This is a genomic window from Streptomyces sp. NPDC050743, from assembly GCF_044456925.1.
Taxonomy (GTDB): Bacteria; Actinomycetota; Actinomycetes; order Streptomycetales; family Streptomycetaceae; genus Streptomyces.
On the sequence record NZ_JBITGJ010000069.1, the window covers coordinates 1 to 44614 of the forward strand.

Genomic DNA, 44614 nt, shown 5'->3' on the forward strand with positions numbered 1-44614 from the left:
CCGCCGGCGTGCTCGCCAAGCAGTACCGGCTCCGGCGGATCTCGGAGCGCCTGCACGCCAGGACCGGCCACTACGACCGGCTCGCCGACCCCGCCCTGAACGGCAAGAACGCCATCCTGGAGGAGGAGATCCGGCGCGTCTCGGCGCGCCGCTCGAACCTCAACGACGCCCTTGCCTGGGCCGCTGCCCGCTGGGCCGTGGACCAAGCCGTCGCGGCCGGGGCCACGGTCATCTACCTGGAAGACCTGCGGTCGATGGAAGCAGGCGGCATGGGCCGCACCCACAACACCCGCCTCTCGCAGACAGTGCGCGGGCAGATCACCGACCGCATGCGCCACCTCGCCGCCGAAGCCGGCATCGCCGTGGTCACCGTGCCGCCACAAAACACCTCCAAGCACTGCCCCCACTGCCTCACTGCGCTGCGGCATCGCAAGGCCCCCGACCGGCCCACCATGCCGGGCTGGAAGTGGGCCATCTGCCCCAGCCAGCAGTGCGGGTGGCAGGGCGACCGCGACCAAGGGGCCTGGCAGCGGATCGCGGCACGCGGTCTTGCCCACCAGACCAAGACCGTCGTGGACCGCCCAAGCGGCACCATGCTGATCCGCGCCGTGGTGGACACGATGGAGGCCAAGGCCGTCATCACCGCCGGCCCGAAGACCCACCGGACGGACCGGTCGAAGACCGGCCCCACCCGGCCACGAACCAACCGCCCCACGCCCAGGCGACGTGAGGTTCCCTCCCCGACCCGGCCCCTCGGCCGTGCCGGCCAGCGTCCGGAGGGACACGCACCAACGGACCGGACCCGGCTGCCCCGCGCAGCCCACCGGCACCAGGGCGTGACCACGATCAGCACACCCACCACCAGCCGACACCGGCCACGCGGAGCAGCACTGGGCGCGGGATTCCACCTCCACGCTCACGCATCCCCGCCCAGATGGGCAGAACCCTTGCCAGACCTTACGGTTCGCATAGGTCCACTTAGCTGATCAGAGACGCTCACACGTCCCGCTTCTCCAGCAGCGCGTACGCGCCGGCGAACGCGGCCGCCGAGAGGCCCAGCATGATCCACAGGGGGTCCCAGCCCGTGGGGCCGGAGCTGCTCAGGGAGTTGTCGTAGAAGCAGCTCATCTGGCTCGGGATGGAGTACTCCAGCAGCCACTCCCGCACCTTGGACAGCGACTGGGAGGCCATGAACAGGGCGATCACCAGGGGGGCCAGGACCGCGCCGATCATGATGGTGATGGCGCCCGCGGAGTGCCGGATGATCGAGCCGATGAGCAGCGAGAACAGCCCGAGCAGCGCGATGTAGAGGCTGATGCCGACGGTCGCCTTCAGCCAGTCGCCGCCGGAGGGCGTACGCGCGCCGCCGACGCCGTTCAGCATGGACGCGTGGATCATGGCCATGAGGCCGGACGTGGCCAGGGTGACGACGAAGGCGACGGCGAAGAACACGACCGACTTCGCGGCGAGCACCCGGCCCCGGCTCGGGCACGCGACCATCGTCGTGCGGATCATGCCGGTGCCGTACTCCGAGGCCGTGGTCAGCACGCCGAGCGTGATGATGCACATGCTGCCCAACAGCAGGCCGAAGAAGCCGAACTGGAGGGGGTTCTGGTCCGACAGGGTCTCCGGGCTGGAGTTGGACTTGACCACCGAGCCGGCCATCAGGCCGATGGCGAGGACGAGGACCACGAACACGCCGAGCGTCCACATCGTCGACCGCACCGACTTGATCTTGGTCCACTCGGAGGCCAGCGCGTGTCCGAGGTGGGTGCGCACGACCGGGATCGGCGAGGTGTAGGCGGGGTACGAGCCGCCGGGCGCCGCCTGCCAGTCGGGCGCGGCAGGGGCCTGCGGCATCGGGGGCTGGTGGGTGCTCATCGGGCGTCCTCGGGCTTGGTCAGGTCGGCGGGTGCGGTGGCCGGGGGAGCGGCGGCGGGCGCCTGCTGCGGCGCGGGCGGTGCGGGTGCGGCGGCGGCCGGGGCCGGAGCGCCGGGCTGGGCCTGCGAGGCGGCCGGAGCCGACGGCGCACCCGGCGCCTGGGCCTGCGGGGTCTGCTGGGCCGGCTGCGCGTACGGGTTGGGAGCACCGGGGCCCGGGGCGCCGGGAGTGCCGTAAGCCGCCGGCTGCGGGCCGCCGTACGGTCCCGCGGGTCCCTGGGGCATGGCGAACGGCTGGCCGCCCTGCTGGGGCGGCGGCGGGGCGTACCAGCCGGGCTGGCCCTGGCCGGGCACCGGCATGGGCGGCTGGGCGCCCGGCGGCAGCGGCTGCTGCAGGCCCGCCTTCTGGTCGACGGTCGAGCGGTAGTCGACGGCGCCCTGCGTCATCCGCATGTACGCCTCCTCCAGCGAGGCCTGGTGCGGCGACAGCTCCCACAGCCGGACGCCCGCCTCGTGCGCGAGGTCGCTGATCCGGGGCAGCGGCAGCCCGGTCACGCGCAGCGCGCCGTCCTGCTCCGGCAGCACATGGCCGCCCGCCTCGGTGAGCGTGGTGCTGAGCTTCTCGCGCAGCTGCGGCTCGGTGTCCGGGGTGCGCACCCGGGCGAAGTCGGCGGAGTTGGCCGAGATGAAGTCCCTCACGCTCATGTCGGCGAGCAGCTGGCCGCGCCCGATGACGATGAGGTGGTCGGCGGTCAGCGCCATCTCGCTCATCAGGTGCGAGGAGACGAAGACCGTACGGCCCTCGGCCGCCAGGGCCTTCATGAGGTTGCGGACCCAGAGGATGCCCTCGGGGTCGAGGCCGTTGACCGGCTCGTCGAACAGCAGCACCTGCGGGTCGCCGAGCAGCGCGGCGGCGATGCCGAGGCGCTGGCCCATGCCCAGCGAGAAGCCCTTGGAGCGCTTGCGCGCCACGTCCTGCAGGCCGACCACGCCGAGCACCTCGTCCACGCGGCGGGCCGGGATGCCCGACAGCTGGGCGAGGCTCAGCAGATGGTTGCGGGCGGTCCGGCCGCCGTGCACGGCCTTGGCGTCGAGCAGCGCGCCGACCTGGCGGGGCGCGTTGGGCAGCTTGCGGTACGGGTAGCCGCCGATCGTCACCGATCCGGACGTGGGGTTGTCCAGGCCGAGGATCATCCGCATGGTCGTCGACTTGCCCGAGCCGTTCGGCCCGAGGAAGCCGGTGACGGCACCCGGCCGCACCTGGAAGGAAAGGTTGTACACGGCGGTCTTGTCGCCGTAGCGCTTGGTCAGGCCGACAGCCTCGATCATGCTCCGCACCCATCGAAAGGTTCAGGACAGCGGGGACCCGCCCCCGTAAGGGTTAGGAGGATATCGAGGCGCTGACGGTTCCGCCCAAATGACGGTAAAGCCAGAACACTACGACGAGTGACCGGAACGTCTACTGCGCGTCCCTGCGCTTGAGGAGGGCGTACCCACCGGCGAGCGCCGCGATCACCCACAGCACCATGATCCCGAGCCCGCCCCAGGGCCCGTACGGCGTGTCGTCGGCCGTCGGGACCACCTGCATGATCCGGCTGCCCGCCTGGTCCGGCAGGAACCGGCCGATCTTCTTCGTGGCGTCGACGTTGCCGAGGATGTTGGAGATCAGGAAGAAGAACGGCATCAGGATGCCGAGCGACAGCATCGGCGAGCGCAGCATCGCGGCGACGCCCATGGAGAACATCGCGATCAGCGTCATATAGAGCCCGCCGCCGATGACCGCGCGCAGCACGCCCGGGTCGCCGAGCCGCGCCCCGTGCGGGCCGAGCATCGCCTGGCCGAGGAAGAACGCGGCGAAGCTCGTGGCCATGCCGACCACCAGGGCGAGCGCGCCGGCCACCGCGATCTTGCCGAACAGGAAGGTGGCGCGCTGCGGTACGGCGGCCAGCGAGACCCGGATCATGCCGGTGCTGTACTCGTTGGAGACGACCAGCACACCGAACACGATCATGGCGAGCTGGCCCAGGCTCATGCCCGCGAAGCTGACATAGGTCGGATCGAACGACAGCCGGTCCTGCACCGTCATCGAGTCGAACTGGTTCCGGGAGAGCGCGGAGATGAGCATTCCGAGGGCAATCGTGACCACCACGGCCAGCGACAGTGTCCACACCGTGGACGCCACCGACCGGATCTTGGTCCATTCGGACCGGATGACCTTCACCGCTGCCATGGACGTCAGGCTCCCTTCCAGTCGGCGCCCCAGTCCCGCGGGGAGCCCCCGGGCCCTGAGTGCGCGTGGTATTCCACGGCCTGCGCCGTCAGCTGCATGAACGCCTCCTCCAGCGAGGCCTGCCGGGGGCTCAGCTCGTGCAGCACGATCCCGTACCGCGCCGCCACTTCACCGATCCGCTCGGCCTTGCCACCCTCCACCTCCAGTGCGCCCCCGCCCGCCTCCACGACGGTGATCCCGTCCTCGTGCAGCAGATCGAGCAGCCGCTCGCGCTGCGGAGAGCGGATCCGGACGTAACTGCGCGCGTACTGCCGGATGAAGTCGGCCATGGACGTGTCCGCGAGCAGCCGCCCCTGGCCGATGACGACGAGATGATCGGCGGTCAGCGCCATCTCGCTCATCAGATGGCTGGAGACGAACACCGTCCGCCCCTGCGCGGCCAGCGATTTCATCAGGTTCCGGATCCAGTGGATGCCCTCCGGGTCCAGCCCGTTGACCGGCTCGTCGAACATCAGGATCCGCGGATCCCCGAGCAGCGCCGCCGCGATCCCCAGCCGCTGCCCCATGCCGTACGAGAACCCCTTGGCCTTCTTCCGCGCCACGGCGGTGAGCCCGACGGTGTCCAGCACCTGCGCCACCCGGGATCGCGGGATCCCGTTGCTCTGCGCGAGACACAGCAGATGGTTGTAGGCGCTGCGCCCGCCGTGCACGGCCTTGGCGTCCAGCAGCGCGCCGATGTACGTCAGCGGGTCCTTGAGCTGGTCGTAGTGCCTGCCGTCGATCCGGACGTCGCCGGCGGTGGGGTGATCGAGTCCGAGGATCATCCGCATGGTGGTGGACTTCCCGGCCCCGTTGGGCCCGAGGAACCCGGTGACGATGCCAGGTCTGACCGAGAAGGTGAGTCCGTCGACCGCCACCTTCTCGCCGTAGCGTTTGGTCAGCCCCTCCAGCTCGATCATGCCGCCACGCTAAAACGGCACGAAGCCCCCTGCCACTTGAAGGCAGGGGGCTTCGCAAGCGCACCGAGGGGGCGGGTTACCGGGTCTGCTGCGCCGGCACCCCACGGGAAATGGGCTCGTCGTCGCCGGGCGTGCCCGCGGCAGCGACAGCCGCACCGGTCAGCGTCGCCAGCATCTCCCGGACGTTGGTCAGCTGGGCGTTGATCGAGTCGCGGCGGTTGGTCAGCGCGGCGAGCTCGCGCTCGGATTCCGAGCGGATCCGGTCGGCCTTGGCGTTGGCGTCGGCCACGATGTCCTCGGCCTGGCGCTGGGCCGTCTCCACCGTCTGGCGGGCGCGGCGCTCGGCGTCGGTGCGCAGCTTCTCGGCCTCCAGGCGCAGCTGCTCGGCGCGGTGCTCGATCTCCGCCAGCCGCTTCTCGGCCTTCTGCTGACGCGAGGCCAGGTCGCGCTCGGACTGCTCGCGGCGCTTGGCGAGGTTCGTCTCGAAGTCGGCGGCGGCCTGCGCGGCCTTGGCGCGGGTCTCCTCGAAGAGGGCGTCCGCCTCCTCGCGCTTGGACTGCGCGTCCTTCTGGGCCTCGGAACGCAGCTGGGCGGCTTCGCCCTTCGCCTTCTCGACGATCCGGACGCCCTCGTCCTCGGCCTTGGCCTTGCGCTCGGCGGCGTAGGACTCGGCGTCGTTGCGCACCTGCTGGGCCGCGGACTCGGCGAGGTCGCGGTGCTGTTCGGCCGCCCGCCGGGCCTCCTCACGCAGCTCCTTGGCCTCTTCCTCGGCCAGGCGCAGGATCTTCTCGACCCGGGCACCGAGACCCGCGTACGACGGCTCGGCGTCGGTGACCTGGGCCTGGGCGTTCTGCGTCTCGAGGTGGAGCTCCTCGATGCGCTTCTCCAGGGCGGTGATGCGGGCGAGAGCGCTGTCACGGTCGGAGACGAGCTTGGAGATACGTTCGTCCACCTGAGCGCGGTCGTACCCACGCCGCACAAGCTCGAAGCCGTAGGGGGAAGTGTCGCTCATGGGGTTCCTGTCAATGAGACCGGTGAGGTGATAGGTGGAATCCTAGGGGCCGAAGCGGTGTGTCATCGAGCGGATACGTGTTTGATCCGGAGAATGACACCTCTTTTGGGTGGCTGACCGCCGGACGGCTTGCCAACCGACTCGGGCAAAAGCCCCCAGACGCTACCGGAACGCACCGTTCACACTAGCCGTCTGACGACTTGCCACCCGATCGGGGGGCTCCCACCGTCGCGCCGGCCTTGACCGAGCCCTCCTTGCCGGCCGTCGGGGCCTCGAAGGACTCCAGCGCCTCCAGGACGTCCTGGACGCGTGAAATCTCCGCGTTGATGTCCTCGCGCCTGCGCACCAGGAGCTCCAGCTCGCGCTTGCCCTCCTCGACCGTGCGCCGGGCCTCGCGGATCGCCTCGGCCTTGAGCTCCTCGGCCTCCCTGACGAGGCTGGCCTTCTTCTGCTCGGCCTCCTTGAGCAGCCCCTCCGCCTTCTTGACGGCGGCGATGCGCACCTTGCCCGCCTCGGAGTTCGCCTCCGACACCAGCTCCTTGGCCTTCGCCTCCGCCTTGGCCAGCTGCTCCTCGGCGGCCTTGATCAGGGCGTCGCAGCGGTCGCCGGTGGACTTCATGGTCTCGGCGGCCTCGCGCCGGGCCCGCTCGTGCAGCTCCTCGATCTCGGTGGTGATGCGGTCGCGCAGCTCCTCCGCGCGCTCCCTGATCGCGGTCGCGTCCCGGCGGGCACCGACCAGCAGCTCGTCGGCGTCCGTGCGGGCCTTCTCCACCAGCGAATTGCCCTCGATCGTGGCCTCGGAGACGATCCGCTCGGCCTCGCTGCGGGCCGCGCCGACCATCGTGTCGGCCTGCGACTCGGCGTCCGCCGTGGTCTTCAGCGCCTGCTCCTGTGCCTCGCTGAGCAGCTTGTCGACCTCGGCCGTGGTCTCGGTGATGAGCGTGTCGACCTGCTCGGCCGCCTCCGAACGCCGCTTGTTGGCGTCCTTGCGGGCCTCGTCCAGAGTCCGCTCGGCCTCCTCGCGGGCGGAGTTGAGGAGCCGTTCGGCCGCCTCCTCCGCGTCCGCCCTGAGCTGCTCGGCCTCCGCCCGCACCCGCTTGGCGTGCGCCTGCGCCGAGCCGACCGTCTCGGCGGCCTCCGCGCGCAGCCGTTCGGCCTCGCCGGTGGCGTCCCCGATGAGCTGCTCGGCGGCCGCCAGGGCCTCCGCGCGCACCCGCTCGGCCTCGGCGGCGGTCTCCGTCTGCAGCCGCTCGGCCTCCGCGATCGTCTCGGTCTGCAGCCGCTCGGCCTCGTTACGGGCCTCGGTGATGAGGGTGTCCGCCTGCGTCGCCGCGTCCGAGCGGATCCGGTTGGCGTCCTCGCGGGCGTCCGCGCGGGTACGGGCGGCGGCCTGGTCGGCCTCGGCGAGCGCGTCCGAGGCCTCGCTACGCGCCCGCTGGGCATACTCGCCGGCGTCCGAGCGCAGCCGCTCGGCCTCCTCCATCGCCTCCGCGACCGTACGCTCGGCCAGCGCCCTTGCGGCCTCCGACTCCTCGTTCGCCTCGCGCCGGATCCGCGCGGCGTCCTCGCTCGCCCGCTCCCGCTCGGCGTAGGCGTCGGCGCGGACCCGGTCCGCCTCCTCCTCGGCCTCCCGCCGCGTACGGTCCGCCGCGTGCTCGGCGGCCGAACGCAGCCCGGCGATCTCCTCCTGCGCCTGCTCGTGCAGCCCGGCGACGGAGTCCCGCACCTGCTGGGCGTGCTGCTCGGCGGCCGACACCATCTCGGTGGCGCGCCGGTCGGCCTCCTCGACCAGCCGGGTCGCCTCGGCCTGCGCCTCCTCCACGCGCCCCCGCGCTACGGCCAGCAGCTCCTCGCTCTGCTCGCGGGCCCGCTCGCGCTCCTGGTCGGCCTCGGCCCGCGCGGAACCGAGGGTCTCCTCGGCCTCACGGCGGCGCCGGACGGCCTCCTCCTGGGCGGCGGCCAGCGTCTCGGACGCCTCGGTGCCGAGCCGCTCCGCGGCGGCCTGCGCCTCCGCGCGCACCCGGTCGGCGGTGTCCTGGGCCTCCGCCTTCAGCCGCTCGGCCTCGGCGGCGGCCTCCGAGCGCAGCCGTACGGCGACGGCCTCGCCCTCGGCGCGCGAGGCGGACGCGTCGGACGCGGCCTCGGTGCGCAGCCGGTCGGCCTCGGCCTCGGCCTGCTGCTGAAGCGTGCGGATCCGGTCGGCCGCCTCGGCGCGCAGCCGCTCGGTCTCCTCGGCGGCCTCGCGGCGGATCCGGGCGGCCTCCTCACGGGCCTCCGTCAGCGCCTGCTCGGCCGACTCCAGCCGGTCCCGCGTCTCGGTCTGCAGCCGGGTCAGCTCCCCAGCGGCCTCGGCGCGGCGGGCCTCGACGGCGCGCTCGGTCTCCTCGCGCAGCTCGCGCGCGGCCGTCTCGGCGCCCGCCTTGACCGACTCGGCCTGCTCGTCGGCCTCGGCGCGCAGCCGCTCGGCCTCCTTGCGGGCCCGGTCCAGGGTCTCCTCGGCCTGCCGGCGCAGGCTGGTGGCCCGCTCGATGGCCTCGGTGCGGACCTTCTCGCTGTCGGTGGTCGCGGTCTGCCGCAGCTCGTCGGCGTCCGCCTTGGCCTTGGCCAGCAGCTCCTCGGCGGACCTGGCCGCCTCCTCGATCTGCGCGACCGCCTCCCGGCGGGCCTCCGCGCGGATCGACTCGCCCTCGGCGACCGCGTCGGCGCGCAGCTGCTCGGCCTCGCCGCGCAGCCGGCGGGCCTCCTCCTGCAGCCCGACCGTCTTGGCGCGGTACTCCTTGGTGTCGTCCTTCGCCGCGCCCTTGAGCTGCTCGGCGATGTCGTGCGCCTCGGCGCGCAGCCGGTCCGCCTCGGCCTCCGCCTCGGTGCGGATCCGCTCGGCCTCCTCGGCGGCTGCCTTGGTGGTGCGCTTGGCCTCCTCGGAGGCCTTGTTGAGCACGTCCTCGGCGGTCCTGGCCGCCTTCGACAGCTGGGTCGCGCTCTCCTCGGCGGTGACCGTGCGGGCCTTCTCGGCGGCCTCGGCGACGATCTTCTCGGCCTCGGCACGGGCGTCCGCGACCAGCTGCTCGGCCTCGGTCCTGGTCTGCTCGGCCTCCTTGGTGGCCTCCTCGACCAGCCGGGCGACCTGCTCCTTCGCCGTACGCGTGCGCGCCTCGCCCGCGGCCTCGGCGTTCGCGAGGGTCTTGGCGGCGGCCTGTTCGGCCTCCGTCTGCAGCTTCTCGGCCTCCGCCTGCGCCTTGCGCAGCGCCTCCTCGGCCGCCGCCATCCGCTCCTCGGCGGCCCGGCTCAGCTCGGCGGCCTGCCGGCGGGCGGAGTCCGACTCGCCGGCCGCGTCGGTGCGCAGCCGCTCGGCGTGGTCGGTGGCCTCCTGGGCCTGCGTGGAGGCGGCGTTCAGCAGCCGCTCGGCGTCCGTGCGGGCGCGGCGCAGGAGCTGCTCGGCCTCCGCGCAGGCCGCCTCGGCGTCGCTCTGCAGCCGCTCGCGGGCCTCCCGGGTCAGCCGCTCGGCCTCCGCGCGGGCGGCGGCCATCGCCTGCTCGGCCTCGGCGCGGGACTCGTCCAGCAGGCGGCGGGCCTGCTGCTCGGTGCGGGCGCGCAGCTGCTCGGCCCACGCCACGTTCTCGTTGACGTGCGACTCGACGGTGGCGCGGCGCTCGGCGAGCTCCTGGTCGAGCTGCTGGCGCCGGGTCACCGCCTCCTGGTGCAGCTCCGCCTGGAGCCGGGCGGCCTGCTCGGCGTGCTCCTGCAGGATCCGCTGGGTCTGCGCGCGGGCCTGGCTCAGCTCCCGCTCGGCGTCCTGGCGCAGCTGATCGGCCTGCATCTGGGCATTGCGGAGCAGCTGCTCGGCCTGATAGCCGATGTCACCGCCGTCGAAGGCGGGCCGGGTCATCAGGGTGCGGCGCGCCTCGTGCAGCTTGGCGCGCAGCACCTCGACCTGGTAGCCGAGGTCCTCGGCGTGCTGGATCGCCTTTTCCCGCTCGGTCTTCAGCCGCTTCATCTCGGCCTCGAACCGAGAGAGGTGGTCGACGTCAGCCGCCGGCTCTCGCTCCTGGCTCTCGTAGCCCCGCACTGCGCGGTCCCATCCGTCCCCTGGTCAGCTTCTCCAACGAGCTCCGTCCATCCGCCGAACGGGGCCCCCGGGGAATGGTGTCAGATCAACGGCGGAGCACGGGCTGCTGCCCCGACGCTCGTCCCCCGAAACCCGGACCCCGGAACGGTCGTCCCCCGCTTTCGGGGACGACCGCCCCCAACCCTACCGGCCCATATGTACGGGGGTCAGTGCTCAGGGGACTCAACAGGGGCCGAAGTGACCAGTTCTGTGAGCACGCCATGGCAATCCTTGGGGTGCAGGAAGGTGATCCGCGACCCCATGGAGCCGCGTCGTGGCTCGTCGTAGAGCACGCGCACGCCCTTCTGGCGGATGTCCGCGGCGTCCCCGTCCACGTCCGCCGTGCCGAAGGCGATGTGGTGGACGCCCTCGCCGTTCTTCGCCAGCCACTTGCCGACCGCGGAGTCCTCGCGGGTCGGCTCGAGCAGCTGGAGGTAGGAGGCGCCGCCGTCCGAGGTCTCGTTGATCTTGAGCATGGCCTCGCGCACGCCCTGCTCCTCGTTGACCTCGGTGTGGAACACCTCGAAGCCGTAGGTGGCCTGGTAGAACTCGACGGTCGCGTCGAGGTCGTGGCAGGCGATCCCGATGTGGTCGATTCGCGTCAGCATGGATTCAGTGCAGCGCCACGGCCGTGGTTACGCAACGTGCGAGCGATCACACTGACAGGCCGATGACGGCACGGAGTGCCATCAGTACATTCGAAGTAAACCCTCGTTCACTCCTCGGCCTGGGCAGGCCGGTAAGGGGATCGCAGCTCATGCCTTCTGGAACGAACAGCTCGGTGATCGTCGCGGGTGCGCGCACCCCCATGGGACGACTGCTCGGCTCGCTCAAGTCCTTCTCCGGAGCCGACCTCGGCGGCTTCGCGATCAAGGCCGCCCTCGACCGTGCGGGGATCGGCGGCGACCAGGTGCAGTACGTGATCATGGGCCAGGTACTCCAGGCGGGTGCCGGACAGATCCCGGCCCGCCAGGCCGCCGTGAAGGCCGGCATCCCGATGAACGTCCCGGCGCTCACCATCAACAAGGTGTGCCTCTCCGGCCTCGACGCCATCGCCCTCGCCGACCAGCTGATCCGCGCCGGCGAGTTCGACATCGTCGTGGCCGGCGGCCAGGAGTCCATGACCAACGCCCCGCACCTGCTGCCGAAGTCCCGCGAGGGCTTCAAGTACGGCGCGGTCCAGATGGTCGACGCCATGGCCCACGACGGCCTGACCGACTCCTTCGAGGGCATCGCCATGGGCGAGTCCACGGAGAAGCACAACACCCGCCTCGGCCTCGGCCGCGCCGAGCAGGACGAGATCGCCGCCCTGTCCCACCAGCGGGCCGCCGCCGCGCAGAAGAACGGCCTGTTCGAGGCCGAGATCACCCCGGTGGAGATCCCGCAGCGCAAGGGCGACCCGGTCCTGTTCAGCAAGGACGAGGGCATCCGCGGCGACACCACGGTCGAGTCCCTGGGCAAGCTGCGCCCGGCCTTCAGCAAGGAGGGCACGATCACCGCCGGCTCGTCCTCCCAGATCTCCGACGGCGCGGCCGCCGTGGTCGTGATGAGCAAGGCCAAGGCCGAGGAGCTGGGCCTGAGCTGGCTCGCCGAGATCGGCGCGCACGGCAACGTGGCGGGCCCGGACAACAGCCTGCAGTCGCAGCCGTCCAACGCGATCCTGCAGGCCCTCAAGAAGGAGGGCCTGGAGGTCTCCGACCTCGACCTCATCGAGATCAACGAGGCCTTCGCCGCGGTCGCCGTGCAGTCAATGAAGGACCTCGGCGTGTCCACGGAAAAGGTGAACGTCAACGGCGGCGCGATCGCACTGGGCCACCCGATCGGCATGTCCGGCGCCCGGCTCGTCCTCCACCTGGCCCTCGAGCTCAAGCGGCGCGGCGGCGGCACCGGCGCGGCCGCGCTGTGCGGTGGCGGCGGCCAGGGTGACGCGCTGATCGTGCGGGTACCGAAGGCGTAGGCATTCTCGTACTACGCGTCCGATACGTCTGTGAACTGAACGGAGCTGTTTGATGCAGGACGTCTCCTCTCTGGTGGCCCAGGCCAGGGAAGGCCGGCCGCGGGCCGTGGCCCGGCTGATCTCCCTCGTGGAGGGGGCGTCCCCGCAGCTCAGGGAGGTCATGGCGGCCCTGGCCCCGCTGACCGGCAACGCCTATGTGGTCGGTCTGACGGGCTCCCCGGGTGTCGGCAAGTCGACCTCCACCTCCGCGCTCGTCACGGCGTACCGCAAGCAGGGCAAGCGGGTCGGCGTCCTGGCCGTCGACCCGTCCTCGCCGTTCTCCGGCGGCGCCCTGCTCGGCGACCGCGTCCGCATGTCGGAGCACGCCTCCGACCCGGGCGTCTACATCCGCTCCATGGCCACCCGGGGCCACCTGGGCGGCCTGGCCTGGGCGGCGCCGCAGGCGATCCGCGTGCTGGACGCGGCGGGCTGCGACGTGGTCCTGGTCGAGACGGTCGGCGTAGGCCAGTCGGAGGTCGAGATCGCCTCCCAGGCGGACACCAGCGTGGTGCTGCTGGCCCCGGGCATGGGCGACGGCATCCAGGCGGCGAAGGCGGGCATCCTGGAGATCGGCGACGTGTACGTCGTCAACAAGGCGGACCGGGACGGCGCCGACGCCACGGCCCGCGAACTGAACCACATGCTGGGCCTCGGCGAGTCCCGCGGCCCCGGCGACTGGCGCCCGCCGATCGTGAAGACGGTCGCGGCCCGCGCCCAGGGCGTCGACGAGGTGGTGGAGGCCCTGGAGAAGCACCGCGCGTGGATGGAGGAGCGCGGTGTCCTCGCGGAGCGCCGCAAGGCCCGAGCGGCCCGCGAGGTGGAGACCATCGCGGTGACGGCCCTGCGCGAACGCATCGGCGACCTGCACGGCGACCGCCGCCTCAGCGCGCTCGCGGAGCGCATCGTCGCGGGGCAACTGGATCCCTACCGCGCGGCGGACGAGCTGGTGGCGGGCCTGACGCAGGGCTGAGCGGGTCGCCAACCCCGCGAGAGCGCTGGTAAGTTGACGGGCATGTTCCTCACCTTGGCGTAGAGCGCACACCGGACGCGAGGCCGACTTCAAGGCCCTCGCGCCCCTCGGTGTCCCCTCTTCCGCCTCCACCAGAGGAACATCAGCATGTCCACGCATGCCCCTGCGCGGCCCTCGTACGCCGCCGTACTGCGCCTGCCGCACGCGCGCCGCACCTTCGCCGCCGCCCTCACCGCCCGACTGTCCTACGGCACGGTCTCCCTGGCGGCGCTGCTCTCCGTCACCCGGGCCACCGGCTCCTACGCCGTCTCCGGCGCCGTGCTCTCCCTGTTCGGCGCCGCCACGGTCTTCCTGATGCCGTTCAGGGCGGCCTTGATCGACCGGCACGGGGCGCGCAGGGCCCTGCTGCCCATGTCCGTGCTCTACGGCGCCCTGCTGTGCCTCCTGGCCGCCCTGACCTGGCGCCCCGGAGCACCGCCGCAGGCCGTCGCCGCAGCGGCGGCCCTCGCGGGCGCGTGTGCGCCTCCGCTGGGGCCGACCATGCGCGCGGTGTGGGCCGCACTGGCCCCCGGGCCGGGCATGCTGGCCCGCGCCTACAGCCTGGACGGCGTCGCCGAGGAACTGCTGTACGTCTCCGGTCCGGTCCTGGTCGGCGTGCTCACCGGCTGGGCCCCGCCGGCTGCCGGGATCCTGCTGAGCGCGCTGCTGATCGTGGGCGGTACCTGCGTCTTCGTCACATCCCCGGCGATGCCCGGCCCCCGCGGCGCCGCCCCGGGGACGAGGCGCGGCACCCTCTCCGGCCTGTCGGCGCCGGTCGCCGTGGCCACGGGTGTGGGACTGGCTCTCAGCGCAGTGGAGCTGCTGGTGATGGCCTTCGCCGCGCGGCGTTCGTACGACACCGCCGTGGTGCCCTGGGTGCTGGGCGCGCTCTCGGCGGGCAGTGCGGTGGGCGGGCTGGTCAACGGAGCGGTCCGCTGGCGGGCGCCGGCCCGGGTCCGCCTGTGCTGGTTCGCGCTGTCCCTCGGGCTGGTGGTCGCGGTGGCGGGCCTGGCGCCCGGGCTGTGGACCCTCGCCGGGGTCATGGGACTCGCCGGAGCGTTCATCGCCCCCGCCCTCACGACGGCGTACCTCGTGGTCGACGAGGCGGCACCCGAGGGCGCCCGCACCCAGGCGAGCGCCTGGGTCAATACCGGGGTGAACGCGGGGAGTTCGGCGGGGGCGATGGTGACGGGGGCGCTGATCGGACGGGTGCCCCTGGGGGTGTGTTTCGTGCTGGCGGGAGCGGTGGCCGTGCTGCCCGCCGCGGCGGTGTGCCGCCGTCGCCGGGCGCGGGTCTCCGGTGGCTGATCGCTCCCCCACTCTCGACTTCGCTCGAGCGGGGGGACCCCCATCGCGGCGAAGCCGCACGTCGACACAGCCCCGCGCCCCTTGCGGGGCGCGGGCGCGGTTCCCCCGGCAGGGTCAGGGACGCCCCCGCTGCCCCCTCAGATGCTCGGCGATCGGCTTCAGGGCCTTGTCCAGTTCCGTCAACGCCTCCGGCGAGAGCAGATCGATGAAGTGCCGGCGCACGGATGCGACGTGGTGGGGTGCCACCTTCTTCATCGTCTCCATGCCATGCTCGGTGAGCACGGCGTACAACCCCCGCCGATCGGACTCGCAGTTCTCACGGCGCACCAGGTTCGCGTTCTCCATCCGCGTGATCTGGTGCGACAGCCGGCTCTTGGACTGCAGGGTCGCCGAGGCGAGGTCGCTCATCCGCATGCGTACGTCGTCCGACTCGGACAGGTTCACGAGGATCTCGTAGTCGTTCATAGTCAGGCCGAACGGCTGCAGATCCTTCTCCAGCTGGTACGTCAACAGCCTGTTGACCTCCAGGTGGGTGCGCCAGGCGCACTGCTCCGCATCGGTCAGCCAGCGCGTGGCCGTCTCGGTCTCCATGAATGAAGTCTACCTAAGAAGTTGAATGGCGAACTACTTGGGATGGTGTGACTATGCGCACGCGTTCGATGTCACCCTCCGCAGACTACCGCTCACAGCCCGAAGCGGCGCTGGAGGTCTCCCAGCTGTCCGGGAAGGCGCGGTCCCTCCGATGGTTGCCGACCGTGTCCGCCCGGTGCCGCTCCGCCACCCCCGGGTACCCCCGGTTCGGACGGCACGACACCCGTCGCCGTCTCCTCCATGAGGGCCTCCGTCGACTGCAACAGGACGGTTCCGGCGCCCACGAACTCGAACTGGTGCTCCTCCCCGGATACCCCGCCGAGGCCCGTCATCGCACGTAGACCGCCCAGTACACCCGTCAGATAGCCGTGGTCGTAGTGATGGCACGGCGACGGGCAGTCGGCCCACCCGACGAGCGCCTGCGGGTCGACCCGGATCGGAGGTTCCATGAACACCACCGGACCGTTAGATGCGGCGACGAACTTTCCGGTTCCGATGAGGGTCAGAAAACCCGGCACGATCGATTGCTTGAGCGCGAGACTTGGCTGAAAAGCGAGCAGGTTGCCCGCGCGAATGGTCAGGTTCCCGTCGTCCAGGTCGTAGGAGTTGACGTCGAAGGCCCGGTCGGCCAGCAGCATCTTGCCCGAGCCCGTCGCCACGACCCAGTCGCTCGCGTGCAGTGGCGAATGGAACGAGGTGCGGACAAGTCGGTCGAGTCGGCCGTGCCCGATGCCGTTGAACTCGATCGCCCCGTAGTAGGCGATCATCTTCCCCTTCTGCAGGAACCACTGCCCGCTCTTGAGCTCGACGCAGAACGTGTAGCTGTTCACGTTGTCGTCGGCGGGCAGCGTCATCGGGTCGTACACCACCGGGCCGCCCGGGGTGCCGTACGTGCCTGCGTACGCGCTCACAGCTTCTCCTCCGACGCCTGGACGTACACCGTGCCGTTGCCGCTCAGCTCCAGATGGAAGGCCTCACCGGAGCCGCGGCCCACCATCTCGCGCCAGCCGAGCGCGGTGGACAGCTTGTTGCGGACCTCGCCGTGGTGGGCGACGTAGGCCTGCGGGTCGACGTGCACCGGGCGCTGGGGGGTGATCGGGAGCTCGAAGACGCCGCCGTGCGCCATCACGGCGACCGAGCCCTGGCCCTGGAGGGTGGTGGTGAACAGGCCCTGCCCGGTGACCTGGCCCCGGACCAGGCCCATCACGCCGCCCTGCGAGCCCATGAACATCGTGCCCTGCCGGAGCGTGCCCTCGAAGGCGAGCAGGCGGTCGGCCTCGACGTAGAGGGTGTCGCCGGTGAGGTGGATGACGTGGACGTGGTGGCCGCCGTGCCCGAAGAAGACGGTGCCGCTGCCCTCGACGGTCATCAGCGGGGTCGCCTCGCCCGTCACCCGGCGCCCGATCATGGACATCAGCCCGCCCTGGCCGCCCTGGATGTTCGGGGTGAAGGACACGTCACCCTTGTAGGCGAGCATCGCCCCGCGCTGACTGAACAGCCGCTGCCCGGGCAGCACGGTCGCCTCGACCATCTTCGAGTTGATCTCCCGGAACGCCATGGCTACAGATCCCCCGCGATCGTGTTCCGCTCGCTCGGCTGCACGTACACCAGCCCGTCGCCCTCGAAGCGGATCTGGAAGGCCTCGCCGCCGCCCTCCCCGAAGAACGTGCGGAACGTCACTCCGGACTGGAAGGACTGCCGGACGTCACCCTGGTGGGCGATGTAGGCACCCGGGTCGACGATCAGCGGGTACTGCGGGCTGACCCGGAGCACCACCGCCGGCCCGTCGGACATGATCGCCGCCTGCCCGTGCCCCTCGACGGTCGTCGTGAACAGGCCGTTGCCCTGCGAGGCGCCGCGCAGCCCCGTGAACGTCGTGCCCGTACGCAGCCCCGCGTCGGTCGCCAGCAGGTTGCTCGACTCCACGTACAGCTTGTCGCCCTGGAGGCCGACCAGGTTGATCTCCGAGGCTCGGTCCGCGAACCAGCACGTGCCGTGCCCCTTCACCTCCATCACCGTCATCTGCTCGCCGGTGAGCCGCCGGGTCACCATCCCGCGCAGCCCCTCCCCGCCACCACTCAGCTTCTTGAAGCTCATCTGCCCGTCGTACGCGACCATCGAGCCGTTCTTCGCCTTCACGGCGTCCCCGGTCATGTCGACGGCGAGCACCTTGCTGCCCTGAAGTCGGAACATCGCCACGGAGCGAAAGTAGCGGCGCCGAGGGTGGACGGAACAGGGCCCGTGGGTGGACACCGACCCTGAGCTGACCCCTAGGGCCGCGGTTTGCTTCAATGGTGGAACGCTTGTGCGTGCGTTCACAAACGGCAGCCCGCCACCGACGGACCGTAACCGCAGACCGTCGCGAACACTCCCACCGAAGGTGATCCGTGGACATCAAGACCGCCACCGCCCTCCGCCGCCTCCGCCTGGTCTCGGCCCCGGAGGCCGTGTCCTTCCTGGTCCTCCTCGTCTGCTCGGTACTGAAGCGGACCACGGACTTCAACGCGGTCCCCGTCATGGGCGCGGTCCACGGCGTCCTGTTCATCCTGTACGTGATCTTCTGGGCGGACGCCTGGAACCGCGCCAAGTGGCCGCTGAGGACGGGTCTCCTCTACTTCGTCCTCTCGGTGCTGCCCACCGGCGGCTTCTTCGCCGAGCGCAAGCTGCGCCGCGAGGCCGAGGACGCCGTCATCGCGGCCCGCGCCCGCAAGGAAGGAGTCGTGAACGCATGATCGTCGCCTTCTCCGTGACGCCGCTGGGCGTCGGCGAGGACGTGGGGGAGTACGTCGCCGACGCCGTCCGCGTGGTCCGCGAGTCGGGCCTGCCCAACCGCACCGACGCGATGTTCACCTCCATCGAGGGCGAGACCTGGGACGAGGTCATGGACGTCGTGAGGCGCGCCGTCGCCGCCGTGGAGGCACGCGCCCCGCGCGTGTCGCTCGTCCTCAAGGCCGACATCCGCCCCGGCGTGACCGACGGACTGACCTCCAAGGTCGAGACCGTCGAGCGGCACCTGGCGCAGTAGTCGGCCCCCTTTTGAGCGGTCGCCCAGGGAGGTGTACGTTCCCCTCCTGATCATCCGAGCGATCGCTCGACTTCGCGTTCTGGCCTGGGGGAACAACACCATGGGTCTCTACCGGGAGACACACATACGCGCCGACCTCGACGAGCTGTGGGCGCGCACCCAGGACCCCGCCACGCGCCTGCGCTGGGACCTCCGCTTCAGGTCCATCGCCCCCCTGCCGGGCGTGCCGGGCGAGCCCCGGCGCTTCACCTGCGCCTGGCGCGTGCTGCCGCTCCTCACCGTGCCCGGCACCGGCGTCGCCGCCGGCGAGAGGGACCGCCCCGACGGCACGCGCGTGTGCGCCCTGCGTTTCTCCTCCTCGCACCCGCTCTCCCCGATCGCCGAGGCGAGCGCCTACTGGCGTTACGTGCCCGACGCGCAGGGCGTGCGCCTGCTCACCGGGTACGCGTACCGCGCCCGCGGGGGCGCGTTCGGGGCGCTCGCGGACCGCCTGGTGCTGCGGCCGCTGACCGGCTGGGCCACGGGGTGGTCGTTCGACCGGCTCCGGTTGTGGCTGGAGCGCGGGATCACTCCCGAGCGGGCCCTGGTCAACTGGATCGTCGAGCTGGTGGTCCGTGCGCTCGTCCTCACGGTGTGTCTGACCGGGCTGGGGCTGGAGTCGCTGCTGCGGCTCTTCGGGTCCTTCGCCGACACCGTGGCCTATCTGTGCCCGCTGGTGCTGGTGCTCGCCGGGTCGCTCGCGGTCCTCAAGGCGCCGCTGGCCGGGACGCCCGCCGCCCGGCGGTGTCTGCGGGCGCCGGTCACCCAGGCGCGTACGCCGCGGGTGCTGCGCCGGCTGGAGGCGGTTCCGGTCACGTGAGGGGTGGGGGCGCTGCGGGGTGCGGATGCGCCGTGGCTGGTCGCGCCCACGCGGCGGAGCCGCATAGCGATACAGCCCCGCGCCCCTTCAGGCCGGCTGTCCTGCCGTCAGTGCCATGCCCAGCGGTGTCCGTTCGTACAGGACCTGGTGGCCGTAACGGCGCGCCGTCAGCAGGCCCGCCTCGCGTAGCACCGCCAAGTGGGCCGACACCGACGACGGCGCCAGCCCCAGCCGGTGGGCCAGGGCCGTGGTGGTCGCCGGTTCGTCCAGCGCGGTCAGCACCTCGGCCCGGTTGCGGCCCAGCAGCCGTACCAAGGCCTTGGGCGTCCGTCCGCCCGACTCCGTCCACAGGCCGGCGATCCCCCGGGCCGGGTAGACCAGCGTCGGCTGCCACGGGGGCTCGAAGCCGGTGACCACGTCGGGCCACGAGAACACGCTCGGCATCAGCACGAGTCCCTGGCCGGCCAGGGCGCGGGCGTGCTCGCCGTGCCCCGCGAGCGTCAGCGTGCGGCCGTCCCAGGACAGGCGGGTGTCCAGCTCGGGCAGCAGCGTGCCGAGGCCCACCTCGGCCAGGCGGCGGGAGTGGAAGGCCACGTCCGCCTCCAGCAGCGCCCGCAGCCGGGGCCAGTCCGGGGCGATCAGCACCCGCCAGGCCTCCTCCACGGCGTCCGCCAGCTCCTGGACCATCCGGGCCGGGTCCGCGAGCCAGGCGCGGCCCTGGGGCGACTCCGGCGCGCCGGGTGTGCAGGCCAGGGAGAGGGCGGTGTCCTCGCGGGCCGCTTCCGGATCGGACGCCCGTACGGCCGCGATCTCCTCCTCGAACGTGGCGGCCGGCCCGAGCGGCGGCGCCCCGAGCCAGTCCGGCGCGTGCCCCCGCCGGGGCATCAGCAGCCACAGCGGGGCCAGGTCGAGCCCGGCCGCCGCCTGTCTGATCCGCCGCAGCCAGGGCGCCTGATAGGCGTGCCGGTCGGGCCGTTTCAGCGTCCGCACCGCCTCGTGCGTCTCCCACAGCGGGGAGATCGCGAACCGGCAGCGCAGGAAGTCGTCGTCGCCGAAGTGCAGCCGCGACGGCATACGCACCCCCTCGAAGATTCGGCTGGAGCCGAAACTCTACGGCTGCCGGTGCGTCCCCGGGCACGCTGACCGCCATGTCCGCACCCACCCAGGCCGCCCCGGCGTCCGCCGGCTACGGCCGTGTCTTCGCCGTGCCCGAGTTCCGGGCCGTCTTCGCCGCGCACATCCTGTCCATGCTCGGCGTGATCGTCAGCGAGATCGCGCTCTCCGTCCTCGTCTACGACCTCACCCGCTCGCCCCTGCTGAGCGCGCTCACCTTCGCGCTGGGCTTCCTGCCGTACGCCGTCGGCGGCACCCTGCTCGCGCCCGTCGCCGACCGCTTCCCGGCCCGGCGCGTGCTGGTCGTCTGCGATGCGGTGTGCGCCTGCTGTGTGGCCCTGATGACGGCTCCGGGCACCGGCATCGGGCTGCTGCTCGCGCTGCGCTGCGCGCTCGCCGTCGTCTCGCCGGTGTTCGCCGGCACCCGCATGGCCACGCTGGCCGACGTCCTCGGCGAGGGCGACCTGTTCGTGCTCGGCCGCTCCCTGCTGCGGATCGTCGCCCAGAGCGCCCTGCTCGTGGGCTACGGCCTCGGCGGTCTGCTGCTGACCGCCGTCAGCCCGCGCCACGCCCTGCTGATCACCGTCGGCACCTTCCTCGCCTCCGCCACACTGCTGCGCTGCGGCACCCGGCACCGCCCCGCCCGCGCGCGCCAGGGCGCGGACACTGCGTCCGGCCCGCGCGCGCGGCTGACCGGCCGCCGCGTGCGCGTCCTGCTGCTCGTGTTCTGGATCCCGGCGGCGTTCTCGGTCGTACCCGAGGCGCTGGCGGCGCCGTACGCCGACGAGCTGGGCAGCGGCTCGGCGGGCCTCGGGCTGCTGATGTGCGCGCTGCCCGTCGGCACGGTGGCCGGCGAACTGTTCGCCGGCGCCAGGCTGGGGCCCAGGGCGCGCGAACGCATCGCCCTCCCGTTGCTGTGCCTGACCCTGCTGCCGTACCTCGGCTTCGCCCTGCGCCCCGGACTGGCCGCCTCCCTGGTGCTCCTGCTGCTGTCCGGGGCCGGGTCGGCGTACACGCTGGGCCTGGACCAGTGGTTCGTGCGGGCCGTGCCGGAGGAGCTGCGCGGGCGGGCCATGACCGTGCTGCACGCCGGCCTGATGACCGTGCAGGGCGTCGGCATGGCGCTGGCCGGTGTGGCGGCGCAGACGGTGGGGGTGCGTACGGCGGTGGCCGGGGCCGGAGTGGCGGGTGTGCTGTGCTGTTGCGCACTGGCCGTCGCGGCCCGGCAGACCGGGAAGCGACCGAAAGCCGAGACGGGGCTGACCGGAATATGACCGGCCGGTAGGGTCTGATGACGTGCCGAAGCCACTCAGCCTCCCCTTCGACCCCATCGCCCGTGCCGACGAGCTCTGGAAGCAGCGCTGGGGAAACGTGCCGTCCATGGCCGCGATCACCTCGATCATGCGGGCCCAGCAGATCCTGCTCGCCGAGGTGGACGCGGTGGTCAAGCCGTACGGGCTGACGTTCGCGCGGTACGAGGCCCTGGTGCTGCTCACCTTCTCCAAGGCCGGCGAGCTGCCCATGTCCAAGATCGGCGAGCGGCTGATGGTGCATCCCACCTCGGTGACGAACACCGTGGACCGGCTGGTGAAGTCCGGGCTGGTCGCCAAGCGGCCCAACCCCAACGACGGCCGCGGCACCCTCGCCGTCATCACCGACAAGGGCCGCGAGGTGGTCGACGCGGCCACCCGCGACCTGATGGCGATGGACTTCGGACTCGGGGTGTACGACGCGGAGGAGTGCGCGGAGATCTTCGCGATGCTCCGCCCGCTGCGCATCGCGGCGCACGACTTCGCGGACGAGTGACCCCGGGCAAGATCTCCCGGAACGGGTGGTTACGCTCGTTGGCATGAAGAAGAGCGTGCTGACCCGCTACCGCGTCATGGCCTACACCACCGGTGTCCTGCTGGTCCTGCTGTGCCTGAGCATGATCGCGAAGTACGGGCTGGACATCAGCGGTGCCGCCGACGTCACCCGGGTCGTCGCCATCGCCCACGGCTGGCTGTACGTCGTCTACCTGGTCGTCGCCTTCGACCTGGGCTCCAAGACGAAGATGCCGATCGGCAAGCAGCTGTGGGTGCTGCTCGCGGGGACGATCCCGACGGCCGCCTTCTTCGTCGAGCGCAGGATCAGCCGCGAGCTGGAGGCCAAGGTCGCCGACCAGGCCCCGGCCGTCGCCAAGGCGTAGAGGCGACCTTAGTCACACCGCCGTACGGGCCCCGTACGGCGGTCAGCCATCGACATTTACTAGGACGTCCAAGTAAATTCGATGGTATGGACGCTCACGCCATCGAGGAGGGCCGCCGGCGCTGGCAGGCCCGCTACGACGCCGCGCGCAAGCGCGACGCAGACTTCACCACGCTCTCCGGCGATCCCGTGGAGCCGGTGTACGGGCCCCGACCGGGCGACACGTACGAGGGATTCGAGCGGATCGGCTGGCCCGGGGAGTACCCCTTCACGCGCGGGCTCCATCCGACCGGCTACCGCGGGCGTACCTGGACCATTCGGCAGTTCGCCGGGTTCGGCAACGCCGAGCAGACCAACGAGCGGTACAAGATGATCCTGGCCGCCGGTGGCGGCGGTCTGTCCGTGGCCTTCGACATGCCCACCCTCATGGGGCGCGACTCCGACGACCCCCGCTCGCTCGGCGAGGTCGGGCACTGCGGGGTCGCCATCGACTCCGCCGCCGACATGGAGGTCCTGTTCAAGGACATCCCGCTCGGCGACGTCACCACCTCCATGACCATCAGCGGGCCCGCCGTGCCCGTCTTCTGCATGTACCTGGTCGCCGCCGAGCGCCAGGGCGTGGACCCGTCGGTCCTCAACGGCACGCTCCAGACCGACATCTTCAAGGAGTACATCGCGCAGAAGGAGTGGCTCTTCCAGCCCGAGCCGCATCTGCGCCTGATCGGCGACCTCATGGAGTACTGCGCCGCCGGCATCCCCGCCTACAAGCCGTTGTCCGTGTCCGGCTACCACATCCGTGAGGCCGGTGCGACGGCCGCGCAGGAGCTGGCGTACACGCTGGCCGACGGCTTCGGGTACGTCGAGCTGGGGCTCAGCCGGGGCCTGGACGTGGACGTCTTCGCGCCCGGCCTGTCCTTCTTCTTCGACGCGCACGTCGATTTCTTCGAGGAGATCGCCAAGTTCCGTGCCTCGCGCCGGATCTGGGCGCGCTGGATGCGCGACGTGTACGGCGCGAAGAGCGAGAAGGCGCAGTGGCTTCGGTTCCACACGCAGACCGCCGGTGTGTCGCTGACGGCCCAGCAGCCGTACAACAACGTCGTCCGTACGGCCGTGGAGGCGCTGGCGGCCGTCCTCGGCGGGACGAACTCGCTGCACACCAACGCGCTCGACGAGACCCTCGCGCTGCCCAGCGAGCAGGCCGCCGAGATCGCGCTGCGCACCCAGCAGGTGCTGATGGAGGAGACCGGGGTCGCCAATGTGGCGGACCCGCTGGGCGGTTCGTGGTACGTCGAGCAGCTGACGGACCGGATCGAGGCCGACGCGGAGAAGATCTTCGACCAGATCAAGGAGCGGGGCCTGCGGGCCCACCCGGACGGGCAGCACCCGATCGGGCCGGTCACCTCCGGGATCCTGCGCGGGATCGAGGACGGCTGGTTCACCGGCGAGATCGCCGAGTCCGCCTTCCGCTACCAGCAGGCGCTGGAGAAGGGCGACAAGAAGGTCGTCGGCGTCAACGTCCACACCGGGTCCGTCACCGGGGATCTGGAGATCCTGCGGGTCAGCCACGAAGTGGAGCGGGAGCAGGTACGGGTGCTCTCCGAGCGGAAGGCGGCGCGGGACGAGGCCGCGGTGCGCTCCGCGCTGGAGGCGATGCTGAGTGCAGCGCGGGACGGCTCCAACATGATCGAGCCGATGCTGGACGCGGTGCGGGCCGAGGCGACGCTCGGCGAGATCTGCGGGGTGCTGCGGGACGAGTGGGGCGTCTACACGGAGCCCGCCGGCTTCTAGGCGCCCGGCGCCGTCCTCGGCCGGGACGGGCGCGGCTACGCCGCGCCCGTCAGGCCCAGCAGCAGCACGCGCGTGAAGTCGCGCACCCACTCCTCGTCCGCCGGTTTGCCGCTCACCAGCGTGCGGTGGACCACCGCGCCCGCGACCACGTCGAAGATCAGGTCCACCGTGCGGGCGGACTCCTCCGGGTCGGGTTCCGGGGGGAGTTCGCCCCGGCACTGGGCGCGGGCGCGACCCTCCAGAACCAGACGCATCTGGCGCTCCACGATGGAGGCGCGGATGCGCTCGCGCAGCGCGTCGTCGCGGGTGGACTCGGCGACCACCGCCATCAGGCCGCTCTTGGCCTCCGGACGGGCCAGGATGGCCGCGAACTGCAGGACCACGCCCTCGATGTCGGCGGCCAGGCTGCCGCGGTCGGGAAGCTCCAGCTCGTCGAAGAGTTCCGCCACCGCGTCGCACACCAGCTCGGGCTTGCCGGCCCAGCGGCGGTACAGCGTGGTCTTCGCGACCCCGGCCCGGGTCGCCACGTCTCCCAGGGTGAGCTTGGACCAGCCCAGTTCCACCAGCGCCGCCCGGGTCGCGGCCAGGATCGCGGTGTCCGCTGCGGCGCTGCGCGGGCGCCCGGTACGGCTGGCGGGAGTGCGGCTCTGCATCCCTCGACCATAACCGGCGGGATCTGTGCGGTCGTGAGGGAGATCACCGGGTAGTGGTGTCGCGCGGGGTCCGCATGGCATTACGCTACGAGTCGTAGCGAAAGCGCGTGAGGCTCGTGAGGGACGTACACGGGGCGCACGCGAGCGGTGACCACGGGGGCGTGGGGTGGGGACCCGGCGCCCGCGCACGGCACTTTTTCATTCCGGCGCGGTGACAGGGGAGGATAGACGCATGCAGCCACGGAACATGTCCATGAGCGGCGTCGTCGACCTCGCCGCGGTGAAGGCGGCCCAGGAGGCCAAGGCCAAGGCCGAGCAGACGCGCGCCGAGGCCGCCCGGCAGGGCGGCACGGGGCCCGTCGCCCCGGCCGATCTCGTCATCGACGTCGATGAGGCGGGCTTCGAGAGGGACGTCCTCCAGCGTTCCGCCGAGGTTCCCGTCGTGATCGACTTCTGGGCCGAGTGGTGTCAGCCCTGCAAGCAGCTGAGCCCGGTCCTGGAGCGGCTGGCCGTCGAGTACAACGGGCGCTTCCTCCTCGCCAAGATCGACGTCGACGCCAACCAGATGCTGATGCAGCAGTTCGGGGTGCAGGGCATCCCGGCCGTGTTCGCCGTTGTGGCCGGACAGGCGCTGCCCCTGTTCCAGGGGGCGGCCGGCGAGCAGCAGATCCGGCAGACCCTGGACCAGCTGGTGCAGGTGGCCGAGCAGCGGTTCGGCCTCACCGGTCTGACCGTCGACCCGGACGCGCAGCCGGGCCAGGTGGCCGCGGAGCAGCAGGTCGGGCCGTACGACGCGGCGCTGAACGCGGCCGCGGAGGCGCTGGACGCGGGAGACCTGGGCGGCGCCATCCGGGCCTACCAGAACGTGCTGGCCGACGACCCGGCCCACCCCGAGGCCAAACTCGGTCTGGCGCAGGCCGAGTTGCTGCAGCGGGTGCAGGGCTTCGACCCGCAGAAGGTCCGTCAGGAGGCTGCGGAGAAACCGAAGGACGTCGACGCGCAGATCGCCGCCGCCGACCTTGATCTGGTGGGCGGCCATGTCGAGGACGCCTTCGGGCGGCTGATCGAGACCGTGCGGCGTACGGTGGGTGACGACCGGGACGCCGTGCGGCGCCGGCTGCTCGAACTGTTCGAGGTCGTGGGGCCCGAGGATCCGCGCGTGGTGGGCGCACGAAGGGCCCTGGCGCGCGCCCTGTTCTGACCAGTCGCTAAACGCCACGGCTTGTGATGCCGGGGTGAAAGGTTTGCCGACGAGTCGTCACGACGGCTCTGCTTTACCAAATCTTGGTAATCGCGCAAACTGTTACTCGGAGTAAGTCGAAGCCGTTGGTCTGTCTGGTTTCATCCAGAGATCAACGGCTTTGCTCTGCCCTTGGATGCCACCCAGCGTCGCGCTCCGAGTCCGGTCGGTCGTCCTCCGGTTATCCGGCCGTTACTAGCCAGTAACGAACCCCCTTGTGCCCGGGCCGAGAATGCACCACGATCGGCGACGCTCGGTCCATTCCCGTACCCCGGCAGCCGGTCGGGTCACGGGAGAATCTGGGTCCCCACCGAGCAGAGCCGGCGGCAGTGGCGTCGGCTCTAGGACAGGGGGGTCTTCGTCCACTCGGCGGAGCCTGTCCAGCAAGGTTGTGCGTGATGCGTGTCAGGCGCGACCAGTGGTTGTCGCTCGGGGGTGATCGCCGGTGATTCGGGCGCGGTTCGCGCCGCCGAGCGCGGGCGCTCTCCTTCCCGAGGACGTAGCACTTCTCCCATCCCTGCCTGGCCGAGCCGCGATTCCGGGGCGAATCCGGGCCAGGAGATGTACGTCCGAGAAGGAGGAAATATGGAGTCCCAGGTGCGTGGCGGGACCAGATGGAAGCGGTTCGCTGTGGTCATGGTGCCCAGCGTTGCCGCGACGGCCGCGATAGGTGTCGCCCTCGCGCAGGGCGCTCTCGCCGCTTCGTTCAGCGTGTCCGGTCAGTCGTTCAAGGTGAGCGCCGACTCGCTCGAGGGCAAGGGTTTCGAGCAGTACGGCGCCCTCGACAACGGCTATGAGCTGAACGGCAAGAAGACGCTCCACCCGGTGGCCGTCTCGGCGTTCACCCACGCCGAGATCACCAACCTGTGCCAGTCCGTGGTCACGCCCGACGTGCCGATCTTCGGCAAGGTCAGCCTGATCCTGCGGGCCGGTGGCCCGGGGCACGACAAGGTCGAGGCCGACCGGATCTACATCGACGTCGCGGACCTCAACGCCGACGCCACCTTCAACAACATCGACATCGGTGTTGCCGCCAAGGACGCCAGCAAGGGTCCGGGCATGAAGGGCGGGGGCGAGCAGGCCAACCCGTACGGCTTCGCACAGCAGGCCGACTCGGCCACGCTGACCGACGTGAAGCAGACGGCGTGGGCGACCACCGCGGGCACCTTCAAGCTCAGTGGTCTGCACATGTCGCTGTCGACCGACGGCGCGGAGTGCTACTAAGCACTCGTTGACGGGCGGGGGAGCCGATGGCGCCCCCGCCCGTCCCCTCTCCGGCCGCGTTTTCACACGCGGCACACATCGCCACCACAGCAACGCCGCACCAGGGAGCTGTTTTCCATGAGCGCCGAGACTCCTGCCGCCGCGCCCGGCCAGTTCACCCGCCGGAGGCTGCAGTTCCGCGCCTGGCGGGGCACGCGTCCGTTCTGGGCCGGCCTGTACGTCCTGCTCAGCGGTCTTCCGATCATCTACTTCCCCTACTTCCATCTCCAGCTCGGTCATCTGACGCTGGCGATGGCGACGACGGCGGGAGCGGGATCCCTGATCATCGGCGTACTGCTCATCGTCCTGGGCATCAGCCTCTGGTTCCAGAAGCACGTACGGACGTTCGCGGGCATCGCTGCGATCCTGCTGGCGCTGGTGTCTTTGCCCGTGTCCAACTTCGGCGGCTTCATCATGGGCTTCCTGCTCGCCCTCATCGGCGGGGCGATGGCCGTGTCGTGGGCGCCGGGCGCGCCTGCGCAGCCGCAGCCGCAGCCGCAGCCGCCGGCCGAGGCGGCCCCGGACGAGGGCGGTGCCCCGCAGGCCGCACCGCTGCCCGGGCAGCGCACGGACGCGGTGAAGTCGAACGACCTGTCAGGAACGAGCCCGGCCAACGGGGCGAACGGGAGGCACAGTGCCGGCTGACGAGGTGACCCGCGGGACCGATGTGGACGGGTCCCGCGCGAGAACCGGGCCCCGCCACGCGGCACCCAGGAAGCCGCTGTTCACCAGGTTCCACATGCCGGCCGGGAAGGCCATAGCCTCCGTGGCGATGCCGACGGCGGTGCTGATGGGCATGGGCTTCACGTCCTCGCTGGCCCTCGCGGCCGGCAACGGCAGCAGCCCGTCCCCGTCGCCGACGTCCAAGAGCCTGACGGCGGACGAGTACAAGGACTGCGTGACGGCGCTGGACGCGTCCAAGGACGCCTCGTCGTCGCCCTCGCCGTCGGCCTCCAAGAGCGGTGACACGGCCACGCCGTCGCCCTCGGCGAGCGCCGACGCCAAGGACTCGAAGGACACGCAGTCCGGCGACTCGGGCAAGACCTCTTCGCCGGATTCAGGTTCCGGCGACAAGGCCACGCCCCAGCCGACCGCGACCTCCGGCTCGGACTCGGGCTCCGGCTCGTCCGATCCGTCGTCGGGTTCCGGTGCCGACACGGCCACCCCCACCCCGTCGGCGTCCAAGAGCAGCGGCGGCCTGCTGGGCACCCTCGGCGACACGCTCGGCGGCATCCTCGGCGGCGGCAGCTCGGACTCGTCCGGCTCCTCCGCGAGCCCGGCGCCGTCCGCCACGCCGTCGGCGAGCGCGTCGCCGGACTCCTCGGCGAAGCCGGACTCGTCGTCGACCGGTTCCAAGCTGTCCGACACCGTCGACGACACCGTCTCCAAGGCCACCAAGACGGTCGGGGACACGGTGAAGAAGACCACCGACACGGTCTCCAAGACGGCCGGGGACGCCACCAAGACGGTCCAGGACGCGGCCGGGTCGGCCACGCCGAGCCCGTCCGCGAGCTCCTCGACCTCGGCGGAGAACTGCCCGGCGGCCACGACCGACGAGGGCGGCGTCGACAACAAGGTGCCGGTGGCGGACGACCCCTGGTACCTCAGCGCCAGCTCGCTGCTGCTCAAGGGCGCCGACTACCAGGGCATCGTCCAGGTGAAGACGGCGTCCGGCACCACCAAGAAGGTGCTCAAGTACGTCATCTCCGACGGCACGGACATCGGCGACCTGCACCAGACGGTGAAGGACAAGCTCTCGGGCAAGACCTACCACGTGCAGGCGGCCAAGGGCTCGACCTCCACCATCCGGGGCGGCTCCACGGTGATGTACACCGAGAGCATCTCGGGCAACCTGTTCGGTCTGATCCCGATGACGTTCACGCCCGACAGCCCGCCCCCGCTGAACCTCCCGCTGATCTACTTCACCAACGTCCACGTGGTCCAGGCGGCACAGTTCGGCGGCAACCTGCACGTGCCCGGCATGCACGTGTACACGACCGACTGACCGGTCCTGCAAAGCCCGTTCGGGAGCCGCACACAGCTGAGGGCGCCCCCTGGTCCAGGGGGCGCCCTCAGCGCCGTTCAAGGCCCTTGTGGGGCTCGTCAGTTGTTCTGCGTGCCGCCGAGGTGGTGGACCCGCAGCATGTTGGTGGTGCCGGGGACGCCGGGGGGCGAGCCGGCGGTGATGATGACCGTGTCGCCCGCGTCGAAGCGGCCCAGCCGGGCGACCTCCTGGTCCACCAGGTCGACCATCTCGTCCGTGGTGTTCACGAACGGCACGACGTGCGGCTCCACGCCCCAGCTCAGGGTGAGCTGGTTGCGGGTGCCCTCGTCCGTGGTGAAGGCGATGATCGGCTGGGTCGCGCGGTAGCGGGAGAGCCGGCGCGCGGTGTCACCGGACTGGGTGAAGGCGACCAGGCCCCGGCCGCCGAGGAAGTCGGCGATCTCGCAGGCCGCGCGGGCCACCGAACCGCCCTGGGTGCGCGGCTTCTTGCCCGGCACCAGCGGCTGCAGGCCCTTGGAGAGCAGCTCCTGCTCGGCGGCCTGGACGATCTTCGACATCGTCTTGACCGTCTCGACCGGGTACGCGCCCACGCTGGACTCGGCCGACAGCATGACCGCGTCGGCGCCGTCCAGGATCGCGTTGGCCACGTCGGAGGCCTCGGCGCGGGTCGGACGGGAGTTGGTGATCATCGACTCCATCATCTGGGTCGCCACGATCACCGGCTTGGCGTTGCGCCGGCACAGCTCGATCAGGCGCTTCTGCACCATGGGGACCTTCTCGAGCGGGTACTCGACGGCGAGGTCGCCGCGGGCGACCATCACACCGTCGAACGCCATCACGACGTCCTCCATGTTCTGCACCGCCTGCGGCTTCTCCACCTTGGCGATGACCGGGACCCGGCGGCCCTCCTCGTCCATGACGCGGTGCACGTCCTGGACGTCCTTGGCGTCCCGGACGAAGGACAGCGCGACCAGGTCGCAGCCCATGCGGAGGGCGAAGCGCAGGTCCTCGACGTCCTTCTCGCTCAGCGCGGGCACGTTGACGGCCGCGCCGGGCAGGTTGATGCCCTTGTGGTCGGAGACGACACCGCCCTCGATGACGATCGTCTTCACCCGGGGGCCCTCGACGTCCAGGACCTTCAACTCGACGTTGCCGTCGTTGATCAGGACCTGGTCGCCGCGCGAGACGTCGCCCGGCAGCCCCTTGTACGTCGTACCGCAGATGCTCTTGTCGCCCGGCACGTCCTCGGTCGTGATGACGAACTCGTCACCTCGCTCGAGCTCGACCGGCCCCTCGGCGAAGGTCTCCAGGCGGATCTTCGGGCCCTGCAGGTCGGCGAGGACGCCGATGGGCCGGCCGGTCTCCTTGGACGCGGCCCGGACGCGGTCGTACCGCGCCTGGTGCTCGGCGTGGGAGCCGTGGCTGAAGTTGAACCGGGCCACATTCATGCCCGCCTCGATCATGGCGACGAGCATCTCGTGGGAGTCGACCGCGGGGCCGAGAGTACAGACGATTTTCGAACGGCGCATGGGGCGATCCTATCGGTTTGTTTCGCTACGGAATATTCCGTCTGGCGGAAGATACAAATGAGTGCCGCACCGCTCAGGTGCTGCTATTCAGTTGTTCTTTCCGACCAGTGCGTAGGTCTGCGTCGCGATCTCCAGTTCTTCATCCGTCGGAACCACGGCCACCGCCACCCGTGCCGACTCCGGCGAGATCAGCCGGGGCTCGCCGGAACGCACCGCGTTCAGCTCCGGGTCGACCGCCAGGCCGAGGCCCGCCAGGCCCGCGATCGCCGCCTCCCGCACGGGCGCGGCGTTCTCGCCGACGCCGGCCGTGAACGCGACCACGTCCACCTTCCCCAGTACGGCGTAATAGGCGCCGATGTACTTCTTGAGCCGGTGAATGTAAATGTCGAACGCGAGAGCGGCCTCTTCGTCACCCTCGTCGATCCGGCGGCGGATCTCCCGCATGTCGTTGTCCCCGCACAGACCGAACAAACCGCTCCTCTTGTTGAGAAGAGTGTCGATCTCGTCCATGGACATTCCGCCAACCCGGGCCAAATGGAAGATGACGGCCGGATCCACATCACCGGAGCGCGTACCCATCACCAGGCCCTCCAAAGGAGTGAGCCCCATGGAGGTGTCCACGCACCGGCCCTTCTCCACCGCGGACGCCGAGGCGCCGTTGCCCAGGTGCAGCACGATCACGTTGACCTCGGACGGGTCCTTGCCCAGCAGCCGCGCGGTCCGGCGGGAGACGTACGCGTGCGAGGTGCCGTGGAAGCCGTAGCGGCGGATGCGGTGCCGGTCGGCGATCTTCGGGTCGAGCGCGTAGCGCGCCGCCGACTCCGGCATCGTCGTGTGGAACGCGGTGTCGAAGACGGCGACCTGGGGCAGGTCGGGGCGCAGCGCCCGGGCGGTGCGGATGCCGGTGAGGTTGGCCGGGTTGTGCAGCGGGGCGACCGGGATCAGCCGCTCGATCTCGCTGAGCACCTCGTCGTCGATGACGGTCGGCTCGGTGAAGAACATGCCGCCGTGCACCACCCGGTGCCCGATCGCGGCCAGCTCCGGCGAGTCCAGGCCAAGGCCGTCCCGGCTCAGCTCCTCGGCGACCGCCTTGAGCGCGGCGTCGTGGTCGGCGATCGGCCCGGTGTGCTCACGGGTGTCGCCGGAGGTGACGCAGGTGTGCTTGAGCCGGGAGGTCTGCTCGCCGATGCGCTCCACCAGGCCGACGGCGAGCCGGCCGGTGTCACGCATGTCGAGCAGCTGGTACTTCACCGACGAGGAGCCGGAGTTCAGAACGAGGACGCGGCTCGCCGCGAGATTCTCTGACACGGTGATTCGGATGCTCTCTGTACTCAGTTGGCGGGCGTCTGGGCCTGGATCGCCGTGATGGCGACGGTGTTCACGATGTCCTGGACGAGCGCGCCCCGGGACAGGTCATTGACCGGCTTGCGCAGACCCTGCAGGACCGGTCCGACGGCGATCGCGCCGGCCGAGCGCTGCACGGCCTTGTAAGTGTTGTTGCCGGTGTTGAGGTCGGGGAAGATCAGCACGCTGGCCTGGCCCGCGACCTCGGAGCCGGGCAGCTTGGTCGCGGCGACGGACGGCTCCACGGCCGCGTCGTACTGGATCGGACCCTCGATCTTCAGGTCGGGCCGCCTGCTGCGGGCCAGCTCGGTGGCCTCGCGCACCTTCTCGACGTCGGCGCCCGAGCCGGAGGTGCCGGTGGAGTACGACAGCATCGCGATCCTCGGTTCCACGCCGAACCGCGCGGCCGTACCGGCGGACTGGACGGCGATGTCCGCGAGCTGCTCGGCGTTCGGGTCCGGGTTGACCGCGCAGTCGCCGTAGACCAGCACCTTGTCGGCCAGGCACATGAAGAAGACGGACGAGACGATCGAGGACTCGGGCTTCGTCTTGATGATCTCGAACGCGGGCCGGATGGTGGCCGCCGTGGAGTGCACCGAGCCGGAGACCATGCCGTCGGCCAGGCTCTCCTGGACCATCAGGGTGCCGAAGTAGTTGACGTCCGAGACGACGTCGTAGGCCAGCTCCACGGTGACGCCCTTGTGGGCCCGGAGCTGGGCGTACTTCTCGGCGAAGGAGTCGCGCAGCTCGGAGGTGGCCGGGTCGATCAGCCGGGTGTCGCCGAGGTCGATGCCCAGGTCGGCGGCCTTCTTGCGGATCTGGTCCTCGGGCCCGAGCAGGGTCAGGTCGCACACGCCCCGGCGCAGCAGCACCTCGGCCGCGTGCAGCACCCGCTCCTCGGTGCCCTCCGGCAGCACGACCCGCCGCTTGTCGGAGCGCGCCTGCTCCAGCAGCTTGTGCTCGAACATCATCGGGGTGACCCGGTCGCCGCTGGGGGCGCTCACGCGCGCGGCCAGCCCGGCGGTGTCGGCGTACCGCTCGAACAGACCGAGCGCGGTCTCCGCCTTGCGCGGGGTGGCCGCGTTCAGCTTGCCCTCCAGGGAGAACAGCCGCTCGGCGGTGGGGAAGCTGGTGCCCGTCACGGAGAGCACCGGGGTGCCCGGGGCGAGGCGGGCGGCCAGGGTGAGGATCTCCTCGCTCGGCACCTCGTTCAGGGTGAGCAGGACGCCGGCTATCGGAGGGGTGCCCGCGCTGTGCGCGGCCAGCGAGCCGACGACCAGGTCGGCGCGGTCGCCCGGGGTCACCACCAGGCAGCCGGGGGTCAGGGCGCCCAGCAGGTTGGGCAGCATGGCGCCGCCGAAGACGAAGCCGAGGGCGTCCCGGGCGAGCCCGGAGTCGTCGCCGAGCAGCACCTTGGCGTCCAGGGCGTGGGCGATCTGGGAGACGGTCGGCGCGGACAGCGCGGGCTCGTCGGGGACGACGTAGCAGGGCGCCGGCAGCCGGTTCGCGAGCTGCTCGGCGATCTCGTCGCGGTCCTCGCGGGCCACCCGGTTGGTGACCATCGCCAGCACGTCGCAGCCCAGGCCGTCGTAGGCGCGGTAGGCGTTGCGGGTCTCGGCGAGCACCGACTCGGTGGTCTGCCCGCGGCCGCCGACCACCGGGATCACGGAGGCGCCGAACTCGTTGGCGAGGCGGGCGTTCAGGGACAGCTCGTCCGGCAGCTGGGTGTCGGCGAAGTCGGTGCCGAGGACGAGGACGACGTCGTAGTCGCGCGCCACCAGGTGGAAGCGGTCGACCAGCGCGGAGACCAGCTCGTCGGTGCCCTGCTCGGCCTGGAGCGCGGACGCCGCCCGGTAGTCCATGCCGTAGACCGTCGCCGGATCCTGCGAGAGGCGGTACCGCGCCCGCAGCAGCTCGAACAGCCGGTCGGGGCCGTCGTGCACGAGCGGACGGAACACGCCCACCCGGTCGACCTGCCGGGTCAGGAGCTCCATGACCCCCAGCTCCACGACCTGGCGGCCGTCACCGCGGTCGATCCCGGTCACGTACACGCTGCGCGTCACGCGTCCACTCCGTTTCTCATGTCGTGTGACCTGTAAGCCTTGAATGTCGCGTCGGCGGCATAAAAATCGCCCACCAAGGTGAGCAGAACCCTCTTGACAATACCCCTGGCCCCGGATAAGGCGCCCGTCAAGTTCCTCACTGCCCCGGTGGACGTGAAACAATCGACACTGGCTCACCGGTAACGACAGCGAGCAGGAGACACAGCACGATGCGCATCGGAGTTCTCACCGCAGGCGGCGACTGCCCCGGCCTGAACGCCGTGATCCGGTCGGTCGTGCACCGGGCGGTTGCGCAGTACGGCGACGAGGTCATCGGCTTCGACGACGGCTACCGGGGTCTGCTCGACCGGCACTACCGCACCCTCGACCTGGACGCGGTCAGCGGCATCCTGGCCCGCGGCGGCACCATCCTCGGCTCCTCCCGGCTGGAGCGGGACCGGCTGCGCGAGGCCTGCGCCAGGGCCACCGACATGGTCGAGGAGTTCGGCATCGACGCGCTGATCCCGATCGGCGGCGAGGGCACGCTGACCGCGGCCCGCATGCTCTCCGACGCGGGCCTGCCGGTCGTCGGCGTCCCCAAGACCATCGACAACGACATCTCCTCCACCGACCGCACCTTCGGCTTCGACACGGCCGTCGGCGTCGCGACGGAGGCGATGGACCGCCTGAAGACCACGGCCGAGTCCCACCAGCGCGTGATGGTCGTCGAGGTCATGGGCCGGCACGCCGGCTGGATCGCGCTGGAGTCCGGCATGGCCGCCGGCGCCCACGGCATCTGCCTGCCCGAGCGCCCCTTCGACCCCGCCCACCTGGTCAAGATGGTCGAGGAGCGCTTCGACCGCGGCAAGAAGTTCGCCGTCATCTGCGTCGCCGAGGGCGCCCACCCCGTGGAGGGCACCATGGACTACGGCAAGGGCGAGATCGACCAGTACGGCCACGAGCGCTTCCAGGGCATCGGCACCGCGCTGGCCTACGAGCTGGAGCGGCGCCTCGGCAAGGAGGCCAAGCCGGTCATCCTCGGCCACGTGCAGCGCGGCGGCGTGCCCACCGCCTACGACCGCGTCCTCGCCACCCGCTTCGGCTGGCACGCCGTCGAGGCCGCGCACCGCGGCGAGTTCGGCAAGATGACCGCGCTGCGCGGCACCGACATCGTGATGGTGCCGCTCGCGGAGGCGGTCACCGAGCTGAAGACGGTTCCCAAGGACCGCATGGACGAGGCGGAGTCGGTCTTCTAGACCGCTCTGTCGGTGTTCTGGACCGTCCTGTCCGCCACGCTCTTCCAGAAGTTCTCCACGATCCGGTCGAGGAACTCCCGGCCGGACTCGCTGGCGCTTCTGCTGCCGCCGCCCCAGCTCAGGGTGGCGGCCATGTGGCCCTGGTAGTCCTCCTGCAGTTCCTGCAGGACGGCTTCGAGGACGCTCCGGTCCACGGGCGCCAGCTTCGCCACCGGACGCACATGGGCCTGCCAGCGGGTGGTCACCGCGCTGTGCAGCAGTTCGGCGAGCTTCGCCTCGCGGCCGGTGACGGCGACGAAGTCGGGCAGGGCGAGATCCAGCACCCGGGCGAGCGCGGCCGACTGGCGCTCGCTGCCCCGCCACTGCCCGCTCTCCTCCATGCGCAGGTAGGTGCGCAGATCCATGTCCACGGCACGGGCGACGTCCTCGGGCGCGACCGCGCGGGCGATGCGGTGCTCGCGCAGGGTCTGCGGCCGGCCGAGGAGTTCACCCGGGGAGCACCACAACACCCCGGCCAGCGCGGTGAGTTCCGGATGGCTGGGGGCGGCGGCGCCGCGTTCCCAGGCGATCACCAGATCGGGTGTGACGTACGGCAGCCCGTACGAGGCCCGCATGCCGTAGGCGACGTGCTCGGGGCCCATGCCGAGCGCGGCGCGCAGCCGGCGAGCCGCCGGGGCGTTGAAGGGGGGAGCTGAGGGTTGGCGCACCTCGCACAAGCTAGAGGTGCCGTGACGGCATGGCTACGGTCTGTTCGGACAGGATCACGGATTGGCGGAACGCACAGTTCCGGCCGTTCGGTATGTAACGGACGGACCGGCCTTCCGGCTCATCCCTTGACCACCTCTCCCTCACCCCTTGACCGCCCCGCCCAGCGCGAATCCGCCGCCCAGCCTGCGCGCCACCAGGACGTAGAGCAGGATCACGGGCGTCGAGTAGATGACGGAGAACGCGGCGAGCTGGCCGTACGCCACCATGCCCCGGTTGCCGAAGAAGTCGTTGATGCTGACCGAGGCCGGCATCTGGTCCGGGGTGAGCAGCAGCATGAACGGGACGAAGAAGTTCCCCCACATCATCACGAACGAGAACACCGTGACCACGGCGAGCCCCGGCCCCATCAGCGGCAGCACGATGCGGACCAGGGACTGCAGCGAGGACGCCCCGTCCGTCCAGGCCGCCTCCTCCAGCTCCTTCGGCACGCCGTCCATGTAGTTCTTCATCAGCCAGATGGCAAAAGGGAGTTGGGAAGCGGCGAAGAACAGGATCGTGCCCTGCAGGGTGTCGATCAGGTTCACCCGTACGAACAGTGCGTACACCGGCACCATGATCGCGGTGATCGGCAGGCTCGCCGCGAACAGGATCGACAGCAGGAACGGCCGGTTGAGCCGGGAGGGGAACCGGGAGAGCGGATACGCGGCGAGGGCGGCGCAGGCGACGGTCAGCGCGGTGGCGCCGCCGCACAGGATCAGGCTGTTGAGCAGCGGTGTGTAGGTGATGTCCGGGGTCAGGATCGCGTCGAAGTTGCCGAAGGTGAACCCGTCCGGGACCCTCACCCTGAGGTCCGCGTGCGCGTCCACGGAGGACAGCACCACCCAGGCCAGGGGCAGCGCGAAGGCGACGGCCACGACGAGGAGCGAGACATCGGCGGCGAGCCGCCGCGAGGTGCGCTTGCGGGGCATCCGGGCGTCACACCTCCGTCCGCAGCAGCCGCAGATAGACGACCGAGAACAGCGATCCGACGAGCAGCAGGAGCAGGGCGACCGCGGTGCCGTACCCGATCATGCTGTTCTGGAAGGCCTGTTCGTACATGAACAGCGGCAGGGTCTGGCTCTTGTCGCCGGGCCCGCCCCGGGTCATCACCCAGATCAGCCCGAAGACGGACAGCGTCTGCAGGGTGTTGAGCATCAGTTGGTGCCGATGGAGCGCCGGATCATCGGCAGGGTGATGTGCCACATCCGCCGCCATCCGCCGGCCCCGTCCACCTCGGCGGCCTCCGTGATCTCGGCGGGCATCTCGTCCAGCGCGGCGGAGTAGACGAGCATCGAGAACGCCGTACCGCGCCAGACGTTGGCGAAGGACACGGCAAGGATGGGCAGCGTGAACAGCCAGTTCTGGCCGGGCAGGTGCAGCCGGTCCACGATGGCGTTGAGGGTTCCCTCGCGCCGGAAGAAGGCGTACAGCAGGAACCCGGCGACGACTTCCGGCAGCACCCACGCCGTGACCACGACCCCGCCGGTGAGCGTGCGCACCGGCTTCGAGGCCCGCTTCATGAGCGCGGCCAGGGCGAGCCCCAGGGTGTTCTGCCCGATGAGCGAGGACAGCACGGTGAACACCAGGGTCAGCCAGACGGCGTTCAGGAACGCCTCGTCCTGGAAGGCGTGCCGGAAGTTGGCGAACCCGACGAACGACGAGTGCGCCTGACCGGTCAGCTGCAGGTCGGTGAAGGCGATCCAGACGCAGTAGGCGATCGGCCCGGCGAGGAAGAGCAGGAGGAGGACGACGGCGGGGGTGAGCGGGAGCGCGCGGCCGATCCGGCGCGTCATTTGCCGACCACTTGGCCGCCGGTCACGTCCTTGAGCGTGTCGTCGTACCCGCTCGCCGCCTTCTCCACCGACTGGTCACCCGTCGTCACGCCCTCCATGGCCTCCTGGATGGCCGTCGACACCTTCGGGTACGCCGGATACGCGGGCCGGTAGTGCGTGCTGGACACCAGGTCGGTGAAGAACCGGATGCCGGGCTGGGCGGAGGCGTACGAGGGGTCGGCGGCGACGTCCTTCCGTACGGAGATCCCGGAGTTGGCGATGTACCACTTCTTGGCGTTCGCCTCGGTCTGCATGGTCTTGATGAAGTCGAAGGCGAGGTCCGGGTTGCCGGCCTTGGCCGGGACGGCCCAGGTCCAGCCGCCGGACATGCTCACCTTGCCCGGGGCCTGCCCGGCTTGCGTGGGCATGTACGCCAGCCCCAGCTGTCTGGACCAGTCGGGCCACTCGTGCCCGCTGCCCGGCAGCCACTCCTGCGGCAGCCAGGAGCCGTCGAGGTCGATGCCGAGCTTGCCCTGGGGGAGGAGCTCGCCGTTGACGCTGGTGGCGAAGTTGGGGTCGAGGGCGTCGGAGACGTCGGGCCCGAGCTTCTCCTTGTAGACGGTCTCGACGAACCTCAGCGCGTCCTTGAAGCCCTGGCCGGCCGTGATCCATTTCTTCGTCGTGCTGTCGTAGAGCGGGTCGGAGGTGCCGTCGCCCGTGCCGTACAGGAGCATCTCGAATCCCTGCATGGTGGCGCGCTCACCCGCCGGCTTGCCGGTGTAGACGTTGAGCGGGGTGACGCCGGGGACCTTCCGCTTGATGGTCCGGGCGGCGGCGAGGACGTCGTCCCAGGTCTTCGGCTGCCAGTTCTCCGGTAGCCCGGCCTTCTTGAACACCCGCTTGTCGAACCACAGCCCACGGGTGTCGGTCCCGTCCGGAACGCCGTAGGTCTTCCCGTCCTGTCCCTTCGCGGCCGCTTTGGCGGTGTCGATGAACTGATTCCAGTCCGGCCACTTGGCGAGGTACGGGTCGAGGGGCTTCAAGTACCCGCTGGTGATGTCGGAGTTGATGAGGAACGTGTCCTCGTAGACGAGGTCGGGCGCGGTCCTCGGGGAGCGGAGCATCTGCTGGAGCTTGGTGTAGTACTCGGCGTCCGGGGCCTTGATCGGCACGAACTCGACTTTCTTCCCCGGGTACTTCTTCTCGAAGTCCTTCTTGATCGCGGCGAGGTAGGTGTCCATCACCTTCACGGAGTTGTCCGTGGACTGCTTCCGGAGCCGTTGCCGCACGCGGTGAGGGCGCTTGCGGCGAGAGCGGCGGCGAGGAGGGCGGAATAGGCGGCGGTGGGGCGCACGGGCATGACCTCCTGAGGGCGCACTGCTGAGTGGCCAGGCGGTTGCCGTGCGAAGGTAAGAGGAGTGGTCTAGTCAGGTCAATGAGCTTGCGCGGGATTGGAGTTGGCGTTCAGCTCGGGTCGTGCGCCTGCATCGCGACCACGCCGGTCGCGGCGGACGTGCGGACATGCGGCCGAGCCCGCCGGGACGCGCTGCTCTCACCGCCCCTGCGCCACCCACCGGTACACCAGCTCCGGCCTCCCCACCTGCCCGTACACCGGCTTCCGCGCGGCCCGCCCCGCCTCCACCAGGTGCTCCAGATAGCGTCGCGCGGTGATCCGGGAGATGCCGACCGCCTCGGCCACCCCGGCCGCGGTCAGGCCCTCGGACGCCTCCCGCAGGGCTCCCGTCACCCGCTCCAGCGTCGGACCGCTCAAGCCCTTCGGCAGGGCCGCCGGTGACGGCGCGCGCAGGGCGGCCAGTGCGCGGTCGACCTCGTCCTGGCCGCTCGCCTCGCCCACCGCCGCGCGGAACTCGGCGTAGCGGACCAGGCGGTCCCGGAGCGTGGCGAAGGTGAAGGGCTTCAGGACGTACTGGACGACGCCGAGCGAGACACCCTCGCGGACCACCGCCAGGTCCCGGGCCGACGTCACCGCTATGACGTCCGTGTGGTGGCCGGCCGCCCGCAGGGAGCGGGCCAGCTGCAGCCCGTGCACATCCGGCAGATGCAGGTCCAGCAGGAGCAGGTCCACGGGCGTACGGTCCAGGAAGCGCCGGGCCTCCGCGCCCGTGTGCACCTTGCCCACCGCGACGAATCCCGGCACCCGGCCGACGTACAGGACGTGCGCGTCGGCGGCCACCGGGTCGTCCTCGACGACCAGGACGCGGATGGGCTGCTGCTCGTTCGTCATCTGCTGCCACCCGTGGGGGTCCGCAGCGGCAAGCGCACCTCGAACACCGCTCCGCCCTCGCCGTCCTCGTCGGACTCCGTCACCGTCAGCGTGCCCTCGTGGCGGTTCACCGCCTGCCGGACCAGGGCCAGCCCGAGGCCCCGCCCGCCGGGCCCGGCCGGCTTCGTCGAGTACCCCCGCTGGAATACCAGGTCGGCATGGTCCGGGTCGACACCGGGGCCCGTGTCGGACACCCGCAGGACCACCTCGGTCTCCGAGGCGTACGCCGTGACCGTCACCCGTGCCCGGACGCTGCCCTGCGCCGCGTCCACCGCGTTGTCGATCAGGTTGCCGAGGATCGTGACCAGGTCGCGGGCGGACAGGTCGGCCGGGAGCAGGCCGTCGTCCAGGCGGCTGTCCTCCGACACCACCAGCTCCACGCCCCGCTCGTTGGCCTGGGCCGTCTTGCCGAGCAGCAGGGCGGCGAGCACCGGTTCACCGACCGCCGCGACCACCTGGTCGGTCAGCGCCTGGGCCAGCTCCAGTTCCGCCGTGGCGAACTCCACCGCCTCCTCGGCCCGGCCCAGCTCGATCAGCGACACCACCGTGTGCAGGCGGTTGGCGGCCTCGTGCGCCTGCGAGCGCAGCGCCTGGGTGAAGCCCCGCTCGGAGTCCAACTCGCCCATCAGGGATTGGAGTTCGGTCACGTCGCGCAAGGTCACGACCGTTCCCCGGCGCTCGCCGCCCGACACCGGGGAGGTGTTCACCACCAGCACCCGGGACGCCGTCAGGTGCACCTCGTCCACCCGGGGCTCGGACGACAGCAGCGCGCCGGTCAGCGGGGCCGGCAGGCCCAGGTCGGCCACCGAGCGGCCGATCAGCTCGGTGTCCGGAGCCCCGAGGCCCAGCAGCTCCCGTCCGCCGTCGTTGATCAGCGCCACCCTGTACTGCCCGTCCAGCATCAGCAGGCCCTCGCGGACCGCGTGCAGCGCCGCCTGGTGGTAGTCGTGCATCCGGCTCAGCTCGGTGGCGTTCATGCCGTGGGTATGGCGGCGCAGGCGCGCGTTGATCACATACGTGCCGACCGCGCCGAGCAGCAGGGTGGCCCCCGCGAAGCCGAGCAGGGCCGTGACCTGGCCCTGCACCCGGGCGCTGATCGCCTCCACCTTGATGCCGGCGCTGACCAGGCCGATGACGCGGCCGTTCTCCTCGACCGGGGTCACCGCGCGCACGGAGGGGCCTAGGGTGCCGGTGTAGGTCTCGGTGAAGGTGTGGCCGTGCAGGGCGGGGCCGATACGGCCGAGGAAGCGTTTGCCGATCTGTGTCCGGTCGGGGTGGGTCCAGCGGATGCCCGCCGGGTTCATGATCGTGACGAAGTCGACGTCCGCGTCCCGCATGACCATGAGCGCGTACGGCTCCAGCTCCACCGTGGGGTGGGAGGTGTGGATCGCCGAGCGGACCGAGGGGGCGTCCGCGATCGAGCGGGCCACCGCGGTGACCTGGCGGACCGCCGCGTCCTCGGCCTGCCGCTGGTCGCTGACGTAGGTGAACAGCGCGTACCCGGCCACGACCACCGCTATCAGCACGGCCTGCATGGCGAACAGCTGGCCCGCGAGGCTGCGGGGCCGGGGGAGGGACGGGAAGCGCATGTCAGCAGTGTGCCTCCCCGGTTAAGTGTGAACTAAATGAACGGAAGGGTGACCGCCCTCACAGGGCGGGAGATAGTCACGGCATTCCCCAAGCAACGCCCGGACGTGAGCCGCACGCCGGTTGTTCACCGACGAAGACGTCAAGGAGGGCAGTCGTGGCCGCCACAAGCCCCGATACGGCACCTGCCGCACCCCGCGTGAAGCGGGACCGGACCCATTACCTGTACATCGCCGTCATCGTGGCGGTCGCGCTCGGCATCGCCGTGGGTCTCATCTGGCCCGACGCCGCGGTCCAGCTGAAGCCGCTCGGTACCGGTTTTGTGAACCTGATCAAGATGATGATCTCGCCGATCATCTTCTGCACGATCGTGCTCGGCATCGGGTCCGTACGCAAGGCCGCCAAGGTCGGCGCCGTCGGCGGTATCGCCCTCGGCTACTTCCTCGTGATGTCGCTCGTCGCGCTCGCCATCGGGCTCGTCGTCGGCAACGTCCTGCACCCCGGTGACGGGCTGCACCTGACGAACGCGATCAGGCAGACCGGGCACGCCCAGGTGTCCCCGGACGCGCTGCCGCCCGTCGACTTCGTGCTGTCGATCATCCCGACCACGTTCGTGTCCGCCTTCACCGAGGGCCAGGTCCTGCAGACGCTGCTGGTGGCGCTGCTCGCCGGGTTCGCGCTGCAGGCCATGGGCTCGGTCGGGCAGCCGGTGCTGCGCGGCATCGAGCACATCCAGCGGCTCGTCTTCCGCATCCTGTCGATGGTCATGTGGGCCGCGCCGGTCGGCGCCTTCGGTGCGATCGCGGCCGTCACCGGTTCGGCCGGGCTGGACGCCCTGAAGAGCCTCGCCGTGCTGATGCTCGGCTTCTACGTCACCTGCGTGCTGTTCGTCTTCGTGGTGCTCGGCGCGATCCTCCGGGTCGTCGCGGGCCTGAACGTTTTCTCGCTGTTCAAGTACCTGGGGCGGGAGTTCCTGCTGATCCTGTCCACCTCCTCCTCCGAGTCCGCGCTGCCGCGGCTGATCGCGAAGATGGAGCACCTGGGCGTCAGCAAGCCGGTCGTCGGCATCACCGTGCCGACCGGTTACTCCTTCAACCTCGACGGCACGATGATCTACATGACCATGGCCTCGCTGTACATCGCGGACGCCCTGGGCACGCCGATGTCCATCGGCGAGCAGATCCCGCTGCTGCTCTTCCTGCTGCTGGCGTCCAAGGGCGCGGCGGGTGTCAGTGGCGCGGGCCTCGCCACCCTGGCCGGCGGGCTGCAGTCGCACAAGCCCGCGCTGGTCGACGGGGTCGGCCTGATCGTCGGTATCGACCGGTTCATGAGCGAGGCCCGCGCGCTGACGAACTTCGCGGGCAACGCGGTCGCCACGGTGCTGGTGGGCACGTGGACCAAGGAGATCGACAAGGAGCGGGTGCGGCAGGTGCTCGCGGGCTCGCTGCCGTTCGACGAGACCACGCTGATGGACGAGGGGCAGGGGACGGTCACCGAGCTGCCCGGGCCCAGGGACGGGGAGTTGGCCAAGGCCTGACCCCGCAGAAGGAACTGCGGATGCCCGGCCCCGCCTGTACCCGGGCCGGGCATCCGGGAACCGCCGCCGGGCGGCTGGGTCATCCCCGTGCCTCAGTCGCCCGGCTTCCGCCGTTCCTCGCCACTCACCCTGGCCACCAGCGCGGTGGCCGTCGAGGCGGGCACGCCCGCCGCGGTCAGCACCGTGACCGCGGCCGAGCGGCCCGCCTCCCGTGCTGTCAGGAGGCCGTCGTTCACCGCCTCCATCACCGCGAAGAGCGTCTGCTCGTGCACGTACGCCAGGGCCGGCGCCGGCAGCGGTGAGCTGAACACTCCTTCGTCCAGGCCCTGTTGGAGCTGCCGGACCTTGCCCGCGCGCAGGGGGGCGAGACGTTCGCGGATGCCCTGGACGGTGACCGTGCGCTGGGCCAGGGCGATCAGCAGCCGGTAGCGGTCGGCGATCTCCCAGATGGCGAGCACCGAGCGGGCCACCGCCTCCGCCGGGTCGGGCACCCCCTCGCGGGCGTGGGCGTCCGCGTCCGCCAGCGCCGCCACCGCGCCGTCGACGAGAGTGCTGATCAGCGCCTCACGGCTGGGGAAGTGGCCGTACACCGTCCGTCGTACGACTCCCGCGGCGCGCGCGATCTGGTCCATGGAGGCGTCGGGATCGCGCAGCAGTTCGGCGAGGGCGACGTCGAGGATGCGGCGCCGGTTGGCGTCGGCGCGGCTGGTGTTACCCGTGGTCATGGGCGTCATTCTGCCTTCCCCGCCAACTTGCACAGTGCTGTGCAACGGCGTACATTGCACATCGTTGTGCAATTGCACGTCGCTGTGCAAATCTACTCCGTGTCTCACGTTGTCCCACGTTCTCGTCGCGTACCGAGGAAGGCGACCCCTGCCATGCGACTCGTCATGACCGAACCGGTCGAGAAGATGGAGCGCCCCTACGCCCGGCGCTGGTGGGCACTGCTCGTGCTCTGCCTGAGCCTGCTGATCATCGTGATGGCGAACACCGCCCTCACGGTCGCCGCACCCGACATGACGAAGGACCTCGGCCTCTCCAGCGCCGACCTGCAATGGGTGATCGACGGCTAGGAGCCGTAACGGAATTACTGACGGTTTTCGCACGGATCCGGTGCGTGCGGTGGTATACGGGCTGGCATGGGGATATCGGATGAGGTCCTGGCGGTACTGGATGTGAAGTTCGCCGCGGTGCTGCCACATCTGGACGAGCGGCAGCGGCGCTTGTATCTGGCCTCCGAGGCCAGGGCGTTGGGGCACGGCGGGATCAAGGCCGTGGCCGGACTCACGGAGG

38 protein-coding genes and 3 pseudogenes are annotated in these 44614 nt (G+C 70.9%); 18 read left to right on the forward strand and 23 right to left on the reverse strand.

Annotation, left to right across the window (positions count from 1 at the left end):
* A partial coding sequence (locus ACIBJF_RS38840; RefSeq protein WP_399181139.1) for a zinc ribbon domain-containing protein occupies nucleotides 1-986 on the forward strand: 986 nt, incomplete at its 5' end.
* Between the two features lie 10 nt (nucleotides 987-996).
* On the opposite strand, the gene ACIBJF_RS38845 is transcribed toward ACIBJF_RS38840, so the two are convergent.
* From ACIBJF_RS38845 to mce, 7 genes are all read right to left on the reverse strand, one after another.
* Complete coding sequence (locus ACIBJF_RS38845) at nucleotides 997-1881, reverse strand: ABC transporter permease subunit (protein WP_399181141.1); 885 nt, start codon at nucleotides 1879-1881, stop codon at nucleotides 997-999.
* Nucleotides 1878-3209: an ABC transporter ATP-binding protein gene (locus ACIBJF_RS38850; protein ID WP_399181143.1), complete on the reverse strand. Its 1332-nt coding sequence runs from the start codon at nucleotides 3207-3209 to the stop codon at nucleotides 1878-1880. The genes ACIBJF_RS38845 and ACIBJF_RS38850 overlap by 4 nt, the downstream gene beginning before the upstream one ends.
* 130 nt (nucleotides 3210-3339) lie before the next feature.
* Entirely contained in the window at nucleotides 3340-4110 is a 771-nt protein-coding gene (locus ACIBJF_RS38855; protein WP_399181145.1) for an ABC transporter permease, read from the reverse strand.
* Between the two features lie 5 nt (nucleotides 4111-4115).
* Nucleotides 4116-5069: an ABC transporter ATP-binding protein gene (locus tag ACIBJF_RS38860; RefSeq protein ID WP_399181147.1), complete on the reverse strand. Its 954-nt coding sequence runs from the start codon at nucleotides 5067-5069 to the stop codon at nucleotides 4116-4118.
* Between the two features lie 76 nt (nucleotides 5070-5145).
* Nucleotides 5146-6081 carry a cellulose-binding protein gene (locus ACIBJF_RS38865; RefSeq protein WP_351800012.1) on the reverse strand — a complete coding sequence of 312 codons (936 nt, stop codon included), beginning with the start codon at nucleotides 6079-6081 and terminating at the stop codon, nucleotides 5146-5148.
* A gap of 184 nt (nucleotides 6082-6265) precedes the next feature.
* Nucleotides 6266-10147, reverse strand: coding sequence for a polarized growth protein Scy (gene scy / locus ACIBJF_RS38870; RefSeq protein ID WP_399181149.1), 3882 nt, complete (start codon nucleotides 10145-10147; stop codon nucleotides 6266-6268).
* Between the two features lie 206 nt (nucleotides 10148-10353).
* On the reverse strand, nucleotides 10354-10794 hold the full coding sequence (gene mce, locus ACIBJF_RS38875; RefSeq protein WP_351800017.1) for a methylmalonyl-CoA epimerase: 441 nt from the start codon (nucleotides 10792-10794) through the stop codon (nucleotides 10354-10356).
* Nucleotides 10795-10943: 149 nt separating this feature from the next.
* Between mce and ACIBJF_RS38880 the strand changes: the two genes are divergently transcribed.
* The 3 genes from ACIBJF_RS38880 to ACIBJF_RS38890 all read left to right on the forward strand — a co-directional run bounded on the left by ACIBJF_RS38880 (nucleotide 10944) and on the right by ACIBJF_RS38890 (nucleotide 14499).
* Nucleotides 10944-12143 carry an acetyl-CoA C-acetyltransferase gene (locus ACIBJF_RS38880; RefSeq protein WP_399181151.1) on the forward strand — a complete coding sequence of 400 codons (1200 nt, stop codon included), beginning with the start codon at nucleotides 10944-10946 and terminating at the stop codon, nucleotides 12141-12143.
* A gap of 52 nt (nucleotides 12144-12195) precedes the next feature.
* Entirely contained in the window at nucleotides 12196-13152 is a 957-nt protein-coding gene (gene meaB / locus ACIBJF_RS38885; protein ID WP_399181153.1) for a methylmalonyl Co-A mutase-associated GTPase MeaB, read from the forward strand.
* A gap of 147 nt (nucleotides 13153-13299) precedes the next feature.
* On the forward strand, nucleotides 13300-14499 hold the full coding sequence (locus ACIBJF_RS38890; protein ID WP_399181155.1) for an MFS transporter: 1200 nt from the start codon (nucleotides 13300-13302) through the stop codon (nucleotides 14497-14499).
* Nucleotides 14500-14613: 114 nt separating this feature from the next.
* Here the strand turns inward: ACIBJF_RS38890 and ACIBJF_RS38895 are convergent, their stop codons facing one another.
* The 4 genes from ACIBJF_RS38895 to ACIBJF_RS38910 all read right to left on the reverse strand — a co-directional run bounded on the left by ACIBJF_RS38895 (nucleotide 14614) and on the right by ACIBJF_RS38910 (nucleotide 17283).
* Nucleotides 14614-15090: a MarR family winged helix-turn-helix transcriptional regulator gene (locus ACIBJF_RS38895; RefSeq protein ID WP_071376406.1), complete on the reverse strand. Its 477-nt coding sequence runs from the start codon at nucleotides 15088-15090 to the stop codon at nucleotides 14614-14616.
* A gap of 92 nt (nucleotides 15091-15182) precedes the next feature.
* The gene (locus ACIBJF_RS38900; protein WP_399181197.1) at nucleotides 15183-15944 is read right to left on the reverse strand and encodes an AIM24 family protein; all 762 of its coding nucleotides are present in this window, start codon (nucleotides 15942-15944) and stop codon (nucleotides 15183-15185) included.
* 53 nt (nucleotides 15945-15997) lie between these two features.
* Nucleotides 15998-16648, reverse strand: a complete 651-nt coding sequence (locus ACIBJF_RS38905) for an AIM24 family protein (protein ID WP_399181158.1) — start codon at nucleotides 16646-16648, stop codon at nucleotides 15998-16000.
* A gap of 2 nt (nucleotides 16649-16650) precedes the next feature.
* Complete coding sequence (locus ACIBJF_RS38910; protein WP_351800234.1) at nucleotides 16651-17283, reverse strand: AIM24 family protein; 633 nt, start codon at nucleotides 17281-17283, stop codon at nucleotides 16651-16653.
* 194 nt (nucleotides 17284-17477) lie between these two features.
* On the opposite strand from ACIBJF_RS38910, the gene ACIBJF_RS38915 reads away from it, so the two are divergent.
* The 3 genes from ACIBJF_RS38915 (at nucleotide 17478) to ACIBJF_RS38925 (ending at nucleotide 18974) form a co-directional block, all read left to right on the forward strand.
* A complete protein-coding gene (locus ACIBJF_RS38915; protein ID WP_356310293.1) occupies nucleotides 17478-17822 on the forward strand; it encodes a DUF3817 domain-containing protein in 345 nt (114 codons plus the stop codon).
* A complete protein-coding gene (locus ACIBJF_RS38920) occupies nucleotides 17819-18115 on the forward strand; it encodes an MTH1187 family thiamine-binding protein (RefSeq protein ID WP_399181160.1) in 297 nt (98 codons plus the stop codon). Before ACIBJF_RS38915 ends, ACIBJF_RS38920 begins: the two co-directional genes overlap by 4 nt.
* Before the next feature lie 100 nt (nucleotides 18116-18215).
* Nucleotides 18216-18974 (forward strand): hypothetical protein, encoded by a 759-nt coding sequence (locus ACIBJF_RS38925; RefSeq protein WP_399181162.1) that lies wholly within the window; start codon nucleotides 18216-18218, stop codon nucleotides 18972-18974.
* An 87-nt stretch (nucleotides 18975-19061) separates the two neighbouring features.
* Here ACIBJF_RS38925 and ACIBJF_RS38930 read toward each other — a convergent pair whose 3' ends face one another.
* Nucleotides 19062-20048, reverse strand: coding sequence for a DUF5937 family protein (locus ACIBJF_RS38930; RefSeq protein ID WP_399181164.1), 987 nt, complete (start codon nucleotides 20046-20048; stop codon nucleotides 19062-19064).
* A 74-nt stretch (nucleotides 20049-20122) separates the two neighbouring features.
* Here ACIBJF_RS38930 and ACIBJF_RS38935 point away from each other — a divergent pair, with 74 nt between their 5' ends.
* The 4 genes from ACIBJF_RS38935 to ACIBJF_RS38950 all read left to right on the forward strand — a co-directional run bounded on the left by ACIBJF_RS38935 (nucleotide 20123) and on the right by ACIBJF_RS38950 (nucleotide 24062).
* Nucleotides 20123-21361, forward strand: coding sequence for an MFS transporter (locus ACIBJF_RS38935; protein ID WP_399181166.1), 1239 nt, complete (start codon nucleotides 20123-20125; stop codon nucleotides 21359-21361).
* Nucleotides 21362-21383: 22 nt separating this feature from the next.
* The gene (locus tag ACIBJF_RS38940; protein WP_365724213.1) at nucleotides 21384-21893 is read left to right on the forward strand and encodes a MarR family transcriptional regulator; all 510 of its coding nucleotides are present in this window, start codon (nucleotides 21384-21386) and stop codon (nucleotides 21891-21893) included.
* A 43-nt stretch (nucleotides 21894-21936) separates the two neighbouring features.
* Entirely contained in the window at nucleotides 21937-22275 is a 339-nt protein-coding gene (locus ACIBJF_RS38945) for a DUF3817 domain-containing protein (protein ID WP_351216123.1), read from the forward strand.
* 86 nt (nucleotides 22276-22361) lie between these two features.
* Complete coding sequence (locus ACIBJF_RS38950) at nucleotides 22362-24062, forward strand: methylmalonyl-CoA mutase (protein WP_399181168.1); 1701 nt, start codon at nucleotides 22362-22364, stop codon at nucleotides 24060-24062.
* Between the two features lie 35 nt (nucleotides 24063-24097).
* Here the strand turns inward: ACIBJF_RS38950 and ACIBJF_RS38955 are convergent, their stop codons facing one another.
* Nucleotides 24098-24715 carry a TetR/AcrR family transcriptional regulator gene (locus ACIBJF_RS38955; protein WP_399181170.1) on the reverse strand — a complete coding sequence of 206 codons (618 nt, stop codon included), beginning with the start codon at nucleotides 24713-24715 and terminating at the stop codon, nucleotides 24098-24100.
* A 232-nt stretch (nucleotides 24716-24947) separates the two neighbouring features.
* Between ACIBJF_RS38955 and ACIBJF_RS38960 the strand changes: the two genes are divergently transcribed.
* From ACIBJF_RS38960 to ACIBJF_RS38975, 4 genes are all read left to right on the forward strand, one after another.
* Nucleotides 24948-25916 carry a tetratricopeptide repeat protein gene (locus ACIBJF_RS38960; protein WP_399181172.1) on the forward strand — a complete coding sequence of 323 codons (969 nt, stop codon included), beginning with the start codon at nucleotides 24948-24950 and terminating at the stop codon, nucleotides 25914-25916.
* A gap of 624 nt (nucleotides 25917-26540) precedes the next feature.
* Complete coding sequence (locus ACIBJF_RS38965; RefSeq protein ID WP_399181174.1) at nucleotides 26541-27179, forward strand: DUF6230 family protein; 639 nt, start codon at nucleotides 26541-26543, stop codon at nucleotides 27177-27179.
* Nucleotides 27180-27296: 117 nt separating this feature from the next.
* On the forward strand, nucleotides 27297-27863 hold the full coding sequence (locus ACIBJF_RS38970; RefSeq protein WP_399181175.1) for a DUF6114 domain-containing protein: 567 nt from the start codon (nucleotides 27297-27299) through the stop codon (nucleotides 27861-27863).
* Nucleotides 27853-29223: a hypothetical protein gene (locus ACIBJF_RS38975; RefSeq protein WP_399181177.1), complete on the forward strand. Its 1371-nt coding sequence runs from the start codon at nucleotides 27853-27855 to the stop codon at nucleotides 29221-29223. Before ACIBJF_RS38970 ends, ACIBJF_RS38975 begins: the two co-directional genes overlap by 11 nt.
* Nucleotides 29224-29321: 98 nt before the next feature.
* Here the strand turns inward: ACIBJF_RS38975 and pyk are convergent, their stop codons facing one another.
* The 3 genes from pyk to pta form a co-directional block, all read right to left on the reverse strand.
* Complete coding sequence (gene pyk / locus ACIBJF_RS38980) at nucleotides 29322-30752, reverse strand: pyruvate kinase (RefSeq protein ID WP_399181179.1); 1431 nt, start codon at nucleotides 30750-30752, stop codon at nucleotides 29322-29324.
* A gap of 87 nt (nucleotides 30753-30839) precedes the next feature.
* Nucleotides 30840-32060: an acetate kinase gene (locus tag ACIBJF_RS38985; RefSeq protein WP_399181181.1), complete on the reverse strand. Its 1221-nt coding sequence runs from the start codon at nucleotides 32058-32060 to the stop codon at nucleotides 30840-30842.
* A 23-nt stretch (nucleotides 32061-32083) separates the two neighbouring features.
* On the reverse strand, nucleotides 32084-34159 hold the full coding sequence (gene pta / locus ACIBJF_RS38990) for a phosphate acetyltransferase (protein ID WP_399181183.1): 2076 nt from the start codon (nucleotides 34157-34159) through the stop codon (nucleotides 32084-32086).
* 209 nt (nucleotides 34160-34368) lie between these two features.
* On the opposite strand from pta, the gene ACIBJF_RS38995 reads away from it, so the two are divergent.
* Nucleotides 34369-35394: an ATP-dependent 6-phosphofructokinase gene (locus ACIBJF_RS38995; protein WP_351800077.1), complete on the forward strand. Its 1026-nt coding sequence runs from the start codon at nucleotides 34369-34371 to the stop codon at nucleotides 35392-35394.
* On the opposite strand, the gene ACIBJF_RS39000 is transcribed toward ACIBJF_RS38995, so the two are convergent.
* The 6 genes and pseudogenes from ACIBJF_RS39000 to ACIBJF_RS39025 all read right to left on the reverse strand — a co-directional run bounded on the left by ACIBJF_RS39000 (nucleotide 35391) and on the right by ACIBJF_RS39025 (nucleotide 41786).
* Entirely contained in the window at nucleotides 35391-36101 is a 711-nt protein-coding gene (locus tag ACIBJF_RS39000; RefSeq protein ID WP_399181185.1) for a helix-turn-helix domain-containing protein, read from the reverse strand. The genes ACIBJF_RS38995 and ACIBJF_RS39000 overlap by 4 nt on opposite strands.
* Before the next feature lie 141 nt (nucleotides 36102-36242).
* Nucleotides 36243-37070 carry a carbohydrate ABC transporter permease gene (locus tag ACIBJF_RS39005; protein WP_399181187.1) on the reverse strand — a complete coding sequence of 276 codons (828 nt, stop codon included), beginning with the start codon at nucleotides 37068-37070 and terminating at the stop codon, nucleotides 36243-36245.
* Nucleotides 37071-37077: 7 nt separating this feature from the next.
* Nucleotides 37078-37934 (reverse strand): annotated as a pseudogene (locus tag ACIBJF_RS39010) (carbohydrate ABC transporter permease).
* Nucleotides 37931-39273 (reverse strand): annotated as a pseudogene (locus tag ACIBJF_RS39015) (extracellular solute-binding protein). Before ACIBJF_RS39015 ends, ACIBJF_RS39010 begins: the two co-directional pseudogenes overlap by 4 nt.
* Nucleotides 39274-39465: 192 nt before the next feature.
* Nucleotides 39466-40158 (reverse strand): response regulator, encoded by a 693-nt coding sequence (locus tag ACIBJF_RS39020; RefSeq protein ID WP_399181189.1) that lies wholly within the window; start codon nucleotides 40156-40158, stop codon nucleotides 39466-39468.
* Nucleotides 40155-41786, reverse strand: coding sequence for an ATP-binding protein (locus ACIBJF_RS39025; RefSeq protein WP_399181191.1), 1632 nt, complete (start codon nucleotides 41784-41786; stop codon nucleotides 40155-40157). Before ACIBJF_RS39025 ends, ACIBJF_RS39020 begins: the two co-directional genes overlap by 4 nt.
* 155 nt (nucleotides 41787-41941) lie before the next feature.
* Between ACIBJF_RS39025 and ACIBJF_RS39030 the strand changes: the two genes are divergently transcribed.
* Entirely contained in the window at nucleotides 41942-43321 is a 1380-nt protein-coding gene (locus tag ACIBJF_RS39030) for a cation:dicarboxylate symporter family transporter (protein ID WP_399181193.1), read from the forward strand.
* A 92-nt stretch (nucleotides 43322-43413) separates the two neighbouring features.
* On the opposite strand, the gene ACIBJF_RS39035 is transcribed toward ACIBJF_RS39030, so the two are convergent.
* Nucleotides 43414-44055: a TetR/AcrR family transcriptional regulator gene (locus tag ACIBJF_RS39035; protein ID WP_399181195.1), complete on the reverse strand. Its 642-nt coding sequence runs from the start codon at nucleotides 44053-44055 to the stop codon at nucleotides 43414-43416.
* Between the two features lie 144 nt (nucleotides 44056-44199).
* Here ACIBJF_RS39035 and ACIBJF_RS39040 point away from each other — a divergent pair.
* Nucleotides 44200-44391: pseudogene (locus ACIBJF_RS39040) on the forward strand (MFS transporter); the annotation flags it as partial.
* Nucleotides 44392-44614: the final 223 nt, after the last annotated feature.

What these genes read in the sequence shown, in the direction of transcription:
- ACIBJF_RS38945 (WP_351216123.1), top strand. Translation starts at nt 21,937, where the DNA reads ATGAAGAAGAGCGTGCTGACCCGCTACCGCGTCATGGCCTACACCACC.
- ACIBJF_RS38860 (WP_399181147.1), bottom strand. Translation starts at nt 5,069, where the DNA reads ATGATCGAGCTGGAGGGGCTGACCAAACGCTACGGCGAGAAGGTGGCG.
- ACIBJF_RS38900 (WP_399181197.1), bottom strand. Translation starts at nt 15,944, where the DNA reads ATGACGCTGCCCGCCGACGACAACGTGAACAGCTACACGTTCTGCGTC.
- ACIBJF_RS39035 (WP_399181195.1), bottom strand. Translation starts at nt 44,055, where the DNA reads ATGACGCCCATGACCACGGGTAACACCAGCCGCGCCGACGCCAACCGG.
- mce (WP_351800017.1), bottom strand. Translation starts at nt 10,794, where the DNA reads ATGCTGACGCGAATCGACCACATCGGGATCGCCTGCCACGACCTCGAC.
- meaB (WP_399181153.1), top strand. Translation starts at nt 12,196, where the DNA reads ATGCAGGACGTCTCCTCTCTGGTGGCCCAGGCCAGGGAAGGCCGGCCG.
- ACIBJF_RS38970 (WP_399181175.1), top strand. Translation starts at nt 27,297, where the DNA reads ATGAGCGCCGAGACTCCTGCCGCCGCGCCCGGCCAGTTCACCCGCCGG.
- ACIBJF_RS39005 (WP_399181187.1), bottom strand. Translation starts at nt 37,070, where the DNA reads ATGCCCCGCAAGCGCACCTCGCGGCGGCTCGCCGCCGATGTCTCGCTC.
- ACIBJF_RS39020 (WP_399181189.1), bottom strand. Translation starts at nt 40,158, where the DNA reads ATGACGAACGAGCAGCAGCCCATCCGCGTCCTGGTCGTCGAGGACGAC.
- ACIBJF_RS38995 (WP_351800077.1), top strand. Translation starts at nt 34,369, where the DNA reads ATGCGCATCGGAGTTCTCACCGCAGGCGGCGACTGCCCCGGCCTGAAC.
- ACIBJF_RS38865 (WP_351800012.1), bottom strand. Translation starts at nt 6,081, where the DNA reads ATGAGCGACACTTCCCCCTACGGCTTCGAGCTTGTGCGGCGTGGGTAC.
- ACIBJF_RS38920 (WP_399181160.1), top strand. Translation starts at nt 17,819, where the DNA reads ATGATCGTCGCCTTCTCCGTGACGCCGCTGGGCGTCGGCGAGGACGTG.
- ACIBJF_RS38880 (WP_399181151.1), top strand. Translation starts at nt 10,944, where the DNA reads ATGCCTTCTGGAACGAACAGCTCGGTGATCGTCGCGGGTGCGCGCACC.
- ACIBJF_RS38890 (WP_399181155.1), top strand. Translation starts at nt 13,300, where the DNA reads ATGTCCACGCATGCCCCTGCGCGGCCCTCGTACGCCGCCGTACTGCGC.
- ACIBJF_RS38950 (WP_399181168.1), top strand. Translation starts at nt 22,362, where the DNA reads ATGGACGCTCACGCCATCGAGGAGGGCCGCCGGCGCTGGCAGGCCCGC.
- ACIBJF_RS38955 (WP_399181170.1), bottom strand. Translation starts at nt 24,715, where the DNA reads ATGCAGAGCCGCACTCCCGCCAGCCGTACCGGGCGCCCGCGCAGCGCC.
- pyk (WP_399181179.1), bottom strand. Translation starts at nt 30,752, where the DNA reads ATGCGCCGTTCGAAAATCGTCTGTACTCTCGGCCCCGCGGTCGACTCC.
- ACIBJF_RS38930 (WP_399181164.1), bottom strand. Translation starts at nt 20,048, where the DNA reads ATGCCGTCGCGGCTGCACTTCGGCGACGACGACTTCCTGCGCTGCCGG.
- ACIBJF_RS38935 (WP_399181166.1), top strand. Translation starts at nt 20,123, where the DNA reads ATGTCCGCACCCACCCAGGCCGCCCCGGCGTCCGCCGGCTACGGCCGT.
- ACIBJF_RS39025 (WP_399181191.1), bottom strand. Translation starts at nt 41,786, where the DNA reads ATGCGCTTCCCGTCCCTCCCCCGGCCCCGCAGCCTCGCGGGCCAGCTG.
- ACIBJF_RS38850 (WP_399181143.1), bottom strand. Translation starts at nt 3,209, where the DNA reads ATGATCGAGGCTGTCGGCCTGACCAAGCGCTACGGCGACAAGACCGCC.
- ACIBJF_RS38965 (WP_399181174.1), top strand. Translation starts at nt 26,541, where the DNA reads ATGGAGTCCCAGGTGCGTGGCGGGACCAGATGGAAGCGGTTCGCTGTG.
- ACIBJF_RS38905 (WP_399181158.1), bottom strand. Translation starts at nt 16,648, where the DNA reads ATGGCGTTCCGGGAGATCAACTCGAAGATGGTCGAGGCGACCGTGCTG.
- ACIBJF_RS38845 (WP_399181141.1), bottom strand. Translation starts at nt 1,881, where the DNA reads ATGAGCACCCACCAGCCCCCGATGCCGCAGGCCCCTGCCGCGCCCGAC.
- ACIBJF_RS38855 (WP_399181145.1), bottom strand. Translation starts at nt 4,110, where the DNA reads ATGGCAGCGGTGAAGGTCATCCGGTCCGAATGGACCAAGATCCGGTCG.
- ACIBJF_RS38910 (WP_351800234.1), bottom strand. Translation starts at nt 17,283, where the DNA reads ATGTTCCGACTTCAGGGCAGCAAGGTGCTCGCCGTCGACATGACCGGG.
- ACIBJF_RS38925 (WP_399181162.1), top strand. Translation starts at nt 18,216, where the DNA reads ATGGGTCTCTACCGGGAGACACACATACGCGCCGACCTCGACGAGCTG.
- ACIBJF_RS38960 (WP_399181172.1), top strand. Translation starts at nt 24,948, where the DNA reads ATGCAGCCACGGAACATGTCCATGAGCGGCGTCGTCGACCTCGCCGCG.
- ACIBJF_RS38895 (WP_071376406.1), bottom strand. Translation starts at nt 15,090, where the DNA reads ATGGAGACCGAGACGGCCACGCGCTGGCTGACCGATGCGGAGCAGTGC.